At 71.3% G+C, this 56,764-nt stretch carries 53 protein-coding genes (2 of these 53 only partly in view); 14 read left to right on the forward strand and 39 right to left on the reverse strand.

From position 1 onward, the window contains the following. Both AB0J57_RS28430 and AB0J57_RS28435 read left to right on the forward strand, forming a co-directional pair. On the forward strand, positions 1-943 hold the 3' portion of the coding sequence (locus tag AB0J57_RS28430; protein ID WP_366131181.1) for a nicotinate phosphoribosyltransferase. 386 nt of this gene lie to the left of the window's left edge; 943 of the gene's 1,329 nt are visible here — the last part of the coding sequence; the start codon falls outside the window, past its left edge; the stop codon is at positions 941-943. A gap of 142 nt (positions 944-1,085) precedes the next feature. Further along, positions 1,086-1,673, forward strand: a complete 588-nt coding sequence (locus tag AB0J57_RS28435; RefSeq protein ID WP_366131182.1) for an isochorismatase family protein — start codon at positions 1,086-1,088, stop codon at positions 1,671-1,673. A 15-nt stretch (positions 1,674-1,688) separates the two neighbouring features. Here the strand turns inward: AB0J57_RS28435 and AB0J57_RS28440 are convergent, their stop codons facing one another. From AB0J57_RS28440 to AB0J57_RS28450, 3 genes are all read right to left on the reverse strand, one after another. Next, the gene (locus AB0J57_RS28440; protein ID WP_366131183.1) at positions 1,689-2,021 is read right to left on the reverse strand and encodes a hypothetical protein; all 333 of its coding nucleotides are present in this window, start codon (positions 2,019-2,021) and stop codon (positions 1,689-1,691) included. A gap of 123 nt (positions 2,022-2,144) precedes the next feature. Beyond that, a complete protein-coding gene (locus tag AB0J57_RS28445) occupies positions 2,145-4,601 on the reverse strand; it encodes an immune inhibitor A domain-containing protein (protein ID WP_366131184.1) in 2,457 nt (818 codons plus the stop codon). A gap of 188 nt (positions 4,602-4,789) precedes the next feature. Continuing rightward, positions 4,790-7,198, reverse strand: coding sequence for an immune inhibitor A domain-containing protein (locus AB0J57_RS28450; RefSeq protein WP_366131185.1), 2,409 nt, complete (start codon positions 7,196-7,198; stop codon positions 4,790-4,792). Positions 7,199-7,419: 221 nt separating this feature from the next. Here AB0J57_RS28450 and AB0J57_RS28455 point away from each other — a divergent pair, with 221 nt between their 5' ends. Then, a complete protein-coding gene (locus AB0J57_RS28455) occupies positions 7,420-7,665 on the forward strand; it encodes a hypothetical protein (protein WP_366131186.1) in 246 nt (81 codons plus the stop codon). On the opposite strand, the gene AB0J57_RS28460 is transcribed toward AB0J57_RS28455, so the two are convergent. After that, a complete protein-coding gene (locus AB0J57_RS28460) occupies positions 7,651-8,385 on the reverse strand; it encodes an RDD family protein (protein WP_366131187.1) in 735 nt (244 codons plus the stop codon). The two genes, AB0J57_RS28455 and AB0J57_RS28460, sit on opposite strands and share 15 nt — an antisense overlap. 55 nt (positions 8,386-8,440) lie before the next feature. Next, the gene (locus AB0J57_RS28465) at positions 8,441-9,787 is read right to left on the reverse strand and encodes an RDD family protein (protein ID WP_366131188.1); all 1,347 of its coding nucleotides are present in this window, start codon (positions 9,785-9,787) and stop codon (positions 8,441-8,443) included. A 227-nt stretch (positions 9,788-10,014) separates the two neighbouring features. Here AB0J57_RS28465 and AB0J57_RS28470 point away from each other — a divergent pair, with 227 nt between their 5' ends. Then, entirely contained in the window at positions 10,015-10,425 is a 411-nt protein-coding gene (locus tag AB0J57_RS28470) for an SsgA family sporulation/cell division regulator (protein WP_366131189.1), read from the forward strand. Between the two features lie 8 nt (positions 10,426-10,433). Here the strand turns inward: AB0J57_RS28470 and AB0J57_RS28475 are convergent, their stop codons facing one another. After that, positions 10,434-10,817, reverse strand: coding sequence for a VOC family protein (locus tag AB0J57_RS28475; protein ID WP_366131190.1), 384 nt, complete (start codon positions 10,815-10,817; stop codon positions 10,434-10,436). 93 nt (positions 10,818-10,910) lie between these two features. Next, positions 10,911-12,290: an FAD-linked oxidase C-terminal domain-containing protein gene (locus AB0J57_RS28480; protein WP_366131191.1), complete on the reverse strand. Its 1,380-nt coding sequence runs from the start codon at positions 12,288-12,290 to the stop codon at positions 10,911-10,913. 97 nt (positions 12,291-12,387) lie between these two features. On the opposite strand from AB0J57_RS28480, the gene AB0J57_RS28485 reads away from it, so the two are divergent. Further along, positions 12,388-13,950, forward strand: a complete 1,563-nt coding sequence (locus AB0J57_RS28485; protein ID WP_366131192.1) for a tetratricopeptide repeat protein — start codon at positions 12,388-12,390, stop codon at positions 13,948-13,950. Between the two features lie 4 nt (positions 13,951-13,954). Here AB0J57_RS28485 and nthA read toward each other — a convergent pair whose 3' ends face one another. The 4 genes from nthA to hppD form a co-directional block, all read right to left on the reverse strand. After that, on the reverse strand, positions 13,955-14,539 hold the full coding sequence (nthA, locus tag AB0J57_RS28490; RefSeq protein WP_366131193.1) for a nitrile hydratase subunit alpha: 585 nt from the start codon (positions 14,537-14,539) through the stop codon (positions 13,955-13,957). Beyond that, positions 14,536-14,808, reverse strand: coding sequence for an SH3-like domain-containing protein (locus AB0J57_RS28495; RefSeq protein ID WP_366131194.1), 273 nt, complete (start codon positions 14,806-14,808; stop codon positions 14,536-14,538). The genes nthA and AB0J57_RS28495 overlap by 4 nt, the downstream gene beginning before the upstream one ends. Next, positions 14,801-15,082 (reverse strand): hypothetical protein, encoded by a 282-nt coding sequence (locus AB0J57_RS28500; RefSeq protein WP_366131195.1) that lies wholly within the window; start codon positions 15,080-15,082, stop codon positions 14,801-14,803. The genes AB0J57_RS28495 and AB0J57_RS28500 overlap by 8 nt, the downstream gene beginning before the upstream one ends. A 181-nt stretch (positions 15,083-15,263) precedes the next feature. Then, positions 15,264-16,409, reverse strand: a complete 1,146-nt coding sequence (gene hppD / locus AB0J57_RS28505; RefSeq protein WP_366131196.1) for a 4-hydroxyphenylpyruvate dioxygenase — start codon at positions 16,407-16,409, stop codon at positions 15,264-15,266. 121 nt (positions 16,410-16,530) lie between these two features. Between hppD and AB0J57_RS28510 the strand changes: the two genes are divergently transcribed. The 8 genes from AB0J57_RS28510 to AB0J57_RS28545 are packed head-to-tail and all read left to right on the forward strand — an operon-like array spanning position 16,531 to position 22,747. Then, a complete protein-coding gene (locus AB0J57_RS28510; protein WP_366131197.1) occupies positions 16,531-17,001 on the forward strand; it encodes an Lrp/AsnC family transcriptional regulator in 471 nt (156 codons plus the stop codon). Positions 17,002-17,016: 15 nt separating this feature from the next. Beyond that, positions 17,017-17,673, forward strand: coding sequence for an ABC transporter permease (locus tag AB0J57_RS28515; protein ID WP_366131198.1), 657 nt, complete (start codon positions 17,017-17,019; stop codon positions 17,671-17,673). Continuing rightward, positions 17,657-18,862, forward strand: coding sequence for a betaine/proline/choline family ABC transporter ATP-binding protein (locus AB0J57_RS28520; RefSeq protein WP_366131199.1), 1,206 nt, complete (start codon positions 17,657-17,659; stop codon positions 18,860-18,862). The genes AB0J57_RS28515 and AB0J57_RS28520 overlap by 17 nt, the downstream gene beginning before the upstream one ends. Then, positions 18,859-19,653 carry an ABC transporter permease gene (locus tag AB0J57_RS28525; protein WP_366131200.1) on the forward strand — a complete coding sequence of 265 codons (795 nt, stop codon included), beginning with the start codon at positions 18,859-18,861 and terminating at the stop codon, positions 19,651-19,653. The genes AB0J57_RS28520 and AB0J57_RS28525 overlap by 4 nt, the downstream gene beginning before the upstream one ends. Beyond that, positions 19,653-20,633 carry a glycine betaine ABC transporter substrate-binding protein gene (locus AB0J57_RS28530; protein ID WP_366131201.1) on the forward strand — a complete coding sequence of 327 codons (981 nt, stop codon included), beginning with the start codon at positions 19,653-19,655 and terminating at the stop codon, positions 20,631-20,633. Before AB0J57_RS28525 ends, AB0J57_RS28530 begins: the two co-directional genes overlap by 1 nt. Before the next feature lie 49 nt (positions 20,634-20,682). Continuing rightward, entirely contained in the window at positions 20,683-21,273 is a 591-nt protein-coding gene (locus tag AB0J57_RS28535) for a helix-turn-helix domain-containing protein (protein ID WP_366131202.1), read from the forward strand. A gap of 11 nt (positions 21,274-21,284) precedes the next feature. Beyond that, positions 21,285-21,461 (forward strand): hypothetical protein, encoded by a 177-nt coding sequence (locus tag AB0J57_RS28540; protein WP_366131203.1) that lies wholly within the window; start codon positions 21,285-21,287, stop codon positions 21,459-21,461. Next, the gene (locus AB0J57_RS28545; RefSeq protein WP_366131204.1) at positions 21,458-22,747 is read left to right on the forward strand and encodes an MFS transporter; all 1,290 of its coding nucleotides are present in this window, start codon (positions 21,458-21,460) and stop codon (positions 22,745-22,747) included. Before AB0J57_RS28540 ends, AB0J57_RS28545 begins: the two co-directional genes overlap by 4 nt. Here AB0J57_RS28545 and AB0J57_RS28550 read toward each other — a convergent pair. From AB0J57_RS28550 to AB0J57_RS28630, 17 genes are all read right to left on the reverse strand, one after another. Further along, positions 22,686-23,474: a S16 family serine protease gene (locus AB0J57_RS28550; protein WP_366131205.1), complete on the reverse strand. Its 789-nt coding sequence runs from the start codon at positions 23,472-23,474 to the stop codon at positions 22,686-22,688. The two genes, AB0J57_RS28545 and AB0J57_RS28550, sit on opposite strands and share 62 nt — an antisense overlap. A 115-nt stretch (positions 23,475-23,589) precedes the next feature. After that, entirely contained in the window at positions 23,590-24,231 is a 642-nt protein-coding gene (locus AB0J57_RS28555) for a helix-turn-helix domain-containing protein (protein WP_366131206.1), read from the reverse strand. A gap of 280 nt (positions 24,232-24,511) precedes the next feature. Then, positions 24,512-26,299 (reverse strand): DEAD/DEAH box helicase, encoded by a 1,788-nt coding sequence (locus AB0J57_RS28560; protein WP_366131207.1) that lies wholly within the window; start codon positions 26,297-26,299, stop codon positions 24,512-24,514. Between the two features lie 134 nt (positions 26,300-26,433). Continuing rightward, a complete protein-coding gene (locus tag AB0J57_RS28565; protein WP_366131208.1) occupies positions 26,434-27,882 on the reverse strand; it encodes an MFS transporter in 1,449 nt (482 codons plus the stop codon). 78 nt (positions 27,883-27,960) lie between these two features. Next, a complete protein-coding gene (locus tag AB0J57_RS28570) occupies positions 27,961-28,506 on the reverse strand; it encodes an AAA family ATPase (protein ID WP_366131209.1) in 546 nt (181 codons plus the stop codon). Between the two features lie 3 nt (positions 28,507-28,509). After that, positions 28,510-29,172 (reverse strand): hypothetical protein, encoded by a 663-nt coding sequence (locus AB0J57_RS28575; RefSeq protein ID WP_366131210.1) that lies wholly within the window; start codon positions 29,170-29,172, stop codon positions 28,510-28,512. 3 nt (positions 29,173-29,175) lie between these two features. Beyond that, positions 29,176-31,494 carry a hypothetical protein gene (locus AB0J57_RS28580; protein WP_366131211.1) on the reverse strand — a complete coding sequence of 773 codons (2,319 nt, stop codon included), beginning with the start codon at positions 31,492-31,494 and terminating at the stop codon, positions 29,176-29,178. A gap of 10 nt (positions 31,495-31,504) precedes the next feature. After that, a complete protein-coding gene (locus AB0J57_RS28585; protein WP_366131212.1) occupies positions 31,505-31,924 on the reverse strand; it encodes a hypothetical protein in 420 nt (139 codons plus the stop codon). Between the two features lie 155 nt (positions 31,925-32,079). Next, entirely contained in the window at positions 32,080-34,398 is a 2,319-nt protein-coding gene (locus AB0J57_RS28590) for a xanthine dehydrogenase family protein molybdopterin-binding subunit (protein ID WP_366131213.1), read from the reverse strand. Further along, on the reverse strand, positions 34,395-35,681 hold the full coding sequence (locus AB0J57_RS28595) for a 2Fe-2S iron-sulfur cluster-binding protein (RefSeq protein ID WP_366131214.1): 1,287 nt from the start codon (positions 35,679-35,681) through the stop codon (positions 34,395-34,397). The genes AB0J57_RS28590 and AB0J57_RS28595 overlap by 4 nt, the downstream gene beginning before the upstream one ends. Continuing rightward, positions 35,678-36,553 carry an FAD binding domain-containing protein gene (locus tag AB0J57_RS28600; RefSeq protein ID WP_366131215.1) on the reverse strand — a complete coding sequence of 292 codons (876 nt, stop codon included), beginning with the start codon at positions 36,551-36,553 and terminating at the stop codon, positions 35,678-35,680. The genes AB0J57_RS28595 and AB0J57_RS28600 overlap by 4 nt, the downstream gene beginning before the upstream one ends. Before the next feature lie 294 nt (positions 36,554-36,847). Continuing rightward, positions 36,848-38,479: a beta-N-acetylhexosaminidase gene (locus AB0J57_RS28605; RefSeq protein ID WP_366131282.1), complete on the reverse strand. Its 1,632-nt coding sequence runs from the start codon at positions 38,477-38,479 to the stop codon at positions 36,848-36,850. A 13-nt stretch (positions 38,480-38,492) separates the two neighbouring features. Beyond that, on the reverse strand, positions 38,493-39,338 hold the full coding sequence (locus tag AB0J57_RS28610; protein ID WP_366131216.1) for a carbohydrate ABC transporter permease: 846 nt from the start codon (positions 39,336-39,338) through the stop codon (positions 38,493-38,495). Next, complete coding sequence (locus tag AB0J57_RS28615) at positions 39,335-40,240, reverse strand: sugar ABC transporter permease (RefSeq protein WP_366131217.1); 906 nt, start codon at positions 40,238-40,240, stop codon at positions 39,335-39,337. The genes AB0J57_RS28610 and AB0J57_RS28615 overlap by 4 nt, the downstream gene beginning before the upstream one ends. 4 nt (positions 40,241-40,244) lie before the next feature. After that, positions 40,245-41,549: an extracellular solute-binding protein gene (locus AB0J57_RS28620; protein WP_366131218.1), complete on the reverse strand. Its 1,305-nt coding sequence runs from the start codon at positions 41,547-41,549 to the stop codon at positions 40,245-40,247. A gap of 202 nt (positions 41,550-41,751) precedes the next feature. Then, positions 41,752-42,039, reverse strand: coding sequence for a DUF3039 domain-containing protein (locus tag AB0J57_RS28625; protein WP_023588437.1), 288 nt, complete (start codon positions 42,037-42,039; stop codon positions 41,752-41,754). A 166-nt stretch (positions 42,040-42,205) separates the two neighbouring features. Continuing rightward, positions 42,206-42,766: a YqgE/AlgH family protein gene (locus tag AB0J57_RS28630; protein ID WP_351813618.1), complete on the reverse strand. Its 561-nt coding sequence runs from the start codon at positions 42,764-42,766 to the stop codon at positions 42,206-42,208. Positions 42,767-43,029: 263 nt separating this feature from the next. On the opposite strand from AB0J57_RS28630, the gene murA reads away from it, so the two are divergent. After that, complete coding sequence (murA, locus tag AB0J57_RS28635; protein ID WP_126886772.1) at positions 43,030-44,370, forward strand: UDP-N-acetylglucosamine 1-carboxyvinyltransferase; 1,341 nt, start codon at positions 43,030-43,032, stop codon at positions 44,368-44,370. A gap of 294 nt (positions 44,371-44,664) precedes the next feature. Here the strand turns inward: murA and AB0J57_RS28640 are convergent, their stop codons facing one another. The 11 genes from AB0J57_RS28640 to AB0J57_RS28690 all read right to left on the reverse strand — a co-directional run. Continuing rightward, on the reverse strand, positions 44,665-44,946 hold the full coding sequence (locus tag AB0J57_RS28640) for an HU family DNA-binding protein (protein ID WP_084894445.1): 282 nt from the start codon (positions 44,944-44,946) through the stop codon (positions 44,665-44,667). Positions 44,947-45,269: 323 nt separating this feature from the next. Continuing rightward, positions 45,270-46,703: an NAD-dependent malic enzyme gene (locus AB0J57_RS28645; RefSeq protein WP_366131219.1), complete on the reverse strand. Its 1,434-nt coding sequence runs from the start codon at positions 46,701-46,703 to the stop codon at positions 45,270-45,272. Positions 46,704-47,129: 426 nt separating this feature from the next. After that, on the reverse strand, positions 47,130-49,430 hold the full coding sequence (locus AB0J57_RS28650) for a UvrD-helicase domain-containing protein (RefSeq protein ID WP_366131220.1): 2,301 nt from the start codon (positions 49,428-49,430) through the stop codon (positions 47,130-47,132). Positions 49,431-49,490: 60 nt separating this feature from the next. Continuing rightward, the gene (locus AB0J57_RS28655; RefSeq protein WP_366131221.1) at positions 49,491-50,309 is read right to left on the reverse strand and encodes a zf-HC2 domain-containing protein; all 819 of its coding nucleotides are present in this window, start codon (positions 50,307-50,309) and stop codon (positions 49,491-49,493) included. Next, positions 50,306-50,899, reverse strand: a complete 594-nt coding sequence (locus tag AB0J57_RS28660) for a sigma-70 family RNA polymerase sigma factor (protein WP_366131222.1) — start codon at positions 50,897-50,899, stop codon at positions 50,306-50,308. The genes AB0J57_RS28655 and AB0J57_RS28660 overlap by 4 nt, the downstream gene beginning before the upstream one ends. A 109-nt stretch (positions 50,900-51,008) precedes the next feature. Next, entirely contained in the window at positions 51,009-51,554 is a 546-nt protein-coding gene (locus AB0J57_RS28665) for a CGNR zinc finger domain-containing protein (RefSeq protein ID WP_366131223.1), read from the reverse strand. Positions 51,555-51,596: 42 nt separating this feature from the next. Beyond that, a complete protein-coding gene (locus AB0J57_RS28670; RefSeq protein WP_366131224.1) occupies positions 51,597-52,142 on the reverse strand; it encodes a GNAT family protein in 546 nt (181 codons plus the stop codon). 30 nt (positions 52,143-52,172) lie between these two features. Further along, positions 52,173-53,321 carry a uroporphyrinogen-III synthase gene (locus AB0J57_RS28675; protein WP_366131225.1) on the reverse strand — a complete coding sequence of 383 codons (1,149 nt, stop codon included), beginning with the start codon at positions 53,319-53,321 and terminating at the stop codon, positions 52,173-52,175. Positions 53,322-53,410: 89 nt separating this feature from the next. Continuing rightward, positions 53,411-54,742, reverse strand: coding sequence for a nitrate/nitrite transporter (locus AB0J57_RS28680; protein ID WP_366131226.1), 1,332 nt, complete (start codon positions 54,740-54,742; stop codon positions 53,411-53,413). Positions 54,743-54,877: 135 nt separating this feature from the next. Beyond that, entirely contained in the window at positions 54,878-55,768 is an 891-nt protein-coding gene (locus tag AB0J57_RS28685; RefSeq protein ID WP_366131283.1) for a chitosanase, read from the reverse strand. Next, positions 55,768-56,764: the 3' portion of an acyltransferase gene (locus tag AB0J57_RS28690; RefSeq protein WP_366131284.1), read on the reverse strand. The gene runs 197 nt beyond the window's last position; the window shows 997 of its 1,194 coding nt (coding positions 198-1,194); the start codon falls outside the window, past its right edge — the gene reads right to left on this strand; the stop codon is at positions 55,768-55,770. The genes AB0J57_RS28685 and AB0J57_RS28690 overlap by 1 nt, the downstream gene beginning before the upstream one ends.

Here is a 56,764-nt window from a genome sequence, read left to right on the forward strand (position 1 = left end):
CGTGCTGCTGGAGACCGTGATCCTGTCGATCCTCAACCACGACTCGGCGATCGCGGCCGCCGCCTCCCGGATGTCCGCCGCGGCCGGCGAGCGGCGGCTGATCGAGATGGGCGCCCGGCGCACGCACGAGCTGTCCGCGGTCGCCGCGGCCCGCGCCGCGTACGTGGGCGGCTTCTCGTCCACCTCCGACCTGGCGGCGGGCTTCCGCTACGGCATCCCGACGGTCGGCACCTCCGCGCACGCGTTCACCCTGCTCCACGACACCGAGCGGGACGCCTTCCGGGCGCAGGTGGACTCCCTGGGCCGGGGTACGACACTGCTCGTCGACACCTACGACGTGGCCGAGGCGGTACGCACCGCCGTGGAGATCGCCGGGCCCGAGCTGGGCGCGGTGCGCATCGACTCCGGCGACCTGCTGCTGGTCGCGCACCGGGTGCGCCAGCAGTTGGACGAGCTGGGTGCGCGCGACACGAAGATCGTCGTCACCTCGGACCTGGACGAGTACGCGATCGCGTCGCTGGCGGCCGCGCCGGTCGACGCGTACGGCGTCGGTACGCAGCTCGTGACCGGCAGCGGTCACCCGACGTGCTCGATGGTCTACAAGCTGGTCGCCCGCGCCGAGTCGGCGGACCCGAAGGCGCCGCTGCGCTCGGTGGCGAAGAAGTCGCTGGGCGGCAAGCTGTCGATCGGCGGCCGCAAGTGGGCGGCGCGGCGCCTGGACGCGGACGGGGTGGCCGAGGCGGAGGTCGTCGGCACCGGCCCGGTGCCCGTCGGGCTCGCGGACCGCCAGCTCCTGGTCGAGCTGGTCAAGGGCGGCGAGGTGGTGGCGCGCGAGCCGCTGGAGGCGGCGCGGGAGCGGCACATGGCGGCGCGGGCGGGGCTGCCGATGTCGGCGATCCAGCTCTCCCGGGGCGAGGCCGTCATCCCCACGGAGTACGTCTGAGACGGCGGCGTCGCGGGCGGTGGTGCCCCCTCCCGCGGGGCCGGGTAAGTCTCTAGGCTCGACCCCATCCCCCGGAACCACGCTCGAACGTCCGGCCGACCGCTCTTTCACCGACCGCTCCCCCACCCGAAGGACAACCGCCATGCACCGCGCATTGATCGTCGTCGACGTACAGAACGACTTCTGCGAGGGCGGCAGCCTCGCGGTGGCGGGGGGCGCGGATGTCGCCGCCGCCATCACGGACCTGGTCGGCGAGGCCGCCGGGGCCGTCTACCAGCACGTCGTGGCCACCCGCGACCACCACGTCGACCCCGGCGACCACTTCTCGGACGCGCCCGACTACGTCCGCTCCTGGCCGAGGCACTGTGTGGCCGGTACGGAGGGGGTGGGCTTCCACCCGAACTTCGCGCCGGCGGTCGCGTCGGGCGCGATCGACGCGGTGTTCGACAAGGGCGCGTACGCGGCGGCGTACAGCGGCTTCGAGGGCACCGACGAGAACGACGTGCGGCTGGCCGACTGGCTGCGGGAGCGGGAGGTCACGGAGGTGGACGTGGTGGGCATCGCCACCGACCACTGCGTGCGCGCCACCGCCCTGGACGCGGCCCGTGAGGGCTTCCGCACCCAGGTGCTGCTGGACCTGACCGCCGGGGTCTCGGCGGAGACCACGGAGCGGGCCCTGAAGGACCTCAGGGACGCGGGCGTGGAGCTGACCGGCAAGCCGGTCGTCTGACGCCCGCACCGGCGTCTAGGAGGCGCTCGGGGCGCCCCAGGCGCGGGACTGGGGGAGCAGGGCGCGGATGGGGTGCCAGAGCTCGGTGTGGGACTCCGGGACCGTGCGCCAGAGCAGGCCGTCGGGGTGGTGGAGCACCGCGGTGATCTCGTCCGGGGTGGGCGGGTGGGTGTTGCCGCGCAGGTAGACCGCTCGGAGGCCCAGGTTCCGCAGCCGGGTCAGGGCGCGGGCGCGGTTGGCCGCGTGGACCAGGACGCGGACCGTGGAGCCGTCGCCGACCGGGCTGGGCAGGCTCAGGGCGACCACGACCTTGCCTCCGGGCAACTTGGTGAAACCTCCGCCGGGCATGCGAAACCACTCCCCCGTGAGATGGTGTGTCAATAAGAAAGGGTCACCACGCACCTAAACAGAATCGGCCGCCGCCCGCTAGGGGGCGACGGCCGATCATGCTTTGACCTGCGGTAATGCCTTTTACTTGGTCGACGGGCCGACCTGGACCGTGATCGTCTGGCCGTTCTTCGGCTGCTTGACGATCGCGATCTTGGTGTTGGTGTCAGTTACCTTGACGCCCGCACGCGGGTTCGACTCGTACCAGTAGACACCCTTGCGGTCGTCGAAGACCGGGACACCCGGCTGGGACGCGACCTTGGCCGCGACACCCGCCTTGTGCAGGGTGAGGCCGTTCGTCCGGTAGAGGCTGAACGGCGAGTCGTAGGACTGGATGCGGTTGCGCATCAGCGTGCCGTCCGCCCACTTCGTCGGCGTGGCGTGGGCGTCGACCGGAAGGATCAGGCCCTGGCCCGGGTGGACGGCGGTGTTGTTGTCCTTCTGGGAGGTGTCCCACTGCCAGACCATCAGGCCGGTCTGGTACGGGTAGTGCTCCACCCAACTGTCCATCGGCGCCGCGAAGCCGAAGTTGTACGGGCCGACCTTCAGGGTCTTGTCGTACGAGACGTACTGGCGGTTCTCGGCGATGTAGTACTGGTCGTACTCGTTGGTGAAGGACTCGCCGATCCGGGAGAAGCCCTTCGCGGTCCAGCCGTTGTCGCCGCTCTCGGCGTTGTCCGAGAAGACCGCCGCGCCGTCGGCCGTCAGCGTGATGGAGTCGGCCGTGAAGCCCTTGCCGCCCGCGCCGCCGTCGGTCTGGTAGCGGAAGCGGAGGTCGAACTTCTTACCGGCGTACGCGTCCAGCGGGTACACCAGCTTCTGCCACGAGCCGGAGACGTCCGTCAGGGCCGGGGCGCCGCTGGCGTCGGCCGGGATGGCCTTGCCGTTGGCCGTGCCCGCCAGGGCCGTCCAGTTCTTGCCGCCGTCGGTCGACACCTCGGTGTAGAGGTAGTCGTAGTCCTTCTCGATGTCCCACCAGCCGTCGAGCGTGAGCTCGGCCTTGGCCTTGCCGGTGAGGTCGACGGAGCGGGTGAGGGTGTTCTTGAGGTCGTCACCCATGTCGCTCCACCACTGCGTGGCGCCCTCGGCGGGCTTCACGACCGGGGTGGTGACCTTCTTCTTCGGCAGCTCGACGACGAGGGCCTGCGGGTTCTTGGTGTTGTACTCCGCGACGCCCAGCGTGTGCTTGGACTTGGTCGCCGCCTTGGCCTTCTCGTAGTTGAGCCAGCCGAGCTGGAGCTTGTCCCACGCGGTCATGTCGCCGGGCAGGTCACCGATCGAGTCCTTGCCGGTGCCCAGCCAGGAGCCGGACGACATCAGGGACCAGAAGCCGGTCGAGTTCTCGGCGCCCGCCTTGCCGGAGGTGTCGTACAGGTCCGGCAGGCCCAGGTCGTGGCCGTACTCGTGGGCGAAGACACCGAGGCCGCCGTTCTCCGGCTGCATCGTGTAGTCGCCGACCCAGATGCCGGTGTCGCCGATCTGCGTACCGCCGGCCTTGTTGTTCGCCGGGCCGGTCTTGCCGGCGTCGGTGCCGTACGCGTACCAGCGGTGGGCCCACAGCGCGTCGCCGCCCTGGGCGCCGCCGCCCGCGGACTCGTCCTCGCCGGCGTGGACGATCTGGAAGTGGTCGATGTAGCCGTCGGCCTCGTTGAAGTTGCCGTCGGCGTCGAAGTCGTAGCGGTCCCACTGGTCGTACTGGGCGAGCTGCGCCTTGATCTCGGCGTCCGTCTTGCCGGCCGCCTTCTGCTGCGCGGTCCACGCGGTCACACCGTCGCGGACGGCGTCCCAGACGTTGGAGCAGTTGCTGTTGCCGCAGTAGTTCGAGCCGTAGCGCGCCTCGTTGTACTCGACCTTCACCCAGTCGGAGACCGCGCCGTCGACCGAGTACCGGCCCGAGGAGGTCTTCTCGTAGTAGGTCTTCAGGGACTGCTTCTGCTGGCCGGTCTTCTTGTCCTTGCCGGTGCCGAAGTACAGGTCCTGGAAGTGCTGCTGGTTGTAGTCCTTCTGCCAGGCCGTCGAATTGTCCTTCGTACGGTCCGGCTCGGCTATCTGATTGTGCAGCGGGCCGGGCGTGCCGCCGTACTTCGGCTTGAGCGTGTGGTCGTCGCCGTCGTCCGCCCGGTCGATCAGCGTCGTGTTGTCGACCTTGTCGCCGAACTCGACCAGGATCGTGAAGATCTTGTCGGTCTTCTCGCGGCCCAGCTCGACGTACTTCTTGTCGTCGAGCCTGACGACCTTGGAGGCACCCCTGCGCTCCACCTTGAGGTCGCCGGCCAGCACCTGCTCCAGCGCCGCCTCGCGCGCCTGAGCCTGCTGCTTGCTGAACGGGCCGTCGAGGTCGTGGTCGACCTTGGCGGCGTGGTCGTGTCCCGGGGCCCCGTGTCCCGGGTCGTGCGCGCCCGGTGCCGGGTCATGGCGTTCGATGCCGTTGGTGGGGCGGTTGTCGGCCTGCGCCGTCGTGAGGGCCGAGGCGGTCGCGGCGGTGGCGGCCAGCGCCACGATCACCGCGGACGCTCTGAACGCCCGTCGTCTGCTGGTCACTTGATCTTGTCCTCCCCGCGCCCGCGAACCGCGGATGGGGGGTCGATGTGATATCCGCGTGCGGTGTCGCGCCACAAGTGACGACATTCGACCGGAGAATGACGCGAAAAGACAGATCTTGACTTGGACAGGCCAATTGCTCTATGTGAACAGGCCGCCCCGCATTGCGAACAGGAGAACCGGCCAGGTCACCCCGTGGACGGGCCGACTTCCACGGTGATCCAGGAGCCGCCCGGCGGTTGGGCGGCGATGGCGATCCGGGTGTTGGTGTCCGTGGTCCGAACCCCGCCGAACTCGTTGTCGGCGTACCAGTAGACACCCTTGTGGTCGTCGAAGACCGGATTGCCCGCATGCGGTGTGATGTAGTGCGGTACGCCCCGCTTGTGGAGGGTGAAGCCGGGAGTGGGACGGAGGCTGAACGCCGCGTCGTACGGGGTGATCTTGTTCGACATCAGCGTGCCGTCCGGCCATGTCATCGGGCGCGGATGGGCGTCCACCGGCAGCAGCAGGCCCTGGCCGGGATGGTCCGTGACGTTGTTGTCCCGCTGCGAGGTGTCCCACTGCCAGATCATCAGCCCGGGCCGGTAGGCATAGTGCTCCACCCAGTTGTCCCGGGGCCTGGGGAAGCCGAAGTGGTACGGGCCCGTCTCCAGAGCCCTGTCGTACGACACGTACTGCCGGTTCTCCGCGATGTAGTACTGCGGGTAGTCCCCGGTGACCGACTCCCCCACCCGCGCGAACCCCCGTGCCGCCCAGCCACCGTCACCGTTCCCCTCCGCGTCGTCCCGGAACAGCGTCACGCCGTCCGCCCTCACGGTGATGTTGTCCGCCGCGAACCCCTTGCCGGCCACGCCGCCGTCCGTCTTGTAGCGGAAGCGGACGGCGATCCGCTTCCCGGCGTACGCGTCCAGCGAGTAGACCAACTGCCGGTACGTCGCCGAGACCCCCGTCAGGGCCGGCTTGTCGCCGCCGTCCCGGGGGATCACCTCACCGTCGGCCGTACCGTCGACCGCCTTCCAGGTCTCCCCGCCGTCCGTGGAGACCTGGACGTACAGGTAGTCGTAGTCCTTCTCGATGTCCCACCAACCGTCGAACGTCAGCTCGGCCCCGGACCTGCCGGTGAGGTCGACCGTCCGGGTCAGCGTGTGGGACAGGTTGTCGCCGTGGTCGCTCCACCACTGCGCCGCTCCCCCCGCCGGCTTCACGACCGGGGTGGTGACCGTCTTCTCCGGCAGCTCCACGACCAGCGCCTGCGGCCGGTCGGTGTTGTACGCGGACACACCCAGCGTGTGCGTGGAAGCCCTGGCCGCCTCGGCCCGCTCGTAGTTGAGCCAGCCGAGCTGGAGCTTGTCCCAGGCCGTCATGTCCCCCGGCAGGTCACCGATCACGTCCTTGCCGGTGCCCAGCCACGACCCGGACGACATCAGGGACCAGAACCCGACCGAATTCTCCACCCCGGCCACGTTGTTGGTGTCGTACAGGTCCGGCAGGCCCAGGTCGTGGGCGTACTCGTGGGCGAAGACGCCCAGCCCGCCGTTCTCCGGCTGCATCGTGTAGTCGCCCACCCAGATGCCGGTGTTCCCGACGGGAACGCCCCCCGCCTTGAACCCCGCCGGACCGGTGTCGCCGTCGTCCCTGCTGTACGCGTACCCCCGGTGCGCCCACAGCGCGTCGGGCCCCTGCGCCCCGCCGCCCGCCGAACCGTCCTCACCCGCGTGCACGATCTGGAAGTGGTCGATGTAGCCGTCGGGCTCGTTGAAGTTGCCGTCGTTGTCGTGGTCCGTACGGTCCCACTCGTCGAACCGCGCCACCCGCTCCCTGATCTGGGCGTCCGTCCGGCCCTCCGCCCGCTGGCCGGCGACCCAGGCGGCCACCCCGTCGAAGACCAGGTCCTCGACGTTGGGGCAGTTGTTGCCGCCGCAGTAGTTCGAGCCGTACCGGGCCTCGTTGTACTCGACCTTCACCCAGTCCGACACCTCGCCCTCGACCGAATAACGGCCGGAAGAGGTCTTCTCGTAGTACGTCTTCAGTGACTCCACCCCCTCGCCCTCGCCGAAGTACAGCCGCTCGTAGTGCTCGCGGTCGTAGTCGGGGCGCCAGTCCGTGGAGTTGTCCTTCGTCCGGTCCGGCTCGGGGATCCGGTTGTGCGGCGGGCCCGGCGTACCGCCGTACTTGACGACGGGCGGTTTCGGTCCGGCCGGGCCGTCCGGGTCGTACATCGTCGTGTTGTCGACCTTGTCCCCGAACTCCACCAGGATCGTGAAGATCTTGTCCGTGCGCTCCCGGCCGAGTTCGACGTACTTGCGGTCGCCGAGCTTCACGACCCTGGAGCCGCCGCGCCGCTCCACGTTCGCCCGGCCGCTCAGCACCTGCTCCAGCGCCACCTGGCGCTGCTGCCGCTGCCGGGCGCTGAAGGGGCCGTCGATGACGTGCCCGTCGTGCTTGCCCTCGGCGGTGCCGTGCGCGGTGTCGTCGTGCACGGGGGCGGTGGTGGCGGGGGTGGTGGTGGAGGCTGTGGCGGCGGGGGCGACGGCTGTGGTTCCCGCCAGGAGGGCGAGCACGGCTCCGGCCCTCAACGCGGCCTTGATGTACGACACTTGTTACGGTCCTCCCCTGCGGATCGCGTCAACGGGCGCCGTCTTCAGGCCATATGGCATAGGCCGTGATGCTGTGCGCCCCCCATGCACCGGTACCGTGGGTTAGGTCACGCTTACTACCGGTTCCTCTCGGGCATCCACCGTCGTAGAGTCAGAAATCAGTGCGACCGAGTTGCGTGACCCCCATCCGGTGCTCCATTGCTTCGAGGACGGAACCCGCCATGCCGCGTCCGACCGCCGCACAGCTCGCCTACGGTTCGGCCACCGTCGTCTTCGCGACCGTCGCCATGCTGCTGATGTCCCGCACCACCACCGGACTGGGTGTCGCGATGATCGGGGTGGCCGCGCTCGCGCTCGGCCTGCTGGTCGCGATGACGCTGCCGCTGCCGGCCGCGCGGCGTGCGGCGCACCAGGACGCGCGGGCGGCCGCCCCGGCGAGGCCCAGGGAGCACTCACTGCGTCGTTGACACGACGACGGTCCTGGCCGCCTTGTCGTGCAGGCCCTGCTTGTACGGCTTGTCGACCAGGATGAGGATCAGCAGGAGCAACGGCCACAGACAGGGACAGCAGATCAACTGGGGCAGCCACAGCACGCCCGCCCGGGTCAGCGCGGCGTTCGTGTTCGGCACGCTGCCGTCGTTGAGCATCGCCACCCGCATGCCCATCAGCCGCTTGCCGATGGTCTGCCCGTTCCGCTTCGCGGTCATGAGGGTGTCGTAGGCGACGTACGCCACGATCGCGATGAGCTGGAAGACCCACTGCCCGCCGTCGTTGGTGTTCTGCCACACCTCGGCCAGCTCGTCCTGGTCGGTCACCCTGGTGTAGATGTCGAACGGGATGCCGATGAGGGCCAGCGGTACGACGATGATGACCCAGTCGATCAGCCGGGCCAGGACGCGCCTGCCCGAATCGGCGAGCGGCGGCATCCCCGCCAGCGGATCGGCCCCGCCGTAGCCGTAGGGCCCGCCGCCGTAAGGGCCGCCACCGGGACCGCCACCGTAGGGACCGCCACCGGGAGGCCCTCCGCCCGGACCGCCGTCGTAGGGTCCGCCTCCGCCGTAGGGGCCCTGTCCCCCGTACGGACCGCCGCCACCCGAAGGGGGAGGCGGCGGTGCGGGCGGCGGCTGGGCACCGTCGTCCTGCGGCTTCTTACGGAACGGGTCGTCCTCGGGTGGCTCGTTGCTCATGGGGGCAGTGCATCCCGCACGGCGGGGCCCCGCAACGGATCACCGGCCGTTCGGGCTACCCGGCGACAAACGTGTGGGCCGCCTTGTCGTGCCAGCACTGGCGCCACGGCCGGTCGATCAGGGCCCACAGGACGTTGACGACGCCGATCACCAGGACGCCGAGCACCCCGTAGACCAGCCAGCGGCGCAGCGCCGCGCCGAACGGTGGGGGCTCGTGCGACTCGATGTCCCGCACCTCCAGGCCCATCAGCCGCTTGCCGAGCGTACGGCCCCACTTGGCGGTCGGCAGCGCCTCGTACAGCACGCCCAGCACCAGCAGGGCGGCCAGCGCGATGCCGAAGTACGTCGAGGTCGTGCCGTCCAGGAGCCAGACCGTGACCGTCTCGCCGGACTGCTTGGCCTGCTGGATCTTTCCGTCGATGTGGTCGAGCGCCTTGATGACGAACGGTACGGCGACGGCGCCGGCGGCCGCCCCGAGGACCAGGGTGTCGATCAGCCGGGCCACGAACCGCTTGCCGAGGGCGGCGGGACGGGCTGCCGCCTGGGCCTGTGCGGCCGCCAGGAACGGGTCGTTGACCGGGGGCTTCCACGGCAGGACGGGCTGCTGGACCTGGGCCTGCGGATGGGCCTGCGAGTGCGGCTGCTGCTCCGGCTGGGCGAGCTGGTGCACCTGCTGCGCCCAGGACGCGGCGCCGCCACCGGGGCCGTGGGTGACGGGGGTGGCGGGCGCAGGGGCGGGCGTGGCGGCGGCCGTGGCGGGCGCGGGCTGCTGGGCCGGGGCGGCCGGCTGCGGCTGGGCCGGGACCTGCGGGGTGCGCGGGGCGGCGTCCGGCTTGAGGGCGCGGATGGTCATCGTGCCGTCGGCGGGCTGCTCGGGCTCCGCCTTCGCCTGCGGCTTGACCGCGCGGATGGTGACCGTGCCCTCCGGGACCGCCGCCTTCGCGGGCTCGGGCTCCACCTTCCGTACGCCGGGCAGCGCGCCGCCCGTCGGGTCGGCGGCGCCGCCGGCCGGGAGGCGCGGGTCCTGGCCCGCCTCGGAGCCCCAGGAGACCCGGCGGTCGCGGTCGCCGCCGAACCCGGTCTGGCGCGAGGCGTCCGCCTGCCACGCGGACGCGGGCTCCGGCTCGGGCCGGGCCTCGGCGGCCGCCTCCTCCTCGTCGAAGAAGACCGGTCCGGTCTCCTCCACGGACGGCGTCGCCGGGGCGGGCGAGGCCGAGGCGGACGCCGGGGCCGCCGAGGCCGGGGGCGTCGGCATCGCCTCACCGTCCTTGGGCGCGGGGCGGCTCGTCCCCGGCACCCAGGCGGCGCCGTTCCAGAACCGGATATATCCGGGGATGGACGGATCGGGGTAGTAGCCAGGCGTGGGGCTGCCGTCGCCGGTTGCCGGGGTTGGGGCGCTCATCACCGTGGTCCCGTATCTCCTCGAGGCCTCAATTCAAGGCACCACATCTACCAGACCGCCGAGCGCCCCCGGACCGGTCCGTCCACAACGACCACGATCCGGTCACATGTGTGTTACGGAAAGTAAGAGAAAACTCGTCGCCGGAAGTCGCGTAATGGCGGGCGCGGAACCGCCTCTCATCCGTGCGGCCCGCTCCAGGGCCGCACCGGAGAGAAGGGAACCGTCCCATGCAGCACACCGTCGTCGAACGCGAACTGGAGCTCAGCCTGGTGCTGTCGCCCGAGCGCAGCGTCCCCGTCCCGGCCAAGCTCGTCTACCGCACGGACGACCCGTACGCCGTGCACATCACCTTCCACATCGGCTCCGACCACCCCGTGCACTGGACCTTCGCCCGCGAGCTGCTGGTCGAGGGGGTCTTCCGGCCGTGCGGCCACGGCGACGTGCGGGTCTGGCCCACCACGCTCGACGGGCAGGCCGTCGTGCTGATGGCGCTGTCCTCGCCGGACGGTGACGCACTGCTGGAGGTCCCCGCCGCGCAGGTGTCCGCGTGGCTGGAGCGGACGCTGCGCGTGGTGCCGCCCGGCTCGGAGTCGCAGCAGCTCGGCCTGGACGACGGGCTGGCCGAGCTGCTCGCGTGACGGCCCGGTCAGTCGGTCACGTACGTGTGCGTGATGAATTCGATCGAGTGGCCGTCGGGGTCGTCGATGTACACGCCACGGCCACCGTAATGGTGGTTGATCCGCTGCGGCTCCTGGTGGTGCGGGTCGGCCCAGTACGGCAGTTCGCGCTCCTGGATCCGGCCGAAGATCTCGTCGAACTCCTCCTCGGAGACGAGGAAGGCGAGGTGCTGCGGCACGATCCGGGGCGCGTCGTCGTCCAGGTAGTCCAGGGTGACACCGCCCTCCAGCGGGACGCTGGCGAACGGGCCGAAGGGCTTCGGCTCGGGCGCGTCGATCAGCTCCGTGAGGAAACGGGCGGCGGCGAACCGGTCGCGGCTGCGGACGATGGTGTGGTCAAGACGAGCGGGCACTGCTCCTCCTTCATCGGTCCCTTTCACGCTATGCGGACGGCCGCGTCCGGACCATCGGACATGGGGCTTAGTCCCTGTCCTAGGTCGGAAGCCTCAGAAGAGCTTGCCGGGGTTGAGGATGCCGAGCGGGTCGAAGGTCTGCTTGATGCCGCGCTGCAACTCTACGCCCACCGGCCCGAGTTCACGGGCGAGCCACTCCTTCTTCAGTACGCCCACGCCGTGTTCCCCCGTGATGGTGCCACCGAGCTCCAGGCCGAGCGCCATGATCTCGTCGAACGACTCGCGGGCGCGCCGTGATTCACCGGGGTCGGTGTGGTCGAAGCAGACGACGGGATGGGTGTTGCCGTCGCCGGCGTGCGCGCAGACGCCGATGGTCAGGTCGTACTTGGCGGCGATGGCGGCCGTACCGTCGATCATCGCGGCGAGCCGCGAGCGCGGTACGCACACGTCGTCGATCATCGTCGCGGACTTGACGGCCTCCAGGGCGGTCAGCGACATCCGGCGGGCCTTCAGCAGCATTTCGGACTCGGCCGCGTCTTCCGCCGGTACGACCTGGGTGGCCCCGGCGGCCGTGCACAGCTCGGCCACGGCGGCCATGTCGGCGGCGGGCTCCGGGCTGTCGAACGCGGCGAGCAGGAGGGCCTCGGTGGACTCGGGCAGGCCCATCCGGCCCAGTCGGTTGACCGCCCGCACGGTCGTACGGTCCATGAGTTCGAGGAGCGAGGGCGTGTGGCCGCGCTCCATGACCGCGCACACGGCGTCGCAGGCGGCGGCCGCCGAGGGGAACTCGGCCGCCAACACGAGCTGTTGGGGCGGCTGCGGCCGCAGCGCCAGCACGGCCCGTACGACGATGCCGAGGGTGCCCTCCGAGCCGACGAACAGCCGGGTCAGGTCGTACCCGGCCACGCCCTTGGCGGTGCGGCGGCCGGTGGACAGCAGGCGGCCGTCGGCGAGGACGACGTCCAGGCCGAGGACGTACTCCGCCGTGACCCCGTACTTGACGCAGCACAGGCCGCCGGAGGCGGTGCCGATGTTCCCGCCGATGGTGCACATCTCCCAGCTCGACGGGTCGGGAGGGTAGTAGAGACCGTGCTCGCCGACGGCGCGGGAGAGCGTGGCGTTGATGACGCCGGGTTCGACGACGGCGATCCGGTCGACCGGGCTGATCTCCAGGATGCGGTCCATCTTGGTGAGGGAGAGCACGATGCAGCCGTCGGAGGCGTTGGCCGCGCCGGACAGGCCCGTGCGGGCGCCCTGCGGGACGACCGGGACGCGCAGTTCGGTCGCCGTGCGCATGATGTGCTGGACCTGCTCGACGGTGCTCGGCAGGACGACCACGGCGGGCGCGCCTGCGTCGCAGAAGCTCGCCATGTCGTGGGCGTAGGAGGCGGTGACGTCCGGATCGGTGAGGACCGCTTCCGCGGGGAGGCCGGTGCGCAGCCGTTCGTGGAGCCGGGTCAGTAGGTCGTCCATGATCCCAGACTGGCATCCGGGGCCATCGGTGTGAACCCGTCGAGGGGGCGGGTTCGGGTACGCCGGGTGCTCGTCGTATTGACGCACAGTTGGCGCCATGAAGACGGAACGGGTCCCTCAGATCGTCCTGGGGGTGGGCGCGGGCGCGGTGCTGGCCGGCGCGGCCGCCCTGTTCGTACCGGGCGGCCTCGGAGACGGGGGCGGGGCGGCGCCCGCGCCCGGCGCCGTCGCGCGGGCCGTCTCGGCGGCGCACTCCGGCGCGCAGGCGTCGCTGCCCGAGCTGGCCGCGCTGATCGGCGAGCGTGAGTCGTGGCTGCGCGCGCACCCGGGCGACGACGCCTCGTGGGCGCTGCTGGGCACCGCGTACGTGGAGCGGGGCGCCCGGAGCGGTGACACCGCCTCGTACGTACGGGCCGAGAAGGCGCTGAAGCGGTCCCTGGCCGTCCTCCCGGCCGGGAAGGGCAACGCCGACGCCCAGGTGGGCATGGGGGCCCTGGCCAACGCCCGCGGGGACTTCGCGGCGGCGCGGAAGTGGGGCGAGGCGGTGCGCGAGCAGAAGCCCCGGCGCTGGCAGTCGTACGCCGTGCTGATCGACGCCTACAGCGGGCTCGGGGACTACGTGTCGGCCGGGCGGGCGATGGAGAAGCTGCGGGCGCTGCGCGCCGGGGCGCCGGCGCTGTCGCGTGCGGCGCTGGTGTACCGGGACCGGGGCTGGCGCGAGGACGCCTCGGCGCTCGCGCACGACGCGGTGGCGCTGGCCACCACGCCCGCCGAGAAGGCGGCGTGCCTGGCGCGGCTGGGCGACCTGGCGTGGGAGCGCGGCGAGCCCGCCGAGGCCCTCGCCGCCTACGAACCGGCGCTGCGGCTGGTGCCCGGCCACGCCCCGTCGCTGGCCGGGCGGGCGCGGGCGCTGGCCGCGCTGGGGCGCACGGACGAGGCGCTGCGCGACTACGCGGCCGCCCTGGAGGCGCTGCCGCTGCCGGAGTACGCGCTGGAGGCGGGCGAGTTGTACGAGTCGCTCGGCCTGGACGGGGACGCGCACACGCAGTACGAGATGCTGCGCGTGCGGGCCACGGAGGCGGGGACGCACGGGGTGAACGGGGCGCTCGTGCTGGCCCGCTACGAGGCGGACCACGCCGACCCCGGCTCCGCCGTCAAGCGGCTGCGCGCCGAGTGGGCCAAGGGGCACCGTTCCGTGCACGTCGCCGACGCGCTGGGCTGGGCGCTGTACCGGGCGGGACAGCCGGAGGACGCGCTGCCGTACGCCAAGCGGGCCACGGAGGCGGGCCTGCGCAGCGCGCTGTTCGCCTACCACCGGGGCCAGATCGAGCGGGAGCTGCGGCAGTGGGGCCCGGCGCGCCGGCACATCGCCGAGGCGCTCCGCATCAACCCGGACTTCTCGCCCCTGCTGGCGCCGAAGGCCCGCCAGGCGCTGGCCGCGCTGGGCGAGCCGCCGGAGGGCGGGCCGAAGAACGTGTACGGCGAGGAGGCGCCGAGCCCGTCGGCGTCGTCGCGGGTCTGGTCGCCGCCGCCGCGCGATCCGGAGCGTCAGCAGCCGCAGTCGCGCAAGCCACGGCGGCCGGAGGGTTCGGCGTCGCCGAGTGCGTCCCCGTCGGCCTCCGCCGCCGCGCCTTCCGCGCCGGCGTCCCCCGGGCGGTGAGTGCTCAGAGCGCCGCCGTGCCGATGAGCGCGTTGCGGGTGACCAGGCCCGCCAGGGCGTCCTCGTCCAGGCCCTCCGTGCCCTCCGGGCGGCGCGGCAGGACCATGTACCGGGTCTCGGACGTCGAGTCCCACACCGTGATGGCGGTGGATTCGGGGAGCTGGAGCCCGAACTCGGCCAGCACGGCGCGGGGTTCGCGCACCACCCGGGCGCGGTAGGCCTCGCTGCGGTACCAGCCCGGGGACGGGCCGAGCAGGCGCAGCGGGTAGCAGGAGCAGAGCGTGCAGACGACCACGTTGTGGACGTGCTCGGTGTTCTCGACGACGCGGAGGCGCTGCTTCTGTACGCCGCCGGCGGCGTAGCCGAGCTCGGCGACGGCGGCCGTACCGTCGGCGAGGAGGCGTTCGCGGTACGCCGGGTCCGTCCAGGCGCGGGCGACGACGCGGGCGCCGTTCGCGGGGCTGGACTCGGCGAGGTAGGCGTCGATGACCTCCTCGACCGCCTCGCCGGCGATGACGCCGCGCTCCTGGAGGAGGGTCTCCAGGCGGCGTACGCGGCGGGAGATCAGGGCGTCGTGGTGCTCGCTCACGCGTCCTCCAGATAGCTCTCGAACAGGTCGAGCACGACGTGGTGGTCGCCCTGCCCCCACAGGTCGCGGGCGGCGAACCGTACGGCGTACACCTGTTCCAGCGGGGCGTCCTCGACGCCCTGGGCGGGGGCGTCCGCGAGCGGGGCGCGGCCCTCCGGCTCGACGACCGTGCCGGTCTTGCCGCGGGCGTAGCGCGGGAGGCGGGTGTGGTGGGGCGGGTCGTGGTGGACGGTGCGCACCGCGTCCCCGGCCCGGAACCGGTCACGCATCGAGCTCGCCCTCCTCGATCACGCCCTTGCGTTCGAGGAGTGTGCGGATGGCGTGGAACCACCGCTCGTAGTAGGAGGCGGCGAGGTACTCGGCGGGCGGCATCGTCTCGACGGCGTCCCGGAACTCATCGAGGTTGTAGACGCCGGCGCCCAGCAGCGCCCGGTTGAGGGCGAAGACGCGGGCCTCCCAGTCGGCGTGGAAGGGCTGGGCGTCGTCGGCGGTGTCGATGGGGCCGAAGCCCTGCATGCCGCCGACATCGTTGATCCTGGCCATGCCCGGCACCCTAACGGCCGCGGGCCGCCCCCGCGGGCGGTTACCCCTTGCGCGCCCGCCCGTCCCCCCACACCGGGCGGGCGCGCCCCTGCCCACGTACTGGGCGGGTGCCCGCGCCGGGCGGGCTGGTCTGCGTCCCGCGGGGCGGGCGGGCGCTCTCGGTGTGGGGGGGGTGGCGTGGTTACAGGTTGCCGCGCTTGGCCTGCTCCCGCTCGATCGCTTCGAAGAGCGCCTTGAAGTTGCCCTTGCCGAAGCCCATGGAGCCGTGGCGCTCGATCAGCTCGAAGAAGACCGTCGGGCGGTCCTGGACCGGCTTGGTGAAGATCTGGAGCAGGTAGCCGTCCTCGTCGCGGTCGGCGAGGATCTTCAGCTCGCGCAGCTCGTCGATCGGTACGCGCGTGTCGCCGACCCACTCGCCGAGCGTGTCGTAGTACGAGTCCGGGACGTCCAGGAACTGGACGCCGCCCGCGCGCATGGTGCGCACGGTGGCGACGATGTCGTTCGTGGCGAGGGCGATGTGCTGCACGCCCGGGCCGTTGTAGAACTCAAGGTACTCGTCGATCTGCGACTTCTTCTTCGCGATCGCGGGCTCGTTGATCGGGAACTTGACCTTCTTGGTGCCGTCCGCGACGACCTTGGACATGAGCGCGGAGTACTCGGTGGCGATGTCGTCGCCGACGAACTCCTTCATGTTGGTGAAGCCCATGACCTTGTTGTAGAAGGTCACCCACTCGTTCATCTTGCCGAGCTCGACGTTGCCCACGCAGTGGTCGATGGCCTGGAAGGTGCGCTTGGCGGGCGGCTCGACGATCGGCTTGGCGGTGACGAAGCCGGGGAGGTACGGGCCGTCGTAGCCGGAGCGGTCGACGAGGGTGTGGCGGGTCTTGCCGTACGTCGCGATGGCGGCGAGGACGACCGTGCCGTGCTCGTCCTTCAGCTCGTACGGCTCGGTGATGCCGGTCGCGCCGTGCTCGACGGCGTACGCGTACGCCTTGCGGGCGTCCGGGACCTCGATGGCGAGGTCGATGACGCCGTCGCCGTGCTCGGCGACGTGCTCGGCGAGGAAGCGGCCCCAGTCGGTGGACGGCTTGATGACGGAGGTGAGCACGAAGCGCGCGGCGCCGTTCGTCAGGACGTAACTGGCGGTCTCGCGGCTGCCGTTCTCCGGTCCGGAGTAGGCGACGAGCTTCATGCCGAAGGCCGTGGAGTAGTAGTGAGCGGCCTGCTTGGCGTTGCCGACGGCGAAGACGACCGCGTCCATTCCCTTCACCGGGAAGGGGTCGGCCTGCCGGGCGGTGTCAGGGGTGTGATCGATGGTCTCAGTCATGGCGGCAGGCTCTCTCCGATTGGCAAGGTGCGCAATAGTTGGTGTGGGGGCTGGTCATTCTGCCCAGTGGTTGGGCACTGTGGTGGGGCGTTCTGTACAGGGTGACCATTGGAGGGCCGTCATGGCGATCGATCATCTGGACGGCAGGCTCATCGCCCTGCTGGCGCGTGAGCCGCGCATAGGGGTTCTGGAGGCGTCGCGCCGGCTGGGCGTGGCGCGGGGCACGGTGCAGGCGCGGCTGGACCGGCTTCAGTCGAACGGAGTCATCCGGGGGTTCGGACCGGATGTGGACCCGGCGGCCCTGGGATACCCGGTGACGGCTTTCGCGACGCTGGAGATCAAGCAGGGGCAAGGCGCCGATGTGCGCGAGCACTTGGCGGGTGTGCCGGAGGTGCTGGAGCTGCACACGACGACCGGCCACGGGGACATGCTGTGCCGGCTGGTGGCCAGGTCCAACGCGGATCTTCAGCGGGTGATCGACCGGGTTGTCGGTTTTGATGGCATCGTGCGGGCCTCCACGGCGATCGTCATGGAGAACCCCGTGCCTCTGCGGATCATCCCGCTGGTGGAGCAGGCCGCGTCGGAGGAGTGAGACGAGGGAGCGCGCGTGGGCTTCTGGGAGTACGTGGTCACCAGGGACCAGCAGTTGTTCACGGACGCGTTGCAGCACGTCAGCGCCGTATTCCAGTGCATGGTGATCGCCACGGTGCTGGGCGTGGCGATCGCCCTGGGCACGTACCGCAGCGGGTGGGCGGGGAATCTCGCCATCGGGTCCACGGCGACGGTGCTGACCATTCCCTCGCTGGCGCTGATCGGTCTGCTGATCCCGCTGGTGGGGCTCGGGGTGGCGCCCACGGTGATCGCGCTGGTGCTGTACGGGCTGCTGCCGGTCGTGCGCAACGCGATCGTGGGGCTGCGGGGTGTCGATCCGGCGCTGGTGGACGCCGCGAGGGGCATCGGGATGTCCAGGGCCGCCCGGCTGCTGCGGGTGGAGCTGCCGCTGGCGTGGCCGCCGATCCTGGCCGGGATCCGGGTGTCCACGCAGATGCTGATGGGTATCGCCGCGATCGCGGCGTACGCGTCGGGGCCGGGGCTCGGCAATGAGATCTTCCGTGGCATCGCCTCACTGGGCAGCGCCAACGCGATCAACCAGGTGCTGGCGGGGACGCTGGGGATCGTGGTGCTGGCGCTGCTCTTCGACGCCGCGTACGTGCTGCTCGGGCGGCTGACGATTCCGAGGGGGATCCGTGGGCGCGAGCATTGAGCTGGAGAACCTGTCGAAGAGGTACCCGGGCAACCCGAGCCCGGCCGTGGACAACGTCTCGATGGAGATCCGGGCGGGCGAGACGGTGATCTTCGTGGGTCCTTCCGGGTGCGGGAAGTCGACGACGCTGAAGATGATCAACCGGCTGATCGAGCCGTCGTCGGGGCGCATCCGGATCGACGACGAGGACGTGACGCGGATCGATCCGGTGAAGCTGAGGCGGAAGGTCGGGTACGCCATCCAGTCGTCGGGGCTGTTCCCGCACATGACGGTCGCGGAGAACATCGCCCTCGTACCGAGGATGGTGGGCTGGTCGAAGGCGAGGGTGCGCGACCGGGTCGAGGAGATGCTGGACATGGTGGGGCTCGATCCGAGGGAGTTCCACGGCCGGTATCCGCGTCAGTTGTCGGGCGGCCAGCAGCAGCGGGTGGGGGTCGCGAGAGCGCTGGCGGCGGATCCGCCGGTGCTGCTGATGGACGAGCCGTTCGGGGCCGTGGACCCGATCACGCGTGACCATTTGCAGGACGAGCTCATCCGGTTGCAGCACGAGTTGCACAAGACCGTCGTCTTCGTGACCCACGACTTCGACGAGGCGATCAAGCTCGGCGACCGGATCGCGGTGCTGCGCGAGCGCTCGCACATCGCCCAGTTCGACACGCCCGAGGCGATCCTGACGAACCCGGCGGACGATTTCGTGTCGGGGTTCGTGGGGGCGGGGGCCGCGCTGAAGCGGCTCAATCTCACGCGCGTACGGGATGTGGAGATCGCCGACTTCCCGACGGTGTCGGTCGACGACCCCTTGCAGACCATCTTCAACCGGCTGCGCGGAGGGCTGCACAACGAGCTGCTGATGCTGGACCGGCGCCGGCGCCCGTACAAGTGGCTGCGGCGCGGCGATCTGATGCGGGCCAAGGGATCACTGGCGCGGGCGGGGCAGTTGGTGCACGACACGGTGACGCGGGACGCGACGCTGCACGACGCGCTGGAGGCGGTGCTGATCGACTCGGCGGGGCGGGTGGCGGTGACGGGGCGGCGCGGCGAGTACATCGGGGTCGTCGACATGGAGACGCTGATGAACTCGGTGCACGAGATGCTGGAGGCGGACCGGCTGGCCGCGATCGAGCACCAGCACGACCTGGAGCAACTGCGCCACCACCAGACCGAGGTGGAGCTGGAGGGCGGGCCGTGACCTCCCCGGTGGAGGAGGTGGAGACGGAGCCCGTTCCGGTACGGCGCACCCCGGAGCGGCGCATTCCGTGGCGGCGGCTGGTGGTCGTTCCGGCCGTGCTGGCCCTGGTGCTGGTGGTGACGTACGTCTGGATCTCGGGCGCCCGGCTGGACGCGATCGCCGAGAACTCGCTGGCGGGCGGGAACGTGCAGTTGCGGCTGTGGCAGCACGTCAAGCTGACGGCCGTCTCCACCTTCTGGGTGCTGCTCATCGCCGTTCCGCTCGGTATCGCCCTGACCCGGCGGGGAGTGAGCCGGGCGGCCCCGGTCGCGACGGCGGTGGCGAACGTGGGCCAGGCGACCCCGGCGATCGGTCTGCTGGCACTGCTGGTGATCTGGCTGGGCATCGGACCGTCGACCGCGATCGTCGGCATGGTGATCTACGCCGTGCTGCCGGTGCTGGCCAACACGGTGGCCGGCCTGCGGGCCATCGACCCACAGCTCGTGGAGGCCGCCCGGGGCATCGGCATGTCGGCGTGGGGCACACTGCTCCGGGTCGAACTGCCCCTGGCCGTGCCGCTGATCCTGGCGGGCGTGCGCACGGCGCTGGTGCTCAACGTCGGTACGGCGACGCTCGCGACGTTCGGCGGTGGCGGCGGGCTCGGCGACCTCATCACCTCGGGCATCCAGACGCAGCGGATGGCGGTACTGGTGCTGGGTTCCGTGCTGACGGTGGTGCTGGCGCTGTTCGTCGACTGGCTGGCGTCGCTGGCCGAGCTGGCGCTGACCCCGCGCGGGCTGGGGGCGGGCTGATGCGGTGCGGGCGGGTGGCGCCGGGAGTGTGTCTGGTGCTGGTGCTGGGGCTGTCCGGCTGCGGGCTGAAGAGCGGCTCGCCGATGGCCGACGACGTGCTGCCGGGCTCGGTGGGGCGCGGACAGCCGCTCAAGGGCGCCTCGTTGACGGTCACGTCGAAGAACTTCAGCGAGAACATCATCCTCGGCCACATGATCGGCCTGATCTTCAAGGCGGCGGGTGCGGAGGTGCTGGACCGGACGAACCTGCCCGGTTCCATCAGCGGGCGTGAGGCGATCATCAAGGGCGACGCGGACGCGATCTACGAGTACACGGGCACGGCGTGGATCACGTACCAGGGCCATCAGAAGCCGATCGTCGATCCCGAGGCACAGTGGCGGGCGGTACGGGACGCCGATGTGAGGAACGGCGTCACCTGGCTGCCGCAGTCCACGCTCAACAACACGTACACGCTGGCCATCAACAAGCGGAACAACGCCAAGTACCGGCTGCGCACGCTGTCGGACGTGGCCGAGCTGGCGCGCGAGGACCCGTCGGCGGTGACGCTGTGCGTGGAGAACGAGTTCGCGTCCCGGGAGGACGGGCTGCCGGGCATGCAGAAGGCGTACGGGATGAGCATCCCGGCCGCCAACATCCGCAAGATGGACGCCGGGATCATCTACACGCAGGTGGCGAAGTCGGACACCTGCCTGCTGGGCGAGGCGTACACGACGGACGGCCGGATCAAGGCGATGGACCTGGACACGCTCGCCGACGACAAGCGGTTCTTCCCCAACTACAACGCGGCGCCGTCGCTGCACTCGGCGACGTACGAGAAGTACCCGGCCATCGCGGGGCTGCTGAACCCGCTGAGCGCGAAGCTGAACACGGCGGTGGCGCAGGAGCTGAACGCGCGGGTGGACGTGGGTGGGGAGGACCCGCACGAGGTGGCGAAGGAGTGGCTGGTGGAGCAGGGGTTCATCAGAGTTCCAAAGGAGTAGTTGCAAAGAAGTGCTTGCAAGGACTTCTTTGCAACTCTAGGGTGGCGGTATGCCCGAGCCCGAGAAGAACGACACCGGCGCGCCGGCGATCCGGCAGCTCGACCCGCGCTCCCTCCGCGGCCTCGCCCATCCGCTGCGCATCCGGCTGCTCGCCGCCCTGCGTCACCACGGCCCGGCCACCGCCTCCCAACTGGCGGAGCGGCTGGGCGAGTCGAGCGGCGCCACCAGCTACCACTTGCGCCAGCTCGCCTCGCACGGCTTCGTCGAGGACGCCCCCGAGCGGGGCAAGGGGCGCGAGCGCTGGTGGCAGGCCGTGCACCAGGGCACGTCCTGGGACGCGTCGATCTTCGACGAGCAGGACCCCGAGACGCGCGGCGCGGTCAATGTGTTCATGCACGAGATCGCCACCATCCACGGCCAGGAGCTGTCCACCTGGATCGGCACGATGCGCGACTGGCCGGCGGAGTGGGTCAGGAACGCGGACCTGAGCGACTTCACCCTGCGGCTCGGCCCGCTCCAGGTGCGCGAGCTCAGCGAGCAACTGCACGCGCTCATCAACAGCTACCGCGACGCCGAACCGGCCCAGGACGCCACCAAGGTACGCCTCCACCTGCACGCCTTCCCGCAGCAGAGCGACTGAAGGGACCTGCCATGCACCAGGACATACACCTGCGGCTGCACGAGCTGCGTGCCGCCGAGTTAAGGAACCGCGCACCCCGGCGGCCGGCTCCCCGTCGCCCGCTGCGTACGCGAGTGGGCTGGACCCTCGTCGAGCTGGGCCTCCGGCTGGTCGCCGCTCCTCCGCCGCGTACCGCCCGTATCGCATGAAGGCGCCGGGCCCGCTCGCCACCGTCCTGGCCGCCAACGCCGTCTCCATCAGCGGCAACGCGCTGACCCTCATCGGTGTCCCGTGGTTCGCGCTCCAGACCACCGGCAGCCCCGGCAAGGCGGGGCTCGTCGCCTTCTGCGCCACCCTGCCCGTCGTCGTCTCCGCGATCGTCGGCGGGCCGGTCATCGACCGGATCGGCCGCCGGCGCGTCAGCATCGCCTCGGACCTGGTCTGCGCGCTGGCCCTCGCCGCGATCCCGCTCCTGCACCACGCGGGGCGGCTCGACTTCTGGATGCTGTGCGCCCTGATGGGCGTCACCGGACTGTTCCACGCGCCCGGCGAGACCGCCCGGCACGTCCTCGTACCCGACCTCGCCGAACAGGCCGGGACGACGCTCGCTCGGGCGGCGAGCCTGTTCGACGCGGTGTCGCGCGGGGCGCGGATGACGGGGGCCGCGCTGGCGGGCGTACTGATCGCGGTCGTCGGCGCGGAAACGGTCCTGCTGCTGGACGCGGTCACCTTCGGCCTCTCCGCGCTGCTGGTCTTCGGCGGCGTACGGGGCGTGCCGGCCGCCGAGCCGCTGCGGGGCGGCGCGCCCGTCTCGTTGGCGCGGTACCGGGCGGAGCTGCGCGAGGGGTACGCCTTCGTGCTCGGCTCCCGGCTGCTGCTGGGGATCACGCTGATGGTGATGTTCACCAACGGCCTGAACCAGGGCTGGAGTTCGGTGCTCCTGCCGGTGCACGCGCAGCGCAACCTGGGCGGCGCGGCCGCGATCGGCCTGGTCACGGCGGTGTTCGGCGGGTGCGCGCTGCTGGGGGCGCTGCTGTACGCGGCGGTGGGGCACCGATGGCGGCGGCGGACGGTGTTCACCGTCGCGTTCCTGGTCGGCGGGGCGCCGCCGTACGTCGTCGCGGCGCTGACGGACAGCGTGCTGCCGATGGTGGTGATGGCGGCGGTCTCCGGGCTGGGCGTCGGGACGCTCAACCCGATCCTGACGACCGTGATGTACGAGCGGGTGCCGGACGCCCTGCGCAGCCGGGTGGCGGGGGTGACGACGGCCGGGGTGCTGATGACCACGCCGCTGGGCGGGGTCGGCGCGGGCTACCTGGTGGAGCGGGTGGGTCTCGTACCGACGCTGCTGACGATCGGCGGCCTGTACTTCGCGGCGACGCTGACCCCGGCGCTCTTCCCCTCCTGGCGGGGCATGGACGGCCCGGCGGAGGTCAGCAGCTCGGGACCGCCTTCCCCTGCCCCAGGGCGCGCAGCGACGACACCGCGTCCTTGAGCGTGCCGACCGGGATGAGCTGCAAGCCCGCGGGCTTCTCCGCCTGGGCGTCGGCGCACTCGTCCTTCGGTACGAGGAAGACGGTGGCGCCGTCCCGGTGCGCGGCCTGCGTCTTCAGGGACACCCCGCCCACGGCACCGATCGTGCCGTCGGCGGCGACCGTGCCCGTACCGGCGACGGTGCGGCCACCGGTGAGGTCGCCGCCCGAGCCGTTGCCCTGGATCTTGTCGATGATCCCGAGCGCGAAGAACAGCCCGGCGCTGGGCCCGCCGACGTCGGCCAGCTCCAGGTCCACCTTCACCTGCCGCGGGCTCTTGCCGAGGTAGCCGAGCGCGGCCTGGACGGCGCTGTTCTGGGACTCCCGCATCTGGCCGATGTTGCGCTTCTCGATCTCGGCGTCGGACTTGCCGGCCGGGTAGACGGAGTCGCGCGGCAGTACGGCACGGTCGCCGCGGAACCAACTGTCGACGACGTCGCCGAGGTCCACGTCGGCGCGCGGGCCGGTGGCGACGATGGTCGTCATGCGCAGCTCGCCCTTGGTCTCGCGGACGGGTACGCCGGAGATGGTGATGACCTGCCGCCCCTTGTGCTCCCCCAGCACGTCGCTGGTCCCCCCGGGCTGCGCGAGGGTGAACGGCAGCGGCGCGACCCCGGCGACGACGAGCAGCGCGACGACGGGAAGGGCGCACAGGGCGAGAGCGCGGGGGCGCGTGAGACTGGAGAGCACGGTGCCAATCTATCGGCCACCCCGGGACCGCCGCCGCCGGGCGGTACGCGGGCGTCCGCTGGGCACGCGGCCGCCCGGCGCGGCGCTCCCGCCCGGCGCTCCCGCCCGGCGCGGCTCAGCGCAACGCGTCCGCCACCTCGCGGGCGGCGTCGACGACGCGGGGGCCGACGCGTTCCGGTACGGCGTCCGCCAGCATGACCACGCCGACGCTGCCCTCGATGCCGGTCACCCCCAGCAGCGGGGCCGCGGCGCCGCTCGCGCCGGCCTCCAGTTCGCCGTGCGTGAGCGTGTAGCCCGGCTCGCTGAGCGCGCCCTGCCGGGCGGCGAGTATCGCGCGGCCGGCCGCGCCCCGGTCCAGCGGGTGGCGGAACCCGGCCCGGTAGGCCACGTGGTAGTCCGTCCAGGTCGGTTCGACGACCGCGACGGCCAGCGCCTCCGCCCCGTCGACGAGCGTCAGGTGGGCGGTGGCGCCGATGTCCTCGGCCAGCGACCGCAGCGCGGGCAACGCGGCCTCGCGCACCAGCGGGTGCACCTGGCGGCTGAGCCGCAGCACGCCGAGGCCGACGCGGGCGCGGCCGCCGAGGTCACGGCGTACCAGGGCGTGCTGTTCGAGCGTGGCGAGCAGACGGTAGACGACGGTGCGGTTGACGCCGAGTTTGTTGGACAACTCGGTGACGGTCAGCCCGTGGTCGGTGTCGGCGAGCAACTTGAGGACACGCAGTCCTCTGTCGAGCGTCTGGGAGGTCTCCGCGGTCACGACGCCCTCTCCTTCGGAGTGAGTGACGGCGGACACTCTCAACGGCGGACGCGTCACCGGTCCCATCGGCGACGCACGGAGAGGCCGCCGGCAGGCCATGGCACACCGGCTGCGCTCCGCGGCGGCGCTGCCACGGGGCGTTTGCATTGCGATTGCCGGGACAGTAGCGAGCGACTCCGCTCAGCGGAAGCCCTCGTCCAGAATCCGGTCGCAAGCGTTTGCCGTACGGAAATTTCGTCCCGTTATGCCCCAAGTACACCGGCGCTCGGCCGCGTGACGCTCAACGCATGCGCGTAGCCCACTCCTGGACCTTCTTGATCCGCTCGCGGATCTGCCCGGCCGTCGCCTCGGCGCTCGGCGGCCCGCCGCACACCCGGCGCAGCTCGGTGTGGATGACGCCGTGCGGCTTGCCGCTCTGGTGGACGTACGCGCCGACCATCGTGTTGAGCTGCTTGCGCAGCTCCAGCAGCTCCTTGTGCGAAACGACGGGCCGCCGCTCGGCCGGCAGCTCCAGCAGGTCGGCCTCCTCGGCCGGCTTCTGCCTGCTGTGCGCGATCTGCCGCGCCTGCCGCTTGCGCAGCAGCAACTGCACCTGGTCGGGTTCCAGGAGGCCCGGGATGCCGAGGTAGTCCTGCTCCTCCGCGCTGCCGGGGTGGGCCTGCATGCCGAACTCGGCCCCGTCGTACAGCACCCGGTCGAAGACCGCGTCGGACTCCAGCGCCTCGAAGGGCAGCATGTCCTGCTCGCCGGTGTCCTCGTCCTGCTGCTTGTTGGCCTCGTCCATCTCCTTCTCGGACTCGGCGTACGGGTCCTCGTCGGCCCCGTCCTTCTTCGGCTTGTCGAGGGCGTGGTCGCGCTCGACCTCCATCTCGCCCGCGAAGGTCAGCAGGGTCGGGATGGTGGGAAGGAACACCGACGCGGTCTCGCCGCGCCTGCGGGATCGTACGAAACGGCCGACCGCCTGCGCGAAGAACAGCGGCGTCGAGATCGTCGTCGCGTACACGCCGACCGCGAGGCGCGGCACGTCGACGCCTTCGGACACCATGCGGACGGCGACCATCCACCGGTCGTCACTCGCGCTGAAGTCGTCGATCCGCTTGGACGCGCCCGCGTCGTCGGAGAGGACGACGGTCGCCTTGGTCCCGGTGATCTCACGGATCAGCTTCGCGTACGCGCGTGCCGAGTCCTGGTCGGAGGCGATGACGAGCCCGCCCGCGTCCGGAATGCCCTTGCGGACCTCGGTGAGCCGCTGGTCGGCGGCGCGCAGGACGTTGGGCATCCAGTCGCCGCGCGGGTCGAGCGCGGTCCGCCAGGCCTGCGAGATCGCGTCCTTGGTCATCGGCTCGCCCAGCCTGGCCGCGACCTCGTCACCGGCCTTGGTGCGCCAGCGCATGTTGCCGCTGTAGGAGAGGAAGATGACGGGGCGGACGACGCCGTCGCCGAGCGCGTTGCCGTATCCGTACGTGTAGTCGGCGGAGGAGCGCCGGATGCCGTCGTTGCCCTCCTCGTACGTGACGAACGGGATGGGGTTGGTGTCCGACCGGAACGGCGTACCGGTCAGGGCGAGCCGCCGCGTCGCGGGCTCGAACGCCTCCAGGCACGCCTCGCCCCACGACTTGGAGTCACCGGCGTGGTGGATCTCGTCGAGGATGACCAGCGTCTTGCGCTGCTCGCTGCGGTTGCGGTGCAGCATGGGCCGTACGCCGACGCCCGCGTACGTCACCGCGACCCCGTGGTACTCCTTGCTCAGCGGCCCGGCGCTGTACTCCGGGTCCAGCTTGATGCCTATCCGCGCGGCGGCGGCCGCCCACTGCTTCTTCAGGTGCTCGGTCGGCGCGACGACGGTGACCTGCTGGACCACGTGGTGGTGCAGCAGCCAGGACGCCAGCGTGAGCGCGAAGGTGGTCTTGCCTGCGCCGGGCGTCGCGACGGCGAGGAAGTCGCGGGGCTGTTCCTGGATGTACTTGTCCATCGCGGCCTGCTGCCAGGCACGCAGCTTGTTGGCGGTACCCCAGGGGGCGCGGCCGGGGAAGGCGGGTGAGAGGTGATGGGAGGCGGTAGTAGTCACGGTCTCCGATTCGGTCTCTCGGCTGTTACGTACGACAACCGGGCCACCCTACCGGTGGCCCGGCGCCACCCCGCCCGGGATGGCGCCGTGACCTCGCGGAGTGCGACGCGGGTCACATTCCCCGCGCGCGGCGGTCACCGCGGTCCGGGCGCGGCCCGGAGCCTCGTCGCCACCCACGCCCCGGCCAGTCCCACCGCCGCCATCGGCAGGAACACCGCCGCGAAGGCCACCGGGTGGGAGCCGCCGGCCGAGGCGGCGTGACCGGCGGCCGAACCGCCGCCCAGGGCCGCGAAGGCGGCGCCGCCGGCGGTGAGGAGCAGGGCGTTGGAGAGGCCGTCGGAGATCTGGAGCGCCGCCGAGTTCGTGCCCGCCTCCTCCGGTGCCGACAGCTTCAGCAGCAGCACGCTCGTCGAGGCGATGACCATGCCCATGCCGAGGCAGCCGAAGCCCCAGGCGACGCCCACGATCCACACCGGCACGGAGGGGAGCAGCACGCTCGGCGCGGTCGCGATGGCCGCCGCGACCAGCAGCATCCCCAGCACCATCAGCCGCTCCCGGTACGGCTCCACGCGCGGCCGCGACTGGATGTACGAGCCCAGCGCCCATGTCGCGCCGCCCACCGCCAGCGACAGCCCGGCCAGCGTCGGGCTCACGCCCCGCTCGGTGACCAGCATCAGCGGCACGAACGACTCCGCCGAGATGAACGCCCCCGCCGCCACCCCGCGCAGCAGCACCACCGACGGCAGCCCGCGTGCCGCCCGGTAGGTGCCGCGCGGCAGCAGCCCGAGCGCGGCGGGGACCAGCAGCGCCACGCCTGCCACCGCCGGGGCCAGCGACAGCCACCTCAGGTCCTGGCCCGCGTACTGCAACAGGCCCGCGCCCAGCGAGATGCCCAGCGCCAGCCGGATGCGCCGCCCGTCGAACGGCACCGCCGGCGCCTCCGGGTCCGCGGGCCCCGACGCCATCCGCCGTATCGCCGGCAGGGCGAGCGCCAGCGGCAGGACGACGAGCACGGGGATCCCGACGAACACCCACCGCCACCCGAGCCGCTCGGTGACCGTCCCGGCGGCGAGCGGCCCGACGATCGAGGGGATCACCCAGCCGGCGGCGAACGCCGCCATGATCGCCGGCCGCAGCCGCTCCTCGTACGCCCGGCTGACCACCACGTACAGGCCCACGATCACCATCCCGCCGCCCAGCCCCTGGACGGCCCGCCCGAGGATGAACAGCCACATGGCCCCCGCCGTCCCCGACATCAGCAGCCCCGCCGCGAACGCGGTGATCCCGACGGTCACCGGCGCGAGCGGCCCCGCGCGGTCGGACCACTGACCGGACAGCACCATGGCGAAGAGGCTGGTGGTGAAGTACGCGGAGAACGCGAACGCGTACAGCGGAACGCCGTGCAACTCCCGTGCGGCGACCGGCATCGCCGTACCCACGGCGGTCGCCTCGAAGGCGATCAGCATCACCACGGAGACGATGCCGACGCTGAGCGCGCGATGCTCCCGGCCGAGAACACCGCCGGGCTTCCCCTGCCCGGCGGCGTCGGCTATCCGGCTGTTGCTGCTGTCCAAGGCGGCCATGCCCCTCAGAGTAAGGGGCGTCCCCGCACATGGCCCCTGTCCGGAGACGGTTGGGACCTCGGCCGTTGGTCGTACGACCTACGCGACCCTGGCCTCGTCCAGTTGGGCCAGGATCGCCTCCACCGTGCCGTCCACCGTCAGTTCCGACGTGTCGAGCCACAGCCCGATCCGGTCCGTCTCCTCGCGCAGCCCCCGGTCCAGCAGCTCGGGCGTCCAGCCGTCGCCGTACCCGGTCTTGCCCCTCGCCGCCTCCCGTGCGGCGACCGCCACCGGATCGGGGGCGAGAACGACGACGTAGAAGGGCCGGGTCCGCACGAGCCGTGTGTACGCGCCGAGTTCGGGACCCAGCACCACGTCCTGCACGACGGCGGTGAAGCCCTCCTCCGCGTACGCGTCGGCCGTCGCGGCCGACAGCCGGTAGCGCAGCCGCAGTTGCGCGAGCGCCTCCTCGCCCGCCCCCGGCACCATCTCCGCCCGCCCCGACACGATCATGCGCCGGAACGCGTCCCCCCGCACATGCGCGGCCTTCGGCAGGCGTTCGGCGAGCGCCTGGGCGACGGTCGACTTTCCGGCGGCCATGATGCCGGTGATCAGGACGACACCCCCCTGCGGCAGGCCATCCACGCCTCAGCCCTGCCCGGGCAACGCTGTCGGCAGCGTGACGGGGTCGGTGCACCCCAGAAGACCTCGGAGGTTACCGGCCAAGGACAGCGCCAGACGTGCGGACAGACGCGCGTCGCCCCCGGCCGTGCCGGCTCCGCTCACCTCTACCTCCAGCGGTACGCCCTCCCGCTGGCTCGCCGGAGCCTTGGGGACCTGGCAGGTCACGAGGAGCCCGACTCGCTTTCCGCCGTCGGCCTCATGCACGTACAGGTCCTTCGCCGCTTGTCGCCACTGACCGGCGAGCTTGCCCTCCGACACCGAGTTCATTGTCAGTACCGACCACTTCACCCGGGTCACCACCTGGGTATCCGCCGTGCGCCCCGACAACCGGCACGGTTCGTAGGAGTCGCGGGACAGGTCCTCATCATCCGCCGCCCGGGCCCTCGCCTCCTCGGCCATGGTCTCCGCGAGCTTCCGCGCCGACACAGGTGCCTCCGCCCGAACCTCATCGCCGCCGACGGCCTGCCGCGCGGCGTCCACACCGTCCCGGCCGAGCAGTTCCCGGCACGTATTCAGCTCGGGGGACGACTCACTCTGCGCTGGTTCGTTACCAGTGCAAGCCGCCAGGGCGAACACTCCAGCGGTGACAAGGGCGCTCACCTTGAGAAGCGGTGCGATATTCGTCATCACTCACTTGACCTTCATGGCTTCGGCGGCGCCCTGATTGCCTGCCAGGTAGGACTGCTCCGCCTGCCAGATGAAGCGGCGCCTCTCCTCCGTCGGCATTCCGGTCTCCTCGGCGTAGTTGATCAGGGGGAGCACCGCGCCACGCTGACCTGCGTTCTTGGCCTCCTGAATGGCGCTCAGGGCCTCGTCATCGTTCTTGTACTCGTGATCCTTGAGGTATTGCAGCGTCTCCGTCGCATAAGCCGTGTTCACTGCGCCTCCCACGGTCTCCATCACCAACGGGACGGCGGTAACGGCGACGACCCCCGCCGCAGGACCGAGGACCAGTGCGGATCCGATGCCGACGACTCCTGCGACACCTGAACTCACGCCGTACTTGCGCCACTCCGCCTGCTTTTCCAGTTCCAGGTTCTTCTTGTCCTCGTCGTCCTTGAAGTCGTCCGAGATCTGGATCGCACGCGCCTCGTCGATGACGCCGTGCACCTTCGACGCGTTGAAGGCGAACTCGGCAGCAGCGTCCTTGTCACCACCCAGCGCCTTCAAGCCACTCGCCTCGAACACCTGCTGAGCCCCCGACAAGGTCTTGTACGCATCCTCGTTGGACGCGACTGCCGCCATGAAGTTCCGGCTCGCCACCTCACCGAAGTCCGTACGAGAGGAGCCGTCGCTGCTGCCGGGGAACAACTTGTCGCGCTCGACGGCCTCGGCGCTGCCGCCGAAGTTGTACGTCGAGTAGTTGAGGTCGTCGATGTAGGCGGCACCCATTCGTCCCAGGCTGTCCATCAGTTCCCCGTGCCGACCCCGGAGACCCGTGTCCGAGCCGTAGTCGTTGATCACCTCTTGCATGATCTCGGCACTGTCATCGTCACGCTTCAGCACGGGGTTGGGGTCATCCCAGCCATGTCCTGTGACGGCCGCTTCCAAGGCGTGGCCCAGAGCATCGGGCAGATAGGCGAGAGACTTCTTGGCTTCGTCGGGGTGATGCCCGTCGATGTCGGGGAACGACTTGTAGCCCTCGTTCTGGAAGTAGTCCAGATAGCCCGTGATCTTGTTCCCCTTCTTGTCCGAACCGAGGTCCGGTGCCCCGCCCTTCACCGTGCCGTCCTCGTTGTACGCCGTCGGGTCGGCGGAGAAGAAGAGCTTCGCGGCCTCCGGGCTGTGGCCCAGGGCCTCCAGCATCGGCACGACCGGGTCGTATCCGGCCCCGTTCACACCGGACGGGTTGAAGGGACTCTTCTGCCATCCGCCGATCGCCTTGTTGTCGGCGAACATGTACGGGTCCTTCTGGTGGAGCTGGACCACGTGCTCGGCGATGGGGTTGAGGAACTTGGCGTCATAGTTGCCGTACCGCATGATGCCGCCGAGCAACTGGTAGCCGAAGGGACCGTTGTAGTCGTTCTTGGCCAGCGGGATTCGTTCGGTGCCGAGTTTGCGCATCTCGGCCGACCAGCTTTCGGTCCACTTGTCGCCGCCCTGGGTCGCCGCGGCGAGGTTGAGTCCCAGGTTTCGCTGGAGCTCTTGGACGTCCTTGAGGCGCTGCTTGTCGAGCTCTGCGTAGTCGTAGGTGTCCGTCGCCAACTGCCCGAAGAATTCAAGAGATCCCTTCGGTCCCATACCGTTGTAGAAGGTACGGGAGAACTCCTTCGAGGTGTGGTTGTCCTTCAGGAGCTCGTTCAGTCGTGCCAGCTCCTCGTGTGAGAGGTCCCGGCCCTTCTTCGCGAGGTCGAGAGCCCGCTGGGCCTCCTCCGCGTCGAGGCTCTTGTACTTGGGCGCGCTGAAGTTGTGCTGGTCTCCGGTGATGTTCCCCTTGAGTGCGTTCGCCGTCGCCACGTCGGCGTCGTCGCACGTCTCGACGATGGCGTCGATCCGCCTCTGCAACGCCTTGATGCGGTTGTTCTGCTGCCGCAGCAGGTCCTCGTAATCGGGATCGTGCCTCGCCGTCGGGTCCTTCTCGAGGGGATAGGAGGCCTCGACCTTGCCGCGCGCGGTGACGACGAGCCCCTGCGCCCCGGCCTCCTCGTCCATGATCTTCTTGAGTTCGTCCTTCGCCTTCTTGAAGGCGCTGTGTCCGTCCTCGAGAATCAGCGTGATGCCCTTGGCAGCCTTCGCCGCGTCGTCGAACTCCTTGGCGGTCTTGTCGACGAACGGTTTCGTGACCTCGGCGTTGACGCCCTTCCAGTACTCGCCCTTCGCCCGGGCGGCCATCGTGGTCCGGGCGTCGGTGGCGAGCTTCTCCAGCTTGGTGGTCATCTGCGACCAGTCGTCCGCCGCGCTCTTCATTTTGTCGAGCGGGGCATGGTACACATCGCCAAAGGTCAGCACGATTCCCCGCCTACTTGAGGTACTCGTTGATCTTCGACACGGAGAGCGACGCCTCGATGTCCTGGTCGACCTTCGCCTGCGAGGAGGCGCTGTAGTCGAGGTGGTTGGAGATGTGCGCGCAGGCGTCGAGCAACGTCTTCAGTTGAGAGTTCCAGGTGTCGTGAACAGTTCTCATAGCAGCACCGGTCTGGAAGCCGTTGACAGTCATCATGGTCGCCGCTTCGGACGTACTGGCGCGTGCGTGGTTGCCGTCGGTTTTGAGCCGGGTGTGCAGTTCGTAGGCCGCGTGACCGATCCAGCCCAGCTTGTCCTGATTCACGGCCAAGTCGACATTGCCGCTGCTTCCGGCGCCGTCGGCCTGATTCAGGCGCGTGCCGGCACTGGCGGCGGCCGACGCCCTGACTGACGCCCATTCCTGGTCGAACGACACGGTTCCCCCCGTCGTCGGATTTCCCGCATACCATTTCGGTCCCCACCATAGGGCGTCCAGCGCCCTGCCCCCATTCCGCAGAGCATTCAGTCCGTTGCGCCCGAAATTCGCAGGCGGCAGGAAAAGCGGTGCTCGCGAACAATGAGCGGCGGCGGTCAGACCTGCGGCGCGGCCACCGCCGCCTGGGGGCGGATGGGGAGGCGGTTGATGGGGCGGCCGGTGGCGGAGCGGACCGCGGAGGCCACCGCGGCCGGGGCGGTGACCACGGGGACCGCGCTGGCGGCCTTGGCGCCGAAGGGGGCGACCACGTCGCGTTCTTCGACGAGTTTGACGATGCGGATGTCCGGGGCGTCCAGGGCCGTCGGGAGGGCGTAGCCGGTGAGGTCGGGGTGGCGGACCAGGCCCCGGGTGGTGCGGAGGTTCTCGGTGAGGGCCGCGCCGACGCCCTGGGTGACGCCCGCTTCGATGCGGGTGGCGAGCTGGGCGGGGTTGAGGACGCGGCCGACGTCCTGGGCGACCGCCATCTCGACCACGCGGATGGAGCCGAGCTCGATGTCGACGTCCACCACCGCGCGGATGGCGCAGAAGGCGAGGCCGACGAAGGCGTCACCCTGTCCGGCGTCGTCGAGGGGTTCGGTGGGGTGGGGGCGGCACTGGGCGGTGGCCCAGAGCTCCTTGCCGTCCATGGCCTCCATGACGGTGGTGGACAGCACGCCGTCGTAGGAGGTGATCTTCCCGTCGGTGATCTGGAGCAGCTCGGTGGACATGCCGAACTTGTGGGCCAGGGGCTGGAGCAGTTGGGTGCGGACCATTTTGGCGGCGCGCTCGACCGCGCCGCCCGAGACCCAGGTGTGGCGGCCGTGGGTGGCCGGGCCGGCGGGGGGCTGGTCGGTGTCGACGGAGGCGACGTGGACCTCGTCGATGCCCAGCGTGTCCTGCACGATCTGGCGGGCGAGGGTGGAGAAGCCCTGACCGGTCTCCACCGCCGCGCAGATGACGGTCGCCACGCCGTCGTGGACCTTGACCGTGGCCGTGGAGACCTCGTCGGTGCCCTCGGCGCCGAGCATGTGGACCATGCCGAGCCCGTAGCCGACGCCACGGCGTACGGCGCCGGGCTCGCCCGCGCCCTCCGGGCCGCCGGGGAGCAGCCAGCCGTCCTCCGGGGAGTCCTTCGGGAGCGGCGGGAGGGGGAAGTCCCGGACGGCCTGGAGGAGTTCGGCGACCGGGGCCGGGCAGGTGACCGTCTGGCCGGTGGGGAGGATGTCGCCGGTGGCCAGGACGTTGCGCAGGCGCAGCTCGGCGGGGTCCAGGCCGAGGCGGGCGGCGAGCTTGTCCATCTGGGCCTCGTACGCGGCGCAGACCTGCATCGCGCCCTCACCGCGGACATGGCCGGAGGGCGGGTTGTTGGTGCGTACCGCCCAGCCCTCGACGAACGCGTGCGGGACGACGTACGGGCCGCAGGCGAAGGCGACGGCGGCGGCGAGCGACTCGGAGGACGCCTCGGCGTAGGCGCCCGCGTCGAGGAGGATCTGCGCCTCGACCTTGACCAGGCGGCCCTCCGCGTCCGCGTGGTGGCGGTAGCGCAGCAGCGTGGGGTGGCGGTGGGCGTGGCCGAGGAAGGACTCCTCGCGGGTGGCGGCCAGTTTGACGGGGCAGCCGGTGCGCAGCGCGAGCAGGCCCAGCGGGATCTGGAAGCCCGGGTCCTCCCGGTCGCCGGTCGCGCCCGGCACGCCGGTGACGACGACCTTGACCTGCTCGGGCGGCAGTCCGAAGCAGGCGGCGGCCAGGTCGCGGTCGGTGTGCGGGTCGGTGGAGGCGGTGTAGATGTCGACGCCGCCGTCCGGGCGCGGCACGGCGAGCCCTGCCTCGGCGCCGATCGGCGCCGGGTCCTGGCGCCCGATGCGGTACAGACCCTCGACGATGACCTCGCCCGTCGCCTCCGGGTCGCCGTAGCGCAGCGGGATGTGGCGGATCAGGTTGCCGTCGGGGTGGAGGGGCGGGGCGGCGAAGGCCTTCTCGGGGTCGGTGACCGGGTCGAGGACCTCGTACTCGACGGCGATGGCCGCGGCGGCGAGGCGGGCCGTGTCCGGGTGGTCGGCCGCGACGGCGGCGATGGCCTCGCCGTGGTGGCGTACAAGGTCGGAGGCGAAGACCGGGCGGTCGGCGACCGTGCGGCCGTACGTGGCGTCGCCGGGGACGTCCGCGTGGGTGACCACGGCCCGGACGCCCGGCATCTCGGCGGCGGCCGTGGTGTCGATGGAGACCACGCGCGCGTGCGCGTGCGGGGAGCGGAGCACGGCCGCCCACAGCAGGCCCTCGGCCCACAGGTCGGAGGCGTAGGGGAAGGTCCCCTCCGTCTTGGCGCGGGCGTCGGCGGACGGGAGGGACGCGCCGAGCCCGTGGGCCGGGAGCTCCTGCTGCGGCCCCTGGGGGCCGTCGACCGCCGGGATGGCGGTGGCCGCGTCGTTGCTCACGCCATGCCTCCGTCGTGCGGGTGGGGGATCTGGTGCGGGATTCGGGGCTGTGCGGCACCCTCGCCGCCGCCGTCGGCCTCGGCCGCTTCGGCCGCGGCGGCCGCGCTGGCGGCGCGTTCGGCGACGACCTGGCGTACGGCGTCGACGACTCCCCGGTAGCCGGTGCAGCGGCAGAGGTTGCCGCAGAGCGCCTGGCGGGTCTCCAGCTCGCTCGGGGCGTGGTTGCCTTCGAGGAGGTCGTGCACCGTCATGGCCATGCCCGGGATGCAGAAGCCGCACTGGACGGCTCCGCACGCGGCGAGGGCGCGCTGTACGTCGGAGGGCTCGCCGTCCGTGGCCAGCCCCTCGACCGTACGCACCTCGCTGCCGGCCGCGGTCGCCGCCGGCACCAGGCAGGAGGCGACGAGACGCCCGTCGACCTGGACGTTGCAGGCGCCGCACTCGCCTTGCGAGCAGCCGTCCTTGGCACCGGCGAGGCCGAGCCGTTCGCGCAGCACGTACAGCAGGGACTCGCCGATCCACGCCTCGGTGACGGGACGGTCGGTGCCGTTGACGCGCAGGACGTACGAGATGTGCGGGTGCTCGTCGCTGTCCGTGACGTGGGTGGGGGGCGCGGCGGCCTCGTGGTCGCCCTCCTGGGCCGCCTCTTGAGCCGGTTCGGGGCCGGGCTCCCCGGCCGGTTCCTCGTCCGGGCCGGCGGCGGGCGCGTCGGCCTGGCCATGGCCGGGCTCGTGGACCGGCTCATGGACCGGCGCCTGGGCCGCTTCCTGAGCCGCTTCCTGGGGCGGCCCGGGAACCGGATTCGATTCCGGATGCGGTTCGGCATGCGGTTCCGGATGCGGATACGGCTCCGCTTCGGCGGCTTCCCGGGCGGGCTCCCGCACCGCCTCCGGCGTGGCCCAGGGCGCGGCCGCGCCGCCCGGAAGCGTCGCCGGCGGGTTGCCGCTCGTCCACTGCGAGGCGAGCGCCGAGGTCGTGAACTCGCCCGATTCGTCCGGAAGATCCCCCTGGGCGACCGGAATCGTCCACTGCCCGGTCAGCTCCGAGGGCGCGGGCTCGGGCGCCGCCGCCTGGAAGTTCCACTGCGCCGTCGCGTTCGGGTCGTGGGCCGCCCACGCCTCCGGCGGCACGTAGCCGTGCCCGGGGGCCTCCAGCGGTGCCCCGGCCGTCGACATGTCCGGCGGGAGCTGTACGAAGGCGGTCGCGTCGCCGTCGTACTCGCCCTGGGGCGTCGGCTGCCAGCCGCCCTGACCCTGCTGGTTCTCGTTCTCGCCGGTGGTCACGACAGCGCCCTCCCCAGTGCCCGTCGGGCCAGCGCGGCGACCGTGCGCCGCAGGTGCAGTACGGCGGGCGGCAACTGCTCCTCGCCCGGCGGGTCCGGGATGCAGGCGGCCGCGACGTACTCGCCGAACGCCGTCAGCGCCTCCGGCGCCAGCCCGCGGTCGCCGTCCCAGTCGATGAGCGAGGCGATCCAGCGCTCCGCCTCCAGCGGCCGCAGCGGCATCGGGGCGATCGCCCCGACCGCGCAGCGCACGCCGCGCCGCGCCGGGTCCAGGACGACCGCGACGGACGCGGTGGCCCGCCCGGGGCCGGTCCGGCCGGTGGCCTTCAGAAACACCTGCGGGGCGTGCAGGAGGGGTACGCGGACGAAACCGATCAGCTCGGCGGGCCCGAGGAGTTCCCGGCCGGCCAGCAGGTGCGTCACCGGGATCTCGCGCGTGCCGCCCGGACCCGCGACGACCAGGTCCGCCTCCAGGGCGGCCAGCACGGGCAGGGAGTCGCCGGTGGGCGCGGAGGTGACGATGTTGCCGCCCAGGGTGCCCGCGTTGCGGATCTGGGGCGGTCCGGCCGCGCGGGCGGCCGCGGCGAGGGCGGGGATGAGCGCCGCGAAGTCGGGGCGGCCCATGCGCGCGTGCGTGAGGCCGGCGCCCAGCAGGGCGTGGCCGTCCTGGTACTGCCAGCCGCGGATCTCATTGACGCGGCCGAGGCCGACGAGGCCCGCGGGGCGCAACTGGCCCTTGTTGACGGCGGCCATCAGATCCGTACCGCCCGCCACGGGCACGGCGGCGGGCATGGCGCTGAGCGCCGCCACGGCCTCGCCGAGCGTGGCCGGCAGCGTCACGGACTGCGCCGCCTGCGGTGCGTGCGTGGTCAACCCGCTGCCCCTTCCCGGTGTCCCCGGCTGTCCCGGCTGTCCCGCCTGTGTTGCCGTACCGTACGTGCTCACAGCCCCGACGTGGCAACTCTGGCACATCTTCCGGGCCGGTCGGCGCGAGGGTCCGCGAAGGACGCATCCGCCCCGGACATCCCGTGACCTGCGAGATGGGCGGTTTGCCGCGGCATTGGCGGCACGCGCGGATTGCCACTTCTCGGCGACCTTGTACGACTTATTCCTGGCGGCCCACGGTCCCAGGTGCCGGGCGCGGGTGCGCGCGCCTTTCCGCCGGGCTCACACGTTTGGGGGCGCCCCCTCGATCGGGCGTCCGAGCACCCCCGGGCGCCGCTGCCACGGCAACGGCCCACCGGGCGGACGGTAGTCGACGCCGAGCGCGTCAAGGCGCGCGTAGTGGGCGGTCATTCGGCGGGTGAAGTCCGCGAAGTCGCGCTCGGCGGGGTCGGCCGGGAGCCGGGTGGACCAGGCGACCTCGGCGAAGGCGGCGAGGCGGGGGAAGACCTGGTAGTCGACGCGGGAACGGCTGTCGAGTACCTCGGTCCAGACGTTGGCCTGGGTACCGATGATGTGCGCGGCCGCGGCCGGGGACAGCCCGGGCGGTACGGGTTCGAAGCGGTAGACGTCCTCCAGGGTGCGCACGTATCCGATCGGCACCGGCTCGTCGGCGCCGCCGTCCTGCCGGTGGTCCAGGTACACGTGCTGCTCGGGGCACATGACGACGTCGTGGCCCGCCTCGGCGGCGGCGATCCCGCCGGCGTACCCGCGCCAGGAGGACACGGCGGCGCCGGGCGGCAGACCGCCCTCCAGGATCTCGTCCCACCCGATCAGGCGGCGCCCCCGCTCCGCCAGCCAGCGGTCGAAGTGCCGGACGAACCACGCCTGGAGCTCGTCCTCGCCGGCGAGTCCGAGCTCCTTCATGCGGGCCTGGGCCGCCGGGGACGCCTTCCACTGGTCCTTGGGGCACTCGTCGCCACCGAGGTGGACGAAGGGGGACGTGTCGGCGGGGAAGAGCGCGAGGACTTCCTCAAGTACGCCTTCGTAGAAGCGGAGGGTGTTGTCAGTGGGCGCGAGTACGTTCGGGTTGATGCCCCAGGTGTCCCAGACGGGGAGGGTGGTCGTGTCGATGACGTCGGTGTTGCCGAGTTCCGGGTACGCGGCGATGGCGGCCTGCGAGTGGCCGGGGAGGTCGATCTCGGGGACGACGCGGATATGCCGCTCGGCGGCGTACGCGACGATCTCGCGGATGTCGTCCTGGGTGTAGTAGCCGCCGTGCGGGGTCTCGTCCCAGAGTTCCGAGGCCCGGTGTCCCCGTTTCGTGCGCGCCCGCCAGGCGCCGGTCCCGGTGAGCCGGGGGTAGCGCTTGATCTCGATGCGCCAGCCCTGGTCGTCGGTGAGGTGGAGGTGCAGGACGTTGAGCTTGTGGGCGGCGAGGAGGTCGAGGTAGCGGAGGACGTCGTCCTTGGGGAGGAAGTGGCGGGCGACATCGAGCATCAGGCCGCGCCAGGGGAAGCGGGGCGCGTCCTCGATGACGATCAGGGGCAGGTGCCACTCCCGGCGGGCCGTGACCGGTGCGCGCCGGAAGGCTTCCGGGCCGAGCAGTTGACGGAAGGTCTGGGCGCCCCAGAAGACGCCCGCGGCGCTGCCGCCCTGGAGGCGGCGGGCGTACCCGTCGGCGACGATGCGGTACCCCTCGGGCGGGAGCGTGGGGTCGATGCTCAGCACGATGCGGTTGTCGTCGTCGTTCCCGTCCGGGAAGGGCAGGCCGGTGGCGGCCCCGATCGTGCCCCGGAACCACCGGGCGACGCCCTCCGTGCCCGGCTGGGTCTCCAATTGGGTGTCCGCGTCGAGGACGTCGTACCCGGGGGGCGGCACCCACCAGGAGGCGAACGGGAAGGGGATCAGGTCCATGGGATCCATGGGGTCAGTCCTTCACCGCGCCGCCGAGCCCGGACACCAGGCGGCGCTGTACGAGTACGAAGAAGACCAGCACCGGGATGGTCATCACGGTGGAGGCGGCCATGATGCCGCCCCAGTCGTTCTCGTCCGGCTTGAAGAAGACGAGCAGGGCCATGGGGAGGGTCGACTGGGAGGTGTCGCTGATGATGAACGACTTGGCGAACAGGAAGTCGTTCCACGTCGAGATGAAGGAGAAGACGCTCGTCGCGACCAGCCCCGGCAGGACCAGCGGGAAGAGGATCTGCCACAGGAACCGTGCCCGGCTCGCGCCGTCGATGTACGCGGCCTCCTCCAGGGCCTCGGGGACCGCCTTGACGAAGCCGCGCAGCATCCAGATCGCGAAGGGCAGCGAGAACGCGATGTGCGGCAGGATCAGCGAGCCGAGGGTGTTGAGCAGGCCGAGGTCCCGCATGAGGAAGAAGAGCGGGATGGTCAGCGCCTCGATCGGCACCATCTGCGCGATCAGGAACATCACCAGCAGGGTCGTGCGGAACCGGAAGCGGAAACGGGTGACGGCCGTCGCCGCGAGGAAGGCGATGAGGGCGGAGGCGATGACGACGGCGGAGGCGACGAGCAGGCTGTTGAGGAAGTAGCGGCCGAAGTCCTGCTGTTCGAAGACGCGGCGGAAGGAGTCAAGGGACGGCGACAGGGTCCAGGGACGGGGGTCCGTGGACTGGATCTCGCCCGCCGGTTTCAGCGCGGAGAGGACCATCCAGTACAGCGGGAAGGCGACGACGGCCGCGACGAGCAGGGCGGCGGCCTCAGCGGCGAGGCGCCACGGGCGCCGCACACGGATCACAGCACGGATCACAGTTCCGCTCCCTGGCGGCGTATCAGGCGGAGGTGGACGAGGGTGATGGCGAGCAGGATCAGCAGCATGACGACGCCGATCGCCGAGCCCAGGCCGTACTCGGATGACGCGAAGGCCTTCTGGTACGCGTAGACGTTGAGGACGAGGTTCTGGCCGGCGATGCCGCCGCCGTTGGTCATGACGTAGATCTGGGTGAAGACCTTGAAGTCCCAGATGACCGACTGGATGGTGACGACGACCAGGATGGGCCGCAGCATCGGGGCGGTGACGGAGCGCCAGGTACGCCACTGCGAGGCGCCGTCGAGGGAGGCCGCCTCCAGGACCTCGGAGGGGATGGCCTTGATGCCCGCGTAGACGGTCACCATCACGAACGGGAACGAGCACCAGACGACTTCGAACAGCACGAGCGCGAAGGCGCTGTAGCGCCCGTACGTCCAGGAGAAGTCGCCCAGGCCGAACAGCCTGTTGACGGGGCCGAAGTCCGGGTCGAAGAGGAACACCCAGACGGTGGACCCCGTGATGGCGGGCGTCGCCCACGCGCCGAGCGCGGCGAGCATGAGCGCGAGGCGCGGCAGGGCGCGGACGCGGGTGAGGAGCACGGCGAGGGCGCACCCGACGGCCAGGGTGGCGACGACGCACGCGGCGGCGAACAGCACGGTGGCGAGGAGGACCTGCCAGAACTGCGGGTCGCGGAAGAGCGCTGCGTAGTTGCCCAGCCCCTGGAAGGAGGTCGGCTCGCCGCCGCTGACCTGGGCCTGGGTGTACTCCAGGAACGAGATGAGCCCGAGCTGGTAGATGGGGTGGACGAGCAGGGCGCCGAGCACGACGAGCGCGGGCGCGAGGTACATCCACGGCGTCCAGCCCCCGCGCCGCCGCGCGGCACGGGCGGCGTCGTGCGTCATGGAGTCAGCCCGCCGTCGAGGCGAACGCGGCGTTCATCTTCTCCGCCGCGTCGTCCGACGCGGCCGGCACGTCCTTACGGCCGCTCACGATCTCCTGGAACATCGTCGGGAGGACCAGCGAGGCGTCGATCCGGCCCCAGGCCGGGGAGGCGGGGACGAACCTGGTGCCGGCCGAGAGCGTGTCGATGAAGGGCTTCACGAAGGGCTGCTTCTTCGCCGCCTCCGACCGCACGTCCGTGTACGTCGGCAGGAAGCCCATCGCGTCGAACAGCTCGCGCTGCGCGTCCTTGCCCGCCAGGGACTTCATCAGGTCCACCGCCAGCGTGCGGTGCGAACTGCTCTTGAGCACGCCGACGTTGTTGCCGCCCGCGAAGGCGGGGGCTATCGAACCCGGCGTCACACCCGGCAGCGGAACGACCGCGTACGCGCCCTTCGCCTTGCCCGCCTCCACCGCCGCGTGGCTGAAGTCGCCGCTGATGGCCATCGCCGCCTTGCCGGAGGCGAAGGCCGTGACCGTCGCGTTGCCGCCCATGGAGGCGCACTTGGCGGCGGGGCAGTTGTCGTCGCCGAAGAGCGAGGTGTACGCGGCGATGCCCTTTCGGGCGGCCGCGCTGTTGATGGCCGAGGTGTACGAACCGCCCTTCTCCGTGGCGAGTTCGCCGCCGTTCGCCCAGATGAAGGGCAGCGCGCCGTACGTGTAGGCACCGCCGACGGCGATCCCGTACAGCTCCGGCTTCGCCTTGCGGATCTTCTTCGCGGTCGCGATCAGTTCGGTCTGCGTCCTGGGCGGGGTCAGGCCCAGCTCCTCGAACACGTCGGTGCGGTAGTACAGCGCCCGTACGCCGACGAAGAGCGGCGCGCCGTACACCTTCCCGTCCACCGTGACCGAGGCCCGCGCGGTCGGGTCGGTGTCCTTCGCGTCCTCCCAGGCGCCGAACTCGGCGCTGACGTCGGCCAGTCCGCCGTCCCTGACGTACCCGGCGGTGTCGGTGTTGCCGTACTCGATGACGTCCGGCGCGCTCGTGGGGTCGTTGAACGCGGCCTTGATGCGCTGCGCGCGGGTGTCGACGGGGATGTACTCGACCTCGACGCCGGCGCCGGGGTGCCGCTTCTCGAACGCGGCGACGACGGCGTCGACGACCCGCTCCTTGGGCTTGTTGCTGACCTCCTGGAAGAGCCAGACGCGCAGTGTGCCGGTCTTCGCGTCCTCCTTGGCGCCGGTGTCGGAGGTCTGCGGGGCGCAAGCGGCCACCGCGGTCATCAGGAGGACGGCGGCGACGGGGGCGGCGAGTCGGGCAGGAAGCTTCATGGGCGGATCCCCTCCGATGGCGTTGCAGCATACGCAACGATCGTTTCGTGCTGCACAACACGCAGGAGGTTAGGGCCGACCCGCGACCCCCACAAGAGGTCTCAACCACTCCGTGATCAAACGACAAAGGCCCCCGGGGCGCGTACACACGTACGCGCCGCGGGGGCCGTCGCCCGGCGGGCCCGGAGGCGGGCCGGGGACGTTACTTCTTGTCCTTGCCGCCCTTGTCCTTGTCGCCACCGGCGCCCATGGACTCGTAGATCTCCTTGCACATCGGGCAGACCGGGTACTTCTTCGGGTCGCGCCCCGGTACCCAGACCTTCCCGCACAGCGCCACCACGGGAGTGCCGTCGAGGGCGCTCGCCATGATCTTGTCCTTCTGGACATAGTGGGCGTAGCGCTCGTGGTCGCCGTCGCCGTGCGACACCTGCGGCGTCGGCTCTACGAGGGTCCCCGTACCTGCCCCGCGCTCGGGCTCAAGAGTGCTCATGAGCTCCAAGGGTACTCACGTCGGCGCCGTCCCGGGAGCGTGGCCCCACGCGCCCCCGCACCCGGATGTGAAGCCCGTCACGCGCGCGCCGGACGGTGGGCGGCCCCGGCGGACGACCGGGCAGCCGGCCGACAGATGGCCGAAAGTCACCGTATCGGCCAAAGGCTCAGTTCAGCGAGGGATCGTCCGGGTACGTGGCGATCATCGCCAGCTCGCTGCGCTGGCGACGCAGCACGTCCCGCCACAGGCTCTCGGGCCGTGGCGAGGAGACGTCACCCGGCTCGGAGTCCACGACGAACCAGGCACCTTCGGCGAGCTCGTCCTCGAGCTGACCCGGCCCCCACCCCGCGTACCCGGCGAAGATCCGCAGGCTGCCCAGGGCCGCGGCCAGCAGCTCCGGCGGGGTCTCCAGGTCCACGAGCCCGATCGCGCCGTACACCCGCCGCCAGCCCAGCGGGCCCTCGTCACCAGGGATGACGGCGAGCCCGAGCGCCGCGTCGAGGGAGACCGGTCCGCCCTGGAACACCACGCCCGGCTCACCGGCCAGCGGGGCCCAGCCTTCGAGGATGTCGCCGACACCGACGGGTGTCGGGCGGTTGAGGACCACGCCGAGGGAGCCCTCGTCGTCGTGATCGAGCAGCAGCACCACCGCGCGGTCGAAGTTCGGGTCCGCCAGCGCGGGGGTGGCAACGAGCAGCCGTCCTGTGAGCGAGGACACCTCGGTCATGCCAGACATGATCCCGCATCTCGGCCGTTCGCGGGGGGTGAGCGGCCGACTCGCGACGACCTGGCGCGAGCCGCAGCTCATGGGGCGGCCGGCGGCAGTCCTGGCCTAAAGCGGACCGTAACCCTCCGCAAGGGGGGAGGGACAGAGGGTGTTGTGCCGAATTCATTACATCTGACTGGCGTCCACGGGCTACCAAGAAGGCCACTCCGCCCCCTTACCCTTTTCCCTGGCCCCCTGCCCGACCTCTCCGGAACGCGAGATTCATGACCGGCACAGACGATGTACTGCTTGTCCACGGCGGAACCCCGCTGGAGGGCGAGATCCGCGTCCGCGGCGCGAAGAACCTCGTGCCCAAGGCGATGGTCGCCGCCCTGCTCGGCAGCGAGCCGAGCCGACTGCGCAATGTGCCCGACATCCGTGACGTCCGCGTCGTCCGCGGACTGCTCCAGTTGCACGGTGTGACCGTCCGCCCCGGCGAGGAGCCGGGCGAGCTCGTCCTGGACCCGACGCACGTCGAGTCCGCCAACGTCGCCGACATCGATGCCCACGCGGGCTCGTCGCGCATCCCGATCCTGTTCTGCGGCCCGCTGCTGCACCGCCTCGGCCACGCCTTCATCCCGGGCCTGGGCGGCTGCGACATCGGTGGCCGGCCCATCGACTTCCACTTCGACGTGCTGCGCCAGTTCGGCGCGACGATCGAGAAGCGGGCGGACGGCCAGTACCTGGAGGCCCCGCAGCGGCTGCGCGGCACGAAGATCCGGCTGCCGTACCCCTCGGTCGGCTCGACCGAGCAGGTGCTGCTGACGGCGGTGCTCGCGGAGGGCGTCACCGAGCTGTCCAACGCGGCGGTGGAGCCGGAGATCGAGGACCTGATCTGCGTGCTCCAGAAGATGGGCGCGATCATCTCCATGGACACCGACCGGACCATCCGGATCACCGGTGTCGACAAGCTCGGCGGCTACACCCACCGCGCCCTCCCCGACCGCCTGGAGGCGGCCTCCTGGGCGAGCGCGGCGCTGGCGACCGAGGGCAACATCTACGTGCGCGGCGCGCAGCAGCGCTCGATGATGACGTTCCTCAACACGTTCCGGAAGGTGGGCGGCGCCTTCGAGATCGACGACGAGGGCATCCGCTTCTGGCACCCGGGCGGGGCGCTCAACGCGATCGCCCTGGAGACGGACGTACACCCCGGTTTCCAGACCGACTGGCAGCAGCCGCTGGTGGTGGCCCTGACGCAGGCCGCGGGCCTGTCCATCGTCCACGAGACGGTGTACGAGTCGCGGCTCGGCTTCACCTCCGCGCTGAACCAGATGGGCGCGCACATCCAGTTGTACCGGGAGTGCCTGGGCGGCTCGGACTGCCGCTTCGGCCAGCGCAACTTCCTGCACTCGGCGGTCGTGTCGGGCCCGACGAAACTCCAGGGCGCGGACCTGGTCATCCCGGACCTGCGCGGCGGCTTCTCGTACCTGATCGCCGCCCTGGCGGCGCAGGGCACGTCGCGGGTGCACGGCATCGACCTGATCAACCGCGGCTACGAGAACTTCATGGAGAAGCTCGTGGAGCTCGGCGCGAAGGTCGAACTCCCCGGCAGCGCGATCGTCTGACGCCCCGTAAGACGGCTTTCGAGCCCTGGACGGCCCCTCGCCCCCGGCGAGGGGCCGTCGGCCGTTCCTGGGGCCCTCCAAGGCCTGTACGGGGCGTGTACCGGGCTTGTCCGGGGGCTGTACGGGCCGCGTACGGGCCGTGTACGAGCGGCGTACCGGACGTACAGGCCGTACGCCCCCCGCGCCGCCCACGCGCCGTACGGGCAGCCCACGCGCGCGTGGGCGGGGCCGGGTACGCCGAAGGGCGGCCGCCCCGGAGTGGGGTGGCCGCCCTTCTCAACGCGCCATGGGGGCTTACTTGCCCTTGGCGGCTTCCTTGAGCTTGGAGCCCGCGGAGACCTTCACGCTGAACCCGGCCGGGATGTTGATCGGCTCGCCGGTCTGCGGGTTACGAGCGGTGCGAGCGGCACGCGAGGTGCGCTCGAAGGTCAGGAAGCCGGGGATGGTGACCTTCTCGTCGCCCTTGGCGACGACCTCACCGACGGTCTCGGCGAGCGCGGCCAGCACGGCGTCGGCGTCCTTGCGGGTCACCTCGGCGCGGTCGGCCAGGGCGGCCACCAGCTCACTGCGGTTCATGTTCTTACTCCCGTGTTCTTCTTGCCTATGAGGCGTGCCACGCGGCGGAGCCGCATGTTCGGCCCAGCGAAGCCGATGCTGCCAGGGCCCTTGGACAGTCCCCGGACCGGGTCTGCTGTCAGACCCTCGCGCCCGAATACGCATCCTGCCCCCACCAGCGGCGGGAAAGCCAATCCGGCACCCTCCGGAGTCACACGAAAAGCGCCACAGCCCCGCCGTGGTGACGTTCGGTCGACTCCCCCGGGACTCTCCGAGACTCCCGGGGCCGGAACCGCCACCCTAAAGGCGGGTTCACGGCCCCGGGACCCGCGACGCGCCGGAGGTCAGGCGGACGTGGGCGCCGTCACACCGGCGCCGGCGGCCTTGGCGGCGTCGCGCACGGCACCCGCCACGGCGCCCGCGACCTTGTCGTTGAACACCGACGGAATGATGTAGTTCGGGTTCAGCTCGTCCTCGGTGACGACACCGGCGAGGGCGGTCGCCGCCGCGAGCATCATCTCCGTGTTGACCGTGCGCGACTGCGCGTCCAGCAGGCCGCGGAAGACGCCGGGGAAGACCAGCACGTTGTTGATCTGGTTGGGGAAGTCCGACCGGCCGGTGGCCACAACTGCCGCCGTCTGGCGGGCGATTGCGGGCTCGACCTCGGGGTCCGGGTTCGCGAGCGCGAACACGATCGCACCATCCGCCATGGCCGCCACGTCGTCGCCGGAGAGGACGTTCGGGGCGGAGACGCCGATGAAGACGTCGGCGCCGCGCACGGCCTCCTTCAGGGTGCCGGTGACGCCCTCGGGGTTGGTGTTGTCGGCGATCCAGCGCAGCGGCGACTCGGGGTCGGCGGAGACGAGGTCCTCGCGGCCCGCGTGCACGACGCCGTGGATGTCGGCGACCACGGCGTGCTTGACGCCCGCGGCGATCAGCAGCTTGAGGATGGCCGTACCGGCCGCGCCGGCGCCGGACATGACGACGCGTACGTCGCCGATGGCCTTGCCCACCACGCGGAGCGCGTTGGTCAGGGCGGCCAGGACGACGATGGCGGTGCCGTGCTGGTCGTCGTGGAAGACCGGGATGTCGAGGGCCTCGCGCAGCCGTGCCTCGATCTCGAAGCAGCGGGGCGCGGAGATGTCCTCCAGGTTGATGCCGGCGAAGCCGGGGGCGATCGCCTTGACGATCTCGACGATGGCGTCGGAGTCCTGGGTGTCCAGGCAGATGGGCCAGGCGTCGATGCCGGCGAACCGCTTGAAGAGGGCCGCCTTGCCCTCCATGACCGGCAGCGCGGCCTTGGGCCCGATGTTGCCGAGGCCCAGCACGGCGGAGCCGTCCGTCACAACTGCGACGGAATTGCGCTTGATGGTGAGGCGGCGGGCGTCCTCGGGGTTCTCGGCGATCGCCATGCACACGCGGGCGACGCCCGGGGTGTAGACCATGGAGAGGTCGTCACGGTTGCGGATGGGGTGTTTGGACGCCATCTCGATCTTGCCGCCGAGGTGCATCAGGAACGTACGGTCGGAGACCTTGCCCAGGACGACACCCTCGATGCCGCGCAACTGCTCGACGATCTCCTCGGCGTGCGCGGTGGAGGTCGCGGCGATGGTGACGTCGATCCGCAGCTTCTCGTGACCCGAGGCGGTCACGTCGAGGCCGGTGACCGAACCGCCGTGGGACTCGACGGCCGTGGTGAGCTGGGAGACCGCGGTGCCACTCGCGGGCACCTCCAGCCGGACCGTCATCGAGTACGAGACGCTGGGCGCCGTTGCCATGGCCGTGTTCCTCTGCTTTCCCTGGTTCGTTGCCGCGCCGCGCCGGCGGGTGGCCGGGCGGAGCCCTCCGATGGTCGCACCTACCTGCGAGTAGCAGGTAATAGCGGTCGTTTCGGTCGTAGAGTTTTCGGAAACTGTTTTCCACCATACGAGAGATGATGGTCTTGGCGGAAGCCCCAACGGGCAAACGACAGCAGGCCCGCGCCATCGGAGGATGACACGGACCTGCTGTGTACGACGTGAGTGGCACCGACCCGCCATGCTCGCCTCGCGGCAAGTGGTCGCTCGAAGCGACGAAGGTTGGGCCCGGGGGCTTGGATCGGGCCGGTGCCACACCCAGGCTAACAAACCGCCCCGGTAAGTGATTCCCCCATCGCCAGTTGACTCCGAATCAGGCCCGGAACGCGTTGTCCTCCGGGCCCCTCCTCAGTCCCTGAGCAGGTCCGGCACGCCCTCGGCGTCCGGCTCGTCGCGCCGCCCCGACACCACCGTGAGCTGCTGCGTCGCGCGCGTCAGCGCCACGTACAGCACCCTGAGGCCCGCCGGGGACTCGTCGGCGATCTCGGCCGGCGACACGACGACCGTCGCGTCGTACTCCAGTCCCTTCGCCTCCAGGCTGCCCAGCGCCACCACCCGGTCGCCCAGGTCCGCCAGCCAGCGCGCCGCCTGCTCGCGCCGGTTCATGGCCACCACGACGCCCACCGTGCCGTCCACCCGGTCCAGCAGCCGCCGCGCCTCCTCCCGCACCACGTCCGCGAGGTCACCGTCCCTCACGGCGACGAAACGTGGCTCCACGCCCGTCGAGCGGACCGCCCGGGGCGCCTCCATGCCGGGCATGGCGAGGGCCAGCACCTTTGCGGCGAGCTCCGCGATCTCGGCCGGGTTGCGGTAGTTCACCGTCAGCTCGAAACGGCGGCGCGGCCGGGTGCCCAGCGCCTCGTCCCGCGCCTCGGCCGCCTCGTCCGGCACCGACCACGACGACTGGGCCGGGTCGCCCACCACCGTCCAGGTGGCGTGCCGCCCGCGCCGGCCGACCATGCGCCACTGCATGGGCGTGAGGTCCTGCGCCTCGTCGACGATCACATGGGCGTACTCGGTGCGCTCCTGCGCCAGCCGCTCCGCCCGCTCGCGCTGGGTCTCCTCGCGCACCGGCATCAGCTCCTCCAGGCCGGTGAGCTGGTCCAGCGGGTCGAGCTCCCGCTTCTTGCGCGGGCGCGCCGGGGCGCCCAGCAGCGTCTGGAGCTCGTCCAGCAGGGCCACGTCGTGCACGGACAGCTCGTCGCGCCGCAGCGAGCGGGCCAGGCGCCGCACCTCGCCGGGGTTGAGCACCCGGCGCGCCCAGCGGCCGAGCCGCTTCTCGTCGGCCATGGCGGTCAGGACCTGGCGCGGGGTGAGCTCGGGCCACCAGGCGTTCAGGAACCCGATGAAGCTGTCCTCGGTGGTCACGTCCTCGTCGAAGGAGGAGCGCAGCTCGGCGGCCAGCTCCGGGTCGCCGGGGTGCCGGGATGCCGCGCCCGACTTGGCGTACAGGGCGTCCAGCAGCAGCTTGCGCGCCCGGGGGCGCAGCAGGTTGACCGGCGCAGTGCCGCCGAGCGCGGCGTGCCGGATGCGGGCCAGCTCCTCGCCCTCCAGCTCCAGGCGCCGCCCGAAGGCCACGACCCGCAGCCGCTCGGGCGCGTCGCCCAGCTCCAGGGCGCCCCGCACGGCCTTGCGCAGCACCGATCGCATCCGGGATGAGCCCTTGACGCGGGCGACGGCAGGCTCGTCGTACGCCGTGGCCTCCGCCCCGTCGACCAGGCTGCCGACCGCGCGGATCGCCACCTGGCCCTCCTCGCCCAGCGACGGCAGGACGCCCTCGGTGTAGGCGACCAGCAGCGGGGTCGGCGAGACGATCAGGATGCCGCCCGCGTATCTGCGCCGGTCCTGGTAGAGCAGGTAGGCCGCGCGGTGCAGCGCGACGGCGGTCTTGCCGGTGCCGGGGCCGCCCTCGACGTACGTCACGGAGGCGGCGGGCGCCCTGATGACGAGGTCCTGCTCCGCCTGGATGGAGGAGACGATGTCGCGCATGGTGTGGCTGCGCGCCTGGCCGAGCGCGGCCATCAGCGCGCCGTCGCCGATCACCGCCAGGTCCTCACCGCCGAGGCGGGCCTTCAGCTCGGGGCGCATCAGGTCGTCCTCGACCCCGAGGACCTTGCGGCCCCGGGAGCGGATGACCCGGCGGCGTACCACCCGGCCGGGCTCGACCGGCGTCGAGCGGTAGAAGGGCGCGGCGGCGGGGGCCCGCCAGTCGATGACCAGCGGCGCGTAGTCGGAGTCGAGGACGCCGATGCGGCCGATGTGGAGGGTCTCGCCGATGTCGGCGGTGTTGTCCGGGCGTACGGCGTCGTCGGCCGGCTCGATGGAGGTGTACGCGCCGTCGGGGCCCTTCTTGCCGTCCTTGCCGTACAGCAGGTCGATGCGGCCGAAGAGGAAGTCCTCGTACTCGTTGTTGAGCCGGTTGAGGTGGATACCGGCCCGGAACACCTGGGCGTCCCGCTCGGCGAGCGCGCCGGGCGTGCCGACCTGGCCGCGCTTGGCGGCGTCGTTCATCAGGAACTCCGCCTCGTGGATCTTCTCCTCGAGGCGGCGGTACACCTGATCCAGGTGGTCCTGTTCGATACCGATCTCTCGGTCCCGGACCGTATCGACACCACGATCGACACCACGGTCGGCTTCCTGCGCGGCCACCGAGGCCCCCTTCTGACGTGCTGGGCAGCCGTCGAGCGTACGCCACGGGAGGGGGGTATGTCAGGCGGTGGCCGCGGGGACCTCCACCAGGCGCTGTCCGTCGAACGTCCGGACCTCGAAGTGATCGATGTCGTTCCGGTCCATGGCCGCGCCGCCGTGGACGTACAGCGGGTTCTTGCCGACGTCGTGCGTGCTGCCCGGGATGCCGTAGCCCCACTTCGGGACGGCCCAGGACGTGACGACCTCCTCCTCGCCGGTCTTGGAGACGGCGATGAGGTTGCACTTCAGCGGGCCCTTGACGTTCTTGAGCTCCAGGACGGTGTGGGTGCCCCAGGCCTTCTTCTCCATGCCGACAGTGGCGCTGACCTTGGTGGACGCGTCGGTGTGCTGGACCTTCTCCTCCATGTGGTGGAAGAAGGCGTCCTCGGCGGGGCTGGTCGGGTGGGGGTCGGCGGCCTGGTTGGTGCGGTCGGTGTCGTCGCCGCCGGAGGTGGCGACGAACGCTGCCGCGGGCCCGGCGATGATCAGCGCGGCGGCCGCCGCGACCAGGAATCGGCTGCGGCGGCGGCGCTGGGCGCGCTTGAGCGCGACCTCGTCGACCAGGCGGTCGAGCATCGGCGCCGGTGGGGCGCCCGGGGCACCCGGCCGTTCCGGCATCGGGAGGACGACGGGCCGGGTCGCCGGGCCTGGGGCCTCGGCGAGCATGGCCAGCATCGGTTCCATCCCGGAGAACTCCTCCAGGTGGTGGGCGCACAGGTCGCAGCCCGCCAGATGCGCCTCGAAGGCGGTGGCTTCGGCGTCGTCCAGAATGCCGAGCACGTACGCGCCGACGGCGTCGTGCACCGACTCGTTCCCCTGTGGAGCGTGGTGCGACGTCATGCCGAGATCCCCCTCTCCTCCAGCGCGAGCTTCATCGAACGCAGTGCGTAGAACACCCGGGACCGGACGGTCCCGCTGGGTATGCCGAGGGTCTCGGCAGCCTCGTTGACCGTACGCCCCTTGAAGTACGTCTCGATCAAGACTTCCCGGTGGGCCGGGGTCAAATCGTCGAGCGCATCAGAGAGCGTCATGAGCCACAACGCCTTGTCGATCTCGTCCTCCGCGGGCATGACCTCGAGCGGCGACGGGTCGACCTCCTGCGGCCGGGCCTGCCGGCTTCGGTGGCCGTCGATGACGATACGCCGGGCGACCGTCACCAGCCAGGGTCGGACAGAGCCGGTCGCCCGATTGAGCTGACCGGCGTTCTTCCAGGCACGGATGAGCGTCTCCTGTACGACGTCCTCGGCTCGCTGGCGGTCGCCGGCGACGAGGCGGAGCACATAGGCGAGCAGGGGCCCGGCGTGTTCACGGTAGAGGGCCCGCATCAACTCTTCGTCCGGGACGTCGGGTTGGGTGCGTGCGGGCACCGCTCGATGCCGGGCTCGATGCGTCCCCCGACGGTCATCGGCCACGGCGGCATCCTTGCGCACCTGGAACCTCCCGGTCGAGACCTTGATCTGACTCGTTGTCTCCCATCACTACGGAAGCGGCGGCGGATCGTCTCAACGCGCGGAGATTTTTTCTCAGGAAGTTTCGGAACTAGCCGTGGGTACGCGCCCGGTGACGGGCCACGCGCTCTCTGTTGCCGCATGTTTCGCTGGAGCACCAGCGGCGCCGGTGCCCGCGCGAGGTGTCGAGGTAGACGCGGTCGCAGCGGTCGCCCTCGCACTGGCGGAGCCGGGCACGGGCCACCGGGTCGGTGAGCAGCTCGACGGTGTCGCGGGCGACGACCGCGAGGAGGGCGCCGCAGTCGGGCGGGGTGCTCAACGCCCGGACGAGGCGGCCCTCCTGGCCGGGTACGGCGCGGAGGGCCGGGGGCGGGGCGGCGGCGAGGGAGTTGAGGTGGTCGAGGCGGGGACCCGCGTACCGGCCGCGCCCGTCGAGTTCGTCCCGTACCAACGCGTCGATGTCACCGGCCAGTTCGGCGAATCGCCGCGCCCAGTGTTCGTCCACCCCGTCGAGCGGTGTCCCGGCCGGTACGAGTCCGGCGGTGACGAGCCACTGCGCGAGCCGCCCGGCGTCGGACGGGGGCTCGGCCATCAGGTCCAGGCAGAGCCGCCCGGAGTGGAACCGCCATGCCACCATGCGCCCCAGAGTGCCCGCCCGGGGCGGCGACCGGAACCCCGCCTACCCGATCGGCGGGTCCTCGTCGTGCAGGATCCGCTGGAACAGGTGGTGATCGCGCCAGGCGCCGTCGATGTGCAGGTAGCGCGGGGCGGTGCCGATCCGCTCGAACCCGCTCTTGGCGAGGACGCGCTGGGAGGCGGTGTTGTGCAGGACGGTACCGGCCTCGACGCGGTGCAGGCCCAGCTCCTCGCGCGCGGCCCGGCACACGTGCCCGACGAGCCGGGTGGCCAGCCCGCGTCCGGTGTACCGGGCGTCGACCCAGTACCCGAGGTGGGCGCTGCGGAAGGGGCCGAGGGCGATCCCGGAGAGGGTGGCGAGCCCGACGATCCGCTCGCCGCCGGCTTCCTCCGTGCCGGTCTCTTCCCTGTCGACGAGCGCCCAGGACCGGCTGTCCGGGGCGGACAGGCGGGCGGCCTGCTCCTCGGCGGTGTAGTACGTCTCGGGGCGGCGCGGCTCGAACGGCTGTATGTGGTCCCGGTTGCCGAGGAGCGCCCGGGCGAGGGCGGCCGCGTCGGTGGGGTCGGCGGGGCGGATGGAGATGGTCATCCCCGTACCGTAGAACGCCCCGCCACCGCCCTACGCGTCGGCGTACTTGGCGTCCGCGCCCGGGTCCAGCGCGAGCCGGTAGCCGCGCTTGACGACCGTCTGGATCAGTTTGGGCGCGCCCAGGGCCGAGCGGAGGCGGGCCATCGCGGTCTCCACGGCGTGCTCGTCGCGGCCGGAGCCCGGGAGGGCGCGCAGCAGGTCGGCGCGGGAGACGACCCAGCCGGGGCGGCGGGCCAGCGAGTGGAGCAGGGACATGCCGGCGGGCGGCACCGGGCGCAGGTCGCCGTCGACCAGGACCGCGTGGCCCCGGATCTCGATGCGGCGCCCCGCGACCGGGAGGGTGCGCGCCCGCGCGGGCAGCTCCTGGCACAGCAGTTGGACCAGCGGGCCGAGCCGGAAGCGGGCCGGCTGGACGGTGTCGATGCCGTGCGCCTGGAGGGGCAGGGCGGTGACCGGCCCGACGCAGGCGGCCAGCACGTCGTGGCGCAGCGCGTCGAGCAGCTCGGGCAGCAGGCCCCGGTCCTGGGCGCGGGACAGGAGCGACGCGCCCGCCGGCGCGCTGGTGAAGGTCACCGCGTCCAGCGAGCGGGCGACGGTCGCGTCGATGAGCCGGTCCAGGGGTGCCAGCTCCTCGGGCGGCATCCACCGGTAGACCGGGACGACCACGACGTCGGCGCCCGCGTCGCGCAGCGCCTCCACGAACCCGGGGAGCGGCTCCCCGTGGAGCTGGAGCGCGATGCGGCGGCCGGCCACGTCCTGGCCGAGGAGCCGGTCCAGTACCTCGGCCATGGAGTCCGAGGCGGGCGACCACTCCTCGGTGAGCCCGGCCGCGCGTACCGCGCCCTTGACCTTGGGGCCACGGGCGAGGACCTGCGCGTCACGGAGCCGGTCCAGGAGCTCCTCCCCGTACCCCCAGCCGTCGGCCGCCTCCACCCAGCCCCGGAAGCCGATCGCGGTCGTGGCGACCACGATGTCCGGGGCGTGGCTGATCAGGGCCTTGGTGGCGTCGAGGAGCTCGGCGTCGTCGGCGAGCGGCACGATCCGCAGCGCCGGGGCGTGCTGGACGGCGGCGCCCCGGCGTTCCAGCAGCGCGCCCAGCTCGTCCGCGCGGCGGGCGGCGGTGACGCCGACGGTGAACCCGGCCAGCGGGCCGTGGGAACCATGCTCTTGCTGGTGCATGGCATCAGAGACTGGCAAGGATGCGTGACAGTCTCGGTTCGCGGAGATTTCTGCCCCGTTACGTACCATCCCGTCGCCTGCCACGCGCGTCACACCTCGGAGTAGCTGAGCTGCCGCTTGGCGGGGATCTCCACCGGGCGGCGAAGGTATACCGCCCAGGTGACGGTCAGGCACGCCCCGTAGAAGAGGAGGAAGGCGACGAAGGCGGCGGTGCCCGTGCCCGCGGTCTGGAAGGACTGCCGGAACGCCAGGTTGATGGCGAGGCCGCCGATCGCGCCGATCGCGCCGATCAGCCCGATCGCGGCGCCGGAGAGCCGCCGGCCGTAGGCCTCGGCCTCCTCGCCCGCCAGCCCGGAGGCGTACGCCTTGGCCTGGAAGATCGCGGGGATCATCTTGAACGTGGAGCCGTTGCCGAGCCCGCTCAGGATGAACAGCGAGATGAAGCCGACGAGGAAGACGGTCAGCGACTCGATCACGGAGGCGTAGATCACCACGCCCGTGGCGGCGGCCATGGCGACGAAGGTCCCCACCGTGATGCGGGCGCCGCCGTGCCGGTCGGCGAGGGAACCGCCGAGCGGCCGGATCAGGGAGCCGAGCAGCGGGCCGATGAAGGTGAGGGACGCGGCCTGGAGCGGCGTACGGCCGAACTGCGTCTGGAGGACCAGGCCGAAGGCGAAGCTGTAGCCGATGAACGAGCCGAAGGTGCCGATGTAGAGGAACGCCATGATCCAGGTGTGGGCGTCCTTGACGGCCTCCTTGACGGCCCCGGTGTCGTTCTTCACGGGCGCGAGGTTGTCCATGTACAGGGCGGCGCACACGGCGGCGATCACGATGAGCGGGATGTAGATCCCGAGCACCACGCGCGGCTGGGCCGCCCCCGCCGTACCGATGACGAGCAGCCCGATGAGCTGGACCACGGGGACGCCGATGTTGCCGCCGCCCGCGTTGAGGCCGAGGGCCCAGCCCTTCTTGTGGAGCGGGAAGAAGGCGTTGATGTTGGTCATCGACGAGGCGAAGTTACCGCCGCCGACGCCGGTGAGCGCGGCCACCAGCAGGAAGGTGGTGTACGACGTGCCCGGCTCCATCACGGCGTACGCGGCGCCCGTGGGCAGCAGGAGCAGCAGCGCGCTGAAGATCGTCCAGTTGCGGCCGCCGAAGCGGGCGACGGCGAAGGTGTAGGGGACGCGGATCAGGGCCCCGACGAGCGTCGCCACCGCGATGAGGGAGAACTTGCCGGCCGGGTCGATGCCGTACTGCGGGCCCATGAACAGGACCATCACGGACCACAGCGACCAGATCGAGAACCCGATGTGCTCGGAGAAGACGGAGAAGAGCAGGTTGCGCTTGGCGATCCGCTCGCCCTTCTCCCGCCAGAAGGTCTCGTCCTCGGGTTCCCACTGCTCGATCCACCGGCCGCTCATCGCGTACCTCCACCTTGCTGTCAGACCCTGAATCCCGTCAGGACCGACGCTAGGGAGGATGCGTTTCAGCCCGGTCATATGACGTGACCGGGCTGAAACCTTGCTCTCACGGGCGGGGCGGGGCGGCGGTGAGGCTTACGACGCGCGGAAGGTCTCCCCGTACATCTGCCAGACCAGCGGCGTCTTCAGGGTGAGGTTGCCGTCGCGCAGGAAGGCGCGCTGCGTCGTATCGATGCGGCTGGTGTCCTGAGCGGACTTCGATTCCGTCATGACCTTGCGGCACTCGTCCAGGAAGGCGTTCAGGTACGCCTTCTCCTCGCCGCCCTCGGCCTTGGTCTTCTGGGCGGCCCGGACCCGCTCGCGGATCTCGTAGAAGCCGTTCTTGTCGATGCCGGGTCCGTGGAAGACCATCGCGTCGTAGTAGATGAACTGGCCGAGCGTCCCCAGGCCGTCCAGCTTGGCGAGGTCGACGGCCGGCTGGAAGTACATCGTGTCGCGGATCTTGTCCTGGGCCTCGCGGAAGGCGGGCTTCTCGCTCTCCGCCTGCCACGCCTCGACGAACCCGGCGCCCAGGCCCTCGTGCGAGTCCGTTCCGTCGACCGCGCGCAGCGCCGGCAGGTACTCGGCCAGGCCGTTGTCCGGGTGGTCCTTGGTGTACGACTCGACGAGGATCCGCATGTCCTTGGTACCGGAGCAGAAGCCGATCACGCCGCCGCAGTAGCCGTCACCGTCGTCGCCGTCGGCGATGTGGCCGTACAGCGTGCGCCAGTCCTTCGTGGAGTTCATGGCGGACCCGAGGATCTGGTGGGCCAGCTCCTTCTTGTCCGCGGCCGCGAGGCCGGGCGGCATCTTGGCGAGCAGGTCCTCGGCCGACTCCAGCTCCTCCTCCGCCCGCTTGGCCGCGCCCTGGCTCTCCGACTGGCCGGACGCCTGTGCGGCCTCCGGCTTCGGGGTCGGCGTGAGGGTGAAGATCGTGAGGACGAGGAGCGGGGCGACGGCGAGCAGCAGCCACCTGGCACGCAGGATCATGCGACGGAACCCTTCTTGCTGCGCGACGCCTTGCCCGCGCCCGACGGCCACAGCCTCGGCCGCCGCTTGGCGGCCACGTCCTCCAGCCAGCCGAACATCAGAATGCAGTAGGCGATCAGCGACCAACTGAAGATCAGGGTCGGCCATGGGCTGTTCATCAGCCACGGCAGGTCGCGCCACATCACTTCCAGGGACCACAGCCGGTTCCACATCGTCACGGCGATCGCGATGCAGACGTTGTGCCAGAGGTAGACGGTGACCGCGCGCGAGTTGAGCAGCGTGATGGCACCGTCGAAGCGCTCCAGCAGGCGTGGCCACTCGGACCACGAGGGGCTGAAGTGCAGCAGCAGCAGGACGAAGCCGAAGCCCCAGAAGGCCGAGGCGAACGGCATGTTCCCGAGCTGGTTCTCGGCGCTCAGCCCGTGGTCCACGGCCCACCAGATGCCGAAGCCCATGATGAACGGCGCGATGGACGGGATCACGTAGTTGGGGAGGCGCTTCAGCACGCCCTCCTGGTGCGCCATGCCGAGGACCCAGCAGGCGCCGAACTCGCCGATGCCGTACAGGATCGGCGCGATCGACTCGGCGGCCTGGAGGTAGCCGAAGTTGAGCGCCGCCATCAGCACGAGCGGCGCGGCGATCGTCAGCCACGGCTGCTTGCGCAGGGCCGCCAGGAAGAGCGGCGAGAGCAGGACGAACCAGAGGTAGGCGCGGATGTACCACAGGGGGCCGGCGAAGGGCTCGGCCCAGGTGCCGGGCAGGATGCCGGGGACACCGGCCAGCTCGGCGGCGTTGGGCGGGTCGCTGAGCGGCAGGATCCAGAACAGCAGCTCCAGCCACCAGGTGAGGGTGTCCTCGCCCTCGGCGGGGCCCCAGCCCTGGACGAGCATGCCGGTCACGCCGATGGCACCGGCGGCCCACAGCGGGGGCAGCAGGCGCCGGACGCGGCTCTTGATGACCTGGCCGGGCGGGCGCTTGAGGGAGCGCGCCATC

The organism is Streptomyces sp. NPDC049837, assembly GCF_040674455.1.
Taxonomy (GTDB): domain Bacteria; phylum Actinomycetota; class Actinomycetes; order Streptomycetales; family Streptomycetaceae; genus Streptomyces.

Bases quoted from the DNA above. Each gene is read 5' to 3' on its own strand.
- AB0J57_RS28485 (WP_366131192.1), top strand. From the start codon at position 12,388: ATGAAGACGGAACGGGTCCCTCAGATCGTCCTGGGGGTGGGCGCGGGC.
- AB0J57_RS28670 (WP_366131224.1), bottom strand. From the start codon at position 52,142: ATGACCATCTCCATCCGCCCCGCCGACCCCACCGACGCGGCCGCCCTC.
- AB0J57_RS28575 (WP_366131210.1), bottom strand. From the start codon at position 29,172: ATGACGAATATCGCACCGCTTCTCAAGGTGAGCGCCCTTGTCACCGCT.
- AB0J57_RS28510 (WP_366131197.1), top strand. From the start codon at position 16,531: ATGGCGATCGATCATCTGGACGGCAGGCTCATCGCCCTGCTGGCGCGT.
- AB0J57_RS28565 (WP_366131208.1), bottom strand. From the start codon at position 27,882: ATGGCCGCCTTGGACAGCAGCAACAGCCGGATAGCCGACGCCGCCGGG.
- AB0J57_RS28440 (WP_366131183.1), bottom strand. From the start codon at position 2,021: ATGCCCGGCGGAGGTTTCACCAAGTTGCCCGGAGGCAAGGTCGTGGTC.
- AB0J57_RS28645 (WP_366131219.1), bottom strand. From the start codon at position 46,703: ATGGCAACGGCGCCCAGCGTCTCGTACTCGATGACGGTCCGGCTGGAG.
- AB0J57_RS28495 (WP_366131194.1), bottom strand. From the start codon at position 14,808: ATGCGTGACCGGTTCCGGGCCGGGGACGCGGTGCGCACCGTCCACCAC.
- AB0J57_RS28500 (WP_366131195.1), bottom strand. From the start codon at position 15,082: ATGGCCAGGATCAACGATGTCGGCGGCATGCAGGGCTTCGGCCCCATC.
- AB0J57_RS28675 (WP_366131225.1), bottom strand. From the start codon at position 53,321: ATGCACCAGCAAGAGCATGGTTCCCACGGCCCGCTGGCCGGGTTCACC.
- AB0J57_RS28625 (WP_023588437.1), bottom strand. From the start codon at position 42,039: ATGAGCACTCTTGAGCCCGAGCGCGGGGCAGGTACGGGGACCCTCGTA.
- AB0J57_RS28620 (WP_366131218.1), bottom strand. From the start codon at position 41,549: ATGAAGCTTCCTGCCCGACTCGCCGCCCCCGTCGCCGCCGTCCTCCTG.
- AB0J57_RS28465 (WP_366131188.1), bottom strand. From the start codon at position 9,787: ATGAGCGCCCCAACCCCGGCAACCGGCGACGGCAGCCCCACGCCTGGC.
- AB0J57_RS28540 (WP_366131203.1), top strand. From the start codon at position 21,285: ATGCACCAGGACATACACCTGCGGCTGCACGAGCTGCGTGCCGCCGAG.
- murA (WP_126886772.1), top strand. From the start codon at position 43,030: ATGACCGGCACAGACGATGTACTGCTTGTCCACGGCGGAACCCCGCTG.
- AB0J57_RS28630 (WP_351813618.1), bottom strand. From the start codon at position 42,766: ATGACCGAGGTGTCCTCGCTCACAGGACGGCTGCTCGTTGCCACCCCC.
- AB0J57_RS28535 (WP_366131202.1), top strand. From the start codon at position 20,683: ATGCCCGAGCCCGAGAAGAACGACACCGGCGCGCCGGCGATCCGGCAG.
- AB0J57_RS28455 (WP_366131186.1), top strand. From the start codon at position 7,420: ATGCCGCGTCCGACCGCCGCACAGCTCGCCTACGGTTCGGCCACCGTC.
- AB0J57_RS28615 (WP_366131217.1), bottom strand. From the start codon at position 40,240: ATGACGCACGACGCCGCCCGTGCCGCGCGGCGGCGCGGGGGCTGGACG.
- AB0J57_RS28470 (WP_366131189.1), top strand. From the start codon at position 10,015: ATGCAGCACACCGTCGTCGAACGCGAACTGGAGCTCAGCCTGGTGCTG.
- AB0J57_RS28545 (WP_366131204.1), top strand. From the start codon at position 21,458: ATGAAGGCGCCGGGCCCGCTCGCCACCGTCCTGGCCGCCAACGCCGTC.
- AB0J57_RS28655 (WP_366131221.1), bottom strand. From the start codon at position 50,309: ATGACGTCGCACCACGCTCCACAGGGGAACGAGTCGGTGCACGACGCC.
- AB0J57_RS28605 (WP_366131282.1), bottom strand. From the start codon at position 38,479: ATGGACCTGATCCCCTTCCCGTTCGCCTCCTGGTGGGTGCCGCCCCCC.
- AB0J57_RS28460 (WP_366131187.1), bottom strand. From the start codon at position 8,385: ATGAGCAACGAGCCACCCGAGGACGACCCGTTCCGTAAGAAGCCGCAG.
- AB0J57_RS28680 (WP_366131226.1), bottom strand. From the start codon at position 54,742: ATGAGCGGCCGGTGGATCGAGCAGTGGGAACCCGAGGACGAGACCTTC.
- AB0J57_RS28665 (WP_366131223.1), bottom strand. From the start codon at position 51,554: ATGGTGGCATGGCGGTTCCACTCCGGGCGGCTCTGCCTGGACCTGATG.
- hppD (WP_366131196.1), bottom strand. From the start codon at position 16,409: ATGACTGAGACCATCGATCACACCCCTGACACCGCCCGGCAGGCCGAC.
- AB0J57_RS28640 (WP_084894445.1), bottom strand. From the start codon at position 44,946: ATGAACCGCAGTGAGCTGGTGGCCGCCCTGGCCGACCGCGCCGAGGTG.
- AB0J57_RS28530 (WP_366131201.1), top strand. From the start codon at position 19,653: ATGCGGTGCGGGCGGGTGGCGCCGGGAGTGTGTCTGGTGCTGGTGCTG.
- AB0J57_RS28480 (WP_366131191.1), bottom strand. From the start codon at position 12,290: ATGGACGACCTACTGACCCGGCTCCACGAACGGCTGCGCACCGGCCTC.
- AB0J57_RS28435 (WP_366131182.1), top strand. From the start codon at position 1,086: ATGCACCGCGCATTGATCGTCGTCGACGTACAGAACGACTTCTGCGAG.